Below are 57,671 nucleotides of genomic sequence, written 5' to 3'. Positions count from 1 at the left end.
TGCTGTAAAACCGGGTAAAGTTCGACAAAACGCGCCAGACGTTTCATTGTATCGCCGCGGCCAAGGTTGAGCTTGATGCCATTCGTTAAGGTCAACTGCCAGGAACGGCGCGCCGTCATCGCAGCATCTTTTAACGTAAAGCGATCCTTAGCCAGCACCTGCCCCATCTCACGAAAACCCTGCAATACTTCGTTTTCGCTGCCTTCCGGCCCATACAACATCGGTAAATTCTGCTTGTTGACACGATCGCTCGGGACGCTGAACGAATTTCCGTCTACATCAACCATATGCTGATCATTCCAACGCGCAATCGGCACATATTCAACCAGATGAATCTTCAATTCATCAGGCCATTGCTTTCTGACACTTGCCTGTTTTATCCACGGCAGACGTTCAATCTGACTCTGAATAATGTTGACGTCCTGCGTCATAAAGGTGCCAGGCGACCCAAGCGCCAGAATCGACTGGCGAATATCATCGTTACGCGTGTAGTGTCGCTCCCCGGTCACCACCAGCTTTGAAAGCGGCAACCGCTGCGCATCTTCCATCCAGCCCAGCACCATCCAGCCGCTGATAAACACGGTGCACAGCACCCCGAGCAGGAAGATGATCCCTGCAAGACGCGTTCCATTACTCCGGCGCGAAGAGGAATATTCTTCTTCGTCATCGCGGTTGCGCGTGTTCAATGCAGCCTGAGACATATCAGCCCGCCTGGTCCAGAATACGTACGACTAACTGCGAGAAGCTCATTCCCGCCTGACGCGCCGCCATCGGCACAAGGCTATGGCTGGTCATACCCGGAGACGTGTTTGCTTCCAGCAGATAAAATTGCCCGTCACCGTCAAGCATCACGTCAATGCGTCCCCAGCCACGACATCCCAGCACATTCCAGGCTTTAAGCACCAGAGACTGTAATTCGGCCTCACGCTCTGCTTCAAGACCCGCTGGGCAGAAATATTGCGTCTCATCAGAGAGATACTTCGCCTCATAATCATAGAAGACTCCGGCGGGTTGGATGCGAATTGACGGTAAAATTTCTTCGCCAAGCATCGCGACGGTAAATTCCGGCCCGCTAAGCCATTTTTCAATCAGAACTTCTTCATCATGTTGAAATGCCAGTGCTAAAGCGTCAGCCAAATCTACAGCTTTATCGACTTTGGACATTCCCACGCTCGACCCTTCACGGCTCGGCTTCACAATAACCGGTAAGCCCAGTGCCGCAATGCGTGTATTAACGCTGTCCGACAGACCCATTTCATATTCACGACGCGTCAGTGCAACCCATGGCGCAACGGGCAGGTCCGCCCCCTGCCACAGCAGTTTGCTGCGCAGTTTATCCATGGAGATGGCGGATGCCATCACGCCGCTGCCGGTGTACGGCATACCGATCAGCTCCAGCAGCCCCTGCAACGTGCCGTCTTCACCGCCGCGACCGTGCAACGCGATGAAGGCTTTATCGAAGCCCATCGCTTTCAGCTGCGTAACGTCCACCTCTTTCGGATCAACCGGATGCGCGTCCACGCCACCTTCACGCAGGCCCGCCAGCACGGCAGCGCCCGAATTCAGAGAAACCTCGCGTTCGGCGGAAGTGCCGCCAAACAGGACAGCAATCTTATCAGCCATGACGCTCGTCCTCCTGAGTTTGCGGCTTCAGTTTGATTTCAGCTAAGGTACGGGCGATTTTGCCGATATTTCCCGCGCCCTGAATCAGGATCAGATCGTTACCCGTCAGGACCGGGGCAAGCATTTCAGCCACCTGCGCCGGGTCGGGAACCAGAATAGGATCCACTTTACCGCGTCCACGGATGGTACGACATAAAGAACGACTGTCCGCGCCCGGAATCGGCGTTTCACCCGCAGCATAAACATCCAGCATCAGCAGGGTATCAACCTGCGAAAGGACGTTGGCAAAATCGTCATACAGATCGCGGGTACGCGTGTAACGGTGCGGCTGGAAGATCATGACCAGATTCTTTTCCGGCCAACCCGCGCGTGCCGCTTTGATGGTTGCGTCCACTTCCGTCGGATGGTGACCGTAGTCGTCTACCAGCATCGCAGAACCTGGCTTACCGTTTACCGGCTCCAGCGGGAATTCACCGAGGAAGTCGAAACGACGGCCCGTCCCCTGGAAGCTCTCCAGTGCGCGCAGGATCGCCTCATCGTCAATGCCTTCTTCTGTCGCAACAGCCACCGCCGCTGCCGCATTCAGGGCGTTGTGACGTCCCGGAGCGTTCAGGGTGACATGCAGCAGGTCTTTATCCTGCCGCGCCAGGGTGAAATGCCCCTGCGCACCGATCTGCTTGTAATCTTCTACGCGTACATCCGCGTCTTCGCTGAAGCCGTAGGTCGTAATTTGACGCCCGACGCGCGGCAGCAGCTCGCGAATAACCGGATCGTCCACGCACATCACCGCACGGCCATAGAACGGCAGGTTGTGCAGGAAGTTAATAAAGGTCTGCTTTAAGTTCTCGAAGTCGCCCTGGTAAGTGTCCATATGGTCAGCTTCGATGTTGGTGACGATCGCCACCATCGGCTGTAGATGCAGGAACGACGCGTCGCTCTCATCCGCTTCCGCAATCAGATAACGGCTATGGCCCAGACGCGCATGCACGCCAGCGGCTTTCACCAGACCACCGTTAACGAACGTCGGGTCGAGACCCGCTTCCGCATAAATGCTGGAGACCATCGCTGTTGTGGTGGTTTTACCGTGCGTGCCGGCCACCGCAATGCCGTGACGGAAACGCATCAGTTCTGCCAGCATTTCCGCGCGACGGATCACCGGAATGCGCGCCTCATGCGCCGCAACGATTTCCGGGTTATCCGCGGAGATAGCGCTGGACACCACAACCACGCTCGCATCGCTCACGTTTTCCGGGCGATGATTGAAATAGATAGTCGCCCCCAGCGACGCCAGCTGCTGCGTAACAGGGTTTGGCGCCAGGTCAGACCCGCTGATCTGATAGCCTTCGTTAGCTAACACTTCGGCAATACCGCCCATGCCAGCACCACCGATGCCGACAAAGTGAATGTGCCGGACGCGACGCATCTCGGGCACGATAGAACGCAGTTTTGCCAGTTGTTGTGTATTCATTCTCTAAACGCCATCGACTACTTCAAAAAAATCGTGCAGCGCAACACGCGCTGCGAGAATTATGCCTGGGCTGCCAGGCTCACTTCTTTTGCCACCCGTTCCGTTGCATCCGGGATAGCGGTCGCGCGTGCGCGTTGCGCCATCTCCAGTAATACATCCCGGTTCCAGCCCGCCAGGGTAGTGGCGACCGCATCAGCGGTAAATTGTGGCTGCTCAAAAATCTTCGCGGCACCCGCTTTTTCAAGCGGCAGTGCATTCCAGTACTGCTGTCGGTCTTTGTGCTGGAACGGCACAAACAGCGCCGGTAAACCGGCGGCGGCGATTTCGCTCACCGTCAGCGCGCCCGAGCGACAGACCACGACATCGGCCCATGCATAGGCTGCGGCCATATCATCAATAAATTCAGTTACTTTATGCTGCGGCTGACCTTCCTGCGCGTAGGCCTGCTCAACGGTCTGCTGAGCGCCCTTCCCGCTCTGGTGCCAGATGGTCACTGCATCACCCAGTTTTGCCGCAACCTGCGGCATCGTCTGGTTTAAAATACGCGCGCCCTGGGAACCGCCGACGACCAGCACGCGCACCGGCCCTTCGCGACCCGCCAGACGCGTATCTGGCAGCGCCAGCGCCAGCACGTCCACACGTACCGGATTCCCTACGACATCCGCTTTCGGGAATGCCCCGGGGAAGGCCTGCATAACTTTGGTGGCGATTTTTGCCAGCCATTTGTTGGTCAAACCGGCAATACCGTTCTGTTCATGCAGAACAACGGGAATCCCTAATGACCACGCCGCCAGTCCGCCAGGGCCGGAAACGTACCCCCCCATGCCCAGAACGACGTCAGGCTTAAAACGCTTCATAATGGCGCGCGCCTGACGCCAGGCATTGAAAATGCGCACCGGCGCCAGCAGCAGCGCCTTGATCCCTTTGCCACGAAGGCCAGAAATACGAATAAAGTCGATCTCGATACCGTGCTTAGGTACCAGGTCGGCTTCCATGCGGTCTGCGGTTCCCAGCCAGCGTACCTGCCAGCCCTGTTCCATTAAATGGTGCGCAACCGCCAGCCCCGGGAACACATGTCCGCCGGTACCGCCTGCCATCACCATTAACCGCTTCGGTTGATTCATCGTGAACCTCGTGTAAACGCCTGAGCTTTCTCCAGACGCGTTTCATAATCTATGCGTAACAAAAACATGATGGCCGTCGACATGATCAACAGACTCGAACCACCATAACTGATCAACGGTAACGTCAGACCTTTAGTCGGCAACATACCCGCTGCCGCCCCAACGTTTACCAGTGCCTGGAAGCTAAACCAGATACCAATTGAGCAGGCCAGGAAACCGGAGAAGCGGTGATCGATCTCCAGCGCTTTCCGGCCAATCGACATGGCGCGGAAAGCGACGAAGAATACCATTAATAGCGCCAATACCACACCGATATAACCCAGTTCTTCCCCAATAATGGAGAAGATGAAGTCGGTGTGCGCCTCCGGTAAATACTCCAGTTTTTGCACCGAGTTGCCCAGGCCTTGGCCCCAGACTTCGCCGCGGCCAAACGCCATCAGCGACTGCGTCAGCTGGTAACCGCTGCCGAACGGATCTTCCCATGGGTTCCAGAACGAGGTCACACGGCGGATACGGTAGGGTTCGGCGAGGATCAGCAGCACCACCGCCGAAATCCCCATCCCGATGATGGCAATGAACTGCCACAGTTTTGCGCCCGCCAGGAACAGCATCGCCAGCGTAGTAACAAACAGTACGACTACCGTACCGAGGTCGGGCTGCGCCAGCAGCAGGATCGCGAGGACCAAAATCACGCCCATCGGTTTTAAGAAGCCGCGAAGGTTGTTACGAACTTCGTCAACTTTACGCACCAGGTAGTTAGCCAGGTAGCAGAACAACGACAGTTTGGTGAACTCCGCCGGCTGAATACGCAGTGGGCCAAAGGCAATCCAGCGTGATGCCCCGTTAACGGAGCTCCCGACAACCAGCACGATCAACAGCATGATGATTGAGGCGATGAGCATGGCCGTACTGTGCCGCTGCCAGAACGACATTGGCAGGCGTAAGGTGATCAGCGCCAGGCAGAACGCGAGAATGATGTAAAGCCCGTCACGCTTGGCAAACAGGAAGGGGTCGTTTGCCAGACGCTGTCCGACAGGCATTGACGCCGAGGTGACCATAATAAAGCCGATCGCTGCCAGCCCCAGCGTGAGCCAGAACAGCGTGCGGTCGTACATGATCAGGCTGTCGGAATCTTTATCCCGTGAAGCCATCACCCAGCCTTTCAGCGCCGTAAACAGCCATACCAGGATACCAAATCCTGGCAGGCGCGGCATTTTCAGGCGAGGGAGAGATAAACGCATCAGCCTAACTCCTTCGCCAGGCGGGTAAAGACATCACCCCGCTGTTCGAAATTCTTGAATTGATCGAGGCTGGCACAGGCTGGTGAGAGCAGCACCATATCGCCGGGCTTCACGCGTGGGGCAATAAGACGCATCGCCTGCTCCATGGTCTCGGTTTGCTCGGCGACCTCAGGACGCAACGCCGCTAGCTCGCTACCATCGCGGCCAAAGCAATACAGGCGCACGTTATCACCGTTGAGGTACTGCTTCAGCGAGGAGAAGTCAGCCGATTTACCGTCGCCGCCCAGCAGCAGGTGCAGCGTGCCATCAACGTGCAGACCGTTCAGTGCCGCCTCGGTGCTACCCACGTTGGTCGCTTTGGAATCGTTAATCCAGCGTACGCCGTTGTGCTCCAGCGCAAGCTGGAACCGGTGCGCCAGGCCGGTAAAGGTGGTCAGCGCCTTCAGGCTTGAAGATCGCGGCAGGCCAACGGCATCCGCCAGCGCCAGCGCCGCCAGGGCATTGGTGTAGTTATGCTGGCCGGAGAGCATCATCTCTTTCACGTTCAGCACCTTCTCACCTTTCACCCGCAGCCAGGTTTCGCCCTGCTGACGGTTAAGGTGATAGTCACCCATATTAATACCAAAGCTAATGCAGCGATCGTCTGCGCCGCGCACCGGCATGGTGAGTGCATCATCGGCATTCACCACGCAAACTTTGGCATTTTCATAAACGCGCAGTTTGGCCGCACGGTATTGCTGCAAGCCGAACGGGTATCTGTCCATATGATCTTCGGTGACGTTTAGGATCGTCGCCGCCGCCGCATGCAGGCTTGAAGTGGTTTCCAGCTGGAAGCTGGAAAGCTCAAGGACGAACAGCTCGCACCCTTTATCAAGCAGCATCAGAGCGGGCAGACCAATGTTACCGCCCACGCCGACATTTTTGCCCGCCGCCTTCGCCATTTCCCCCACCAGCGTGGTGACGGTGCTTTTACCGTTTGAACCGGTAATGGCGACGATCGGCGCCTGCGCCTCCCGGCAGAACAGTTCGATATCGCCGACAATCTCAACGCCTGCATCCGCCGCGGCGCTCAGGGAAGGATGCGCCAGCGCCATACCGGGGCTGGCAACAATCAGATCGGCGGCCAGCAGCCACTCATCATTCAGACCACCCAGGTGGCGTTCAACCTGCTCCGGCAGCTTGTCCAGACCCGGCGGAGAGACGCGCGTATCCATCACGCGCGGCGTCACGCCACGCGCAAGGAAAAAGTCCACGCAGGAGAGGCCGGTGAGGCCCAACCCGATGATAACGACTTTTTTGCCCTGGTAATCTGCCATGATTAACGTACCTTCAGCGTTGCCAGGCCAATCAGCACCAGCATCAGCGAAATAATCCAGAAGCGCACAATGACGCGCGGCTCCGGCCAGCCTTTCAGTTCATAGTGGTGGTGAATCGGTGCCATACGGAAGATGCGCTGACCGCGCAGCTTGAAGGAACCGACCTGCAAAATCACCGACAGCGTCTCAACCACAAACACACCGCCCATGATTACCAGCAGGAACTCCTGACGCAGCAGCACGGCGATAATACCCAGTGCGCCGCCCAGCGCCAGTGAACCGACGTCGCCCATAAAGACCTGCGCCGGATAGGTGTTGAACCACAGGAAGCCCAGCCCCGCCCCGACAATCGCCGTACAGACGATCACCAGTTCCCCTGCGTGTCGCAGGTACGGAATGTGCAGGTAATTTGCAAAGTTCATGTTACCGGTCGCCCAGGCTACCAGCGCGAAACCGCCCGCGACAAACACGGTTGGCATGATGGCCAGGCCATCCAGACCATCGGTCAGGTTGACGGCGTTGCCGGTACCGACGATCACAAAGTAAGCCAGCAAAATGTAGAACAGCCCCAGCTGCGGCATCACGTCTTTGAAGAACGGCACCACCAGCTCGGTAGCCGGGGTGTCTTTTCCTGCCAGGTAAAGGGCAAAGGCCACGCCCAGCGCAATCACCGACATCCAGAAATACTTCCAGCGGGCGATCAAACCTTTGGTGTCTTTGCGTACGACTTTGCGGTAGTCATCAACAAAACCGATGATCCCGTAGCCAACCAGAACGGTCAGCACGCACCAGACGTAGGGGTTAGACGGATACGCCCACAGCAGCACGGACACCACAATCGCGGTCAGGATCATGATCCCGCCCATGGTCGGCGTACCCCGCTTGCTGAAGTGCGATTCCGGACCGTCGTTGCGCACAACCTGGCCGAAAGAGAGTTTTTGCAGACGGGCAATCATGCGCGGGCCCATCCACAGCGAGATGAACAGCGCAGTCAGCAGGCTGACGATGGCACGAAACGTCAGATAGGAAAAGACGTTAAAGCCTGAGTAATATTTGACCAAATGTTCGGCCAGCCAAACTAACATGTCCCGTTCTCCTGTAATGCGTGCACAACCTCTTCCATGGCGGCACTACGTGAACCTTTAACTAAAACAGTCACAATCTGTTTTTCTGTAATCAATGCCTTCAGGCGTTCGATCAGTGCAGATTTATCGGCAAAATGTTCGCCAACTTCACTGGCATCGGAAATGGCCTTGCTCAGCGGGCCTGCGCTCAATACGCGGTCAAGCCCGGCGGCTTTCGCCGCTTCACCCACCTGAACATGGCAGGCTTCGCTTTCATCACCCAGCTCGGCCATATCGCCCACAACCATCACGCGATAGCCCGGCATTTCAGACAAGACCTGCACGGCCGCCGTCATTGAGCCAACGTTAGCGTTGTAGGAGTCATCCAACAGGAGTTTGTTTTCAGCCAGCTGGATCGGGAACAGACGCCCCGGCACGGCTTTTAAATTTGCCAGACCTGCTTTAATCGCCGCGTGTGAGGCACCTACCGCCATTGAGAGCGCTGCCGCAGCAAGCGCATTGGCGATGTTATGACGACCCGGCAGGGGCAGCAGCACGTCGATGTCGCCCGTTGGGGTTGTGAGGGTGAACTCGGTACCGTGTGACGTCACATGAATGTTGGTCGCCGAAAAATCACTGTTTGCCGCATTCGGTGAGAAGCGCCAGGTTTTACGTGAACCAATGATGCTCTGCCAGTTCAGCCAGTCGTTGTTATCGGCGTTCATAATGGCGATGCCGTCATCCGGCAGGCCGGTATAAATTTCACCTTTCGCTTTCGCCACACCGGCCAGAGAACCAAAACCTTCAAGATGTGCCGCCGCCAGGTTATTCACCAGCGCCGCTTCCGGACGGGTCAGGCTCACGGTCCAGGCGATTTCGCCCTGATGGTTAGCCCCTAACTCAATCACCGCATATTCATGCTCGTGGGTCAGGCGCAGCAGCGTCATCGGCACACCGATGTCATTATTAAGGTTGCCCGCCGTATAAAGCGTGTTACCGCACTGGCTAAGGATCGCCGCCGTCATCTCTTTAACGGAGGTTTTGCCCGACGAGCCCGTCAGTGCCACGACGCGTGTTGGCACCTGCTGGCGAACCCATGCCGCCAGCTCGCCAAACGCCAGGCGCGTATCTTTCACCACAATCTGCGGCAAATCGATATCGAGCTTACGACTGACCAGCAGCGCGCCCGCGCCGTTATCTTTAGCCTGTTGCGCAAAATCGTGGGCGTCAAAACGTTCACCCTTCAGCGCCACAAACAGGCAGCCCGCCGTCACCTTACGGGTGTCGGTGGTTACAGCCTCGATGGTCAGATCCTGACCATGCAGCATCCCCTGCAATACCGCAGCGGCCTGGCTTAACGTAATGCTAATCATGCCACCACTCCCAGCAGACGCGCTGCCGTCACGCGGTCGGAGTAATCCAGACGACGATTGCCGACAATCTGATAATCTTCATGACCTTTACCGGCCAGCAGAACCACATCGTTCTCCTGCGCCTGCATAATGGCGTTAGTCACGGCCTCCGCACGGCCTTCGACCACGCGCGCACGTCCCGCATCCAGCATGCCCGCCAGAATGTCGTTGATAATGGCCCGCGGCTCTTCGGTACGCGGGTTGTCATCGGTTACCACGGGAATATCCGCGAACTGCTCAGCGATGGCGCCCATCAGCGGACGTTTGCCCTTGTCGCGATCGCCACCGCAGCCAAACACGCACCAGAGCTTGCCAGCGCAGTGCAGACGCGCCGCTTCCAGCGCTTTTTCCAGCGCATCCGGCGTGTGGGCGTAATCCACAACCACCGTCGGCTTGCCCGGCGCGCTAAACACTTCCATGCGGCCACAGACCGGTTGCAAACGCTCAGCCGTTTTCAGCAGATCCGCCATCGGGTAACCCAGCGCCAGCAGCGTCGCCAGCGCCAGCAGCAGGTTACTGACGTTAAAGGCCCCCATCAGGCGGCTTTCAATTTCACCTTCGCCCCAGATGGAAGCGAAGCGGATCGTCGCCCCACTATCGTGGTAGTTCACCTCGACCGCCTTCAGCCAGCGGCCGCGGCAGTTCGGATTAATGCGATCTTCCATCGACACCGCCACCGCATCTGGCAGTTTTTCCAGCCAGCGGCGACCGACTTCGTCGTCGGCGTTAATGATCGCCTGCCCGTGGTGGTGAGTGGAATAAAGCAGCCATTTCGCCGCTTCGTAGTGCTCCATATCACCATGATAATCAAGGTGATCGCGGCTCAGGTTAGTAAAGACAGAGGCAGCAAATTTCAGGGCCGCCACGCGATGTTGTACCAGACCATGGGAAGAGACTTCCATCGCAGCGAAGGTCGCCCCCTGCTCAGCGAGGCCCGCCAGCACACGCTGCACGTCAACCGCCGAGCCTGTAGTGTTTTCCGTCGGGCTTACTTTGCCCAGAAGACCGTTCCCCACCGTGCCCATGACGGCACCGGTTTCGCCCAGCAGCTGCGCCCACTGCGCCATCAGCTGAGTGGTGGTGGTTTTTCCGTTGGTTCCTGTCACGCCAACCAGCTGTAACTGGTCGGAAGGTTCGTTGTAAAAACGTCCTGCCAGCGCGGAGAGACGCTCATTCAGCTGGCTGAGATAGATGACCGGCACGCCGTGCATTTCACGGATCTCACCGTCTGTTGCCTCATCTTTGGCCTCAGCAATAATGGCAGCAACACCTTGCGCAATCGCCTGCGGGATATAACGACGCCCGTCCGCCTGATGACCCACCACTGCCACAAAAAGATCGCCAGAAGCCGCTACGCGGCTGTCCAGTACCATCTCTCGCAGTGCTCGCGCAGGTAGCATAGGCACCCACGGAGCAAGAAGGTCGCGCAAATTACGATCTGCCACCTGTTCCCTCGCCTTGATTAATTACAAATTCACTTTTTTCGCCCGTCGCCAGCGCATCCGGTTCAATGTTCATGGTGCGCAACACGCCGCCCATAATAGCCCCGAACACAGGCGCGGAGACGGCGCCGCCGTAGTATTTACCCGCCTGCGGATCGTTGATGACGACCACCAGTGCAAAACGCGGATTGCTTGCAGGCGCTACGCCTGCGGTATAGGCAATGTATTTGTTGATATAGCGGCCGTCCGGCCCCACTTTTTTCGCTGTACCAGTTTTAATGGCGATACGATAGCCCTTAATTGCGGCCTTCACGCCGCCACCGCCAGGTAACGCGACGCTTTCCATCATATGCACGACGGTACGAACGATAGATTCCGGGAAAACACGTTCCCCCGGAACCGGTGGATCAACTTTGGTGATCGACAGCGGACGATAAATGCCATAGCTGCCAATCGTTGCGTAGACTCGCGCTAACTGTAAGGGAGTTACCATTAGCCCGTAGCCGAAAGAGAAGGTGGCCCTCTCTATGTCAGACCACCGTTGTTTTTGAGGATATAAGCCACTGCGTTCTCCGACCAACCCCAAATTGGTCGCCTTTCCCAGCCCAAAACGTGAGTAAGTATCTACTAACGCTGAGGACGGCATCGCTAACGCCAGTTTTGACACACCGACGTTACTCGACTTCTGCAAGACCCCGGTCAGGGTCAGTTCGCTATAACGTGCCACGTCTTTGATTTCGTGACCGTTAATTCGATAAGGGATCGTATTCAGAACGGTATTTTCGTTGACGATGCCTCGCTGTAGAGCCGTCATCACCACCATGGGTTTTACGGTCGAACCGGGTTCAAACACATCGGTGATGGAGCGGTTACGCATTGCATCTTTTGCTGTACCGGCAAAATTATTCGGGTTGTATGAGGGGCTACTGGCCATCGCCAGCACTTCACCTGTCGCCACATCCACCAGCACGGCGCTGCCCGATTCCGCCTTGTTAAACGCGACGGCGTTGTTCAGTTCACGATAGACCAGCGCCTGCAAGCGTTCATCAATACTCAGGGCCAGGTTGTGCGCGGCCTGGCTGTCTGTCGAGGAAATGTCTTCAATGACGCGACCATAGCGGTCTTTACGCACGATTCGCTCGCCAGGCTGGCCGGTAAGCCACTTGTCGAAGCTTTTTTCAACGCCCTCAATCCCCTGGCTATCCACGTTGGTAAAGCCAATCAGGTGCGCGGTGACTTCGCCGGAAGGATAGTAACGGCGGGATTCTTCCCGCAGATGAATGCCCGGCAGCTTCAGTTTCTTAATGTAGTCAGCCATGTCAGGGTTCACCTGACGAGCAAGATAGATGAAGCGCCCTTTCGGGTTGGCGTTAACGCGTGACGCCAGCTGATCCAGCGGCATTTTCAACGCGTCTGAGAGCGCCTTCCAGCGGTTATCAAGGGTGATCCCGCCTGCGTCGTGCAGCTCTTTCGGATCGGCCCAGATCGCCTTCACCGGCACGCTCACCGCCAGCGGGCGGCCGGAGCGGTCGGTGATCATCCCACGAGAGGTAGAAACTTCCTGCACGCGCAGAGAACGCATATCCCCCTGACGCACCAGCATGTCAGGCGCGATGATTTGTAGCCACGCCACGCGTCCCAGCAGGAAACCCAGCGCCAGTAAAATGCAGCCGCAAAGCAACGCAAAACGCCAACTGACAAAGTTGGCCTGTTCTTCCTGGCGTTTTGGTTTTAGCGTTTTTGCCGCTGCTTTCATGCGTCGCGTTTTCCCTTATTTTTGTACTACGATATTTTCCTGCGAAGGATCAACATGCTGTAATTGCAGTTTTTCCGTTGCGATCCGTTCAACCCGGCTGTGATCGCCGAGCGCGTTTTCTTCAAGGATCAGATTTCGCCATTCAATATCCAGCGCATCGCGTTCCAGTACCATCTGTTCGCGCTGCGCAGTTAATAAACGGGTATGGTGAGCGGTGGTGACCACCATGACTGCCGTCACAATGATGCAAATGAACAAGCAGAGTGGCAGCTTCCCAAACCGCAAAAGATCGTCGCCGATCACGCCAGGCAAGGCATGGCGCTCGTTGCTTCCTAACGATCCCTTAACTTTGCTTAGGGTCTCTGTCACTCTGCTGATCATGCGTTCGTCCTCTCTGCAATACGCAGCACTGAACTACGGGCACGTGGATTCTCTGCCACCTCTTCTTCGCCCGGCATCAACTTGCCTAATGCTCGCAACTGACGGCCGCCCAGCTTTCTGAGTTGTTCTTCCGTCATCGGCAGCCCCGCCGGAACCTGAGGACCGCGGCTCTGTTCACGCATGAAGCGTTTTACGATGCGATCTTCCAGCGAATGGAAACTGATGATGGATAACCGCCCACCCGGGGCCAGCACGTCGAGCGAGCTTTTTAGCGCCAGCTCTATTTCCTCCAGTTCACTGTTTACCCAGATACGAACCGCCTGGAAGGTACGGGTCGCAGGATGTTTGTGCTTGTCCTTCACCGGCGTTGCCGCCGCGATGACTTCTGCCAGTTCTTTGGTACGGGTCATTGGCTCAACGCGGTTGCGCTCCACGATGGCGCGGGCAATACGTTTGCCAAAGCGTTCTTCGCCGAAGGTTTTGATTACCCAGGCAATATCCGCTTCGTCAGCAGTTTGTAACCATTCAGCGGCAGATTGGCCGCGAGTAGGGTCCATACGCATATCCAGCGGTCCATCACGCATAAAGGAAAAACCGCGTTCTGCATCATCAAGCTGTGGTGAAGAGACGCCAAGATCGAGGAGAATCCCGTCGATCTTGCCGGTCAGGCCGCGCTCAGCGACATAATCCGCAAGCGCAGAGAAAGGTCCATGCACGATGGAAAAGCGAGGATCATCGATGGTTTGCGCAACGGCAATCGCCTGCGGATCGCGGTCAATTGCCAGCAGGCGTCCTTCCGCTCCAAGCTGAGAGAGGATCAAACGCGAGTGACCACCGCGACCAAAAGTGCCATCAATATAGATGCCGTCTGGACGAATATTCAGGCCGTTAACGGCCTCATCCAGCAGCACCGTTGTATGTTTATAATTTTCCATCATATTTATAGAGACAAGTCCCGCAGCCGTTCCGATAATGTTTCGGAATCAGACTGCTCAGCGTCGATATCTTCCTTGACCTGTTGATACCAGGTCGTTTCGTCCCACAGTTCAAACTTGTTGAACTGTCCGACCAGCATCACTTCTTTAGTCAGACCGGCATGTTGCCGCAACACAGGCGCAATCAATAATCGCCCGGCGCTATCCATCTGACATTCACTGGCATGTCCCAATAACAGCCGCTGTACGCGGCGTTCCTGCGGGTTCATGCTCGACAGTCGCGACAGCTTTTGCTCAATGATTTCCCATTCAGGCAAAGGGTAAAGCAGCAGGCATGGGGAGTTGATGTCAATGGTGCAAACCAGTTGACCCGAAGCGTTCTCAATCAGCTGGTCGCGGTATCGGGTTGGTACCGATAAACGCCCTTTGCTGTCGAGATTGACTAACGTTGCTCCACGGAACATGCCAGTCTCACCCCTCCTCACCACTTTAACCCACAAATTCCCACCTGAAGGAGTTTACGGAGCGAGGGAAAAGCTTGTCAAGCCAGGACTCTCTCTATACCGGCGCGAAAGCACCGTATTTACAGAGCAAGCGTGACCTGGCTAATTACTACACAACTGGCGAGGCAAAATTAACGTTATGAATATTTGTAAGAAAAAAACAGAATATGCACACGAGCGTAAAGACTCACTCAATATCATCGCAGGGAAATATAAAGTGTCAGTTTGCGACGCGGGCAGCATTTTAAGGCATATCGCCGGGGGATAACAGCGCCAGATTAACCTCAAAGCCAGATGGATTCGTTCGTGTGCGTTGAGGTCTAAAGGGGGGAGTAAAAAATGGCTGAATATTCATCGGCTGGCACATGTTTGTAACAAAACAATACAAAGAAATGCCCGTTAAAAATTATAATTGCACTTTTTAACGTCAAAATGGATTCAGAATAATAGCAGGCTATGAATCTTAGAGATAAATCCTAATTTTTATCCGGGAATTATTTCCCGCAATAAATGCGCTTCAAAAGGGGCAGTTTTACCGCCCCTGTGGAAATATTAATGGCGGCTCAAAATTCCGCGCCGATAGAGATTACGTTTGATACGCGTAAGCCCGGGTTTCGGTTTGCGGGGTTCATCCAGGCTTGCCAGAACAATCTCAAGCACGCGCTCGGCGACGTCGCGGTGACGCTGGGCCACGGCCAGCACCGGACATTGCAGGAAGTCGAGCAGTTCGTTATCGCCGAAGGTCGCAATCGCCAGATCGGATGGCAGTTTGCCATCGCGACGTAACGTCACATCCATCACCCCCTGCAACAGGGCAAACGAGGTGGTAAACAACGCCTGCGGCATCGGGTGCGTTTCCAGCCATTTCTCGAACAGCTGGGCAGCCGCTTCACGCTCATAGCTGTTGGCATACAGATAATGAACGTCACGCGGATCGTCTTTCCATGCCGTACGGAACCCTTGTTCACGCAGGAAGCTTACGGAAAGTTCAGGCAAAGCGCCAAGATACAGCACCGTTTCAGCCGGGAAGGTACGCAGCTCGGCAGCCAGCATTTCTGCATCGTCCTGATCGGCACCTACGACACTGGTGAAATGTTCACGATCCAGCGCACGATCCAGCGCCACAATCGGGAACGGATCGTTTGCCCAGCGCTGATAGAAAGGATGCTCTGGTGGTAAAGAGGTCGACACGATGATGGCGTCAACCTGACGTTGCAGCAGATGCTCAATGCAGCGCATCTCGTTGTCAGGCTGATCCTCGGAGCAGGCAATCAACAGCTGATAGCCCCGCTGACGAGCCTGACGTTCCAGATAGTTGGCGATGCGGGTATAGCTGGTATTTTCCAGGTCCGGGATAACCAGGCCAATCGAGCGGGTGCGCCCGGCACGTAAACCTGCGGCGACAGCATTCGGATGGTAATTATGCTCACGAACGACTGCCATCACTTTCTCAACGGTCTTATCGCTGACACGATACTGCTTTGCTTTACCGTTAATCACATAGCTGGCCGTGGTTCTCGACACGCCGGCGAGCCGGGCGATTTCATCCAGTTTCACAATTGCCCCTCAAAAAAAGAAAAAAGTCCATGGCCCTGTCAAGGTTATGGTTAAATATTTTAACATCTAAACGCAGAATAGCTTTCACGGCAACCGCTTTTGTCCGCGTTGTCGGTGGATTACGCAAAAAAAAGCCCGGCTTTGGCTACCGGGCTGAAAGAGGCGAACCTTTTGCGCAACTAACGCATGATTTTATCGCCGCGCGAGAGGCCAACAACGCCAGAGCGCGCAACTTCAACAATTTTTGCTACATCCCTGACGGAGGCCAGGAACGCATCCAGCTTATCGCTCGTTCCGGCAAGCTGCACAGTATATATAGAAGGCGTGACGTCGATGATCTGCCCACGGAAGATATCCGTGTTGCGCTTGACCTCTTCACGACCGTAACCGCTGGCCTGAATTTTCACCAGCATCACTTCACGTTCGACGTAAGCCCCCTGCCCCAGCTCGCTGACGCGCAACACGTCCACCAGTTTGTGCAACTGTTTTTCGATCTGCTCAAGCACTTTCGCATCGCCGACAGTCTGGATCGTCATGCGGGAGAGCGTCGGGTCATCGGTCGGCGCAACGGTCAGGCTTTCAATGTTATAGCCGCGCTGCGCAAAAAGCCCAATGACGCGTGACAGTGCGCCCGACTCATTTTCCAGTAATACAGATAATATCCGGCGCATATCAGGTTCTCTCCGTTTTGCTTAACCACATTTCATCCATACCGCCGCCACGGATATGCATCGGATAAACATGCTCTGTGCCGTCGACGATGACGTCCATGAAGACGAGGCGATTGTTTTTAACGTGCTCAAGCGCTTCGCCGAGCTTCGCTTCCAGCTCTGACGGATCGGTTACCCGCATGCCAATATGACCATAGGCTTCAGCCAGGCGGACAAAGTCCGGAAGTGACTTCATATAAGACTGAGAGTGACGGCCAGAATAAATCATATCCTGCCACTGCTTTACCATACCGAGGTAACCGTTATTCAGGTTCAGCACCAGCACTGGCAACTCATATTGCAGCGCAGTAGAAAGCTCCTGAATATTCATCTGTATGCTGCCATCACCCGTCACGCAGATCACCGTTTCGTTTGGCAACGCCAGCTTCACCCCCAGCGCGGCGGGCAGACCAAAGCCCATCGTGCCGAGCCCGCCAGAGTTGATCCAGCGACGCGGTTTATCAAACGGGTAATACAGCGCAGCGAACATCTGATGTTGGCCCACGTCAGATGTGACATACGCATCGCCATTGGTCAGACGCCAGATCGTCTCGATCACCGCCTGCGGCTTGATGTTCTCACTTTGTGTGTCGTACTTAAGGCACTGACGGCCACGCCACTGTTCGATTTGCTGCCACCAGTCGCGGATCTCGTCCAGCGGTTGAGACGCGGTCTCCTGCGCCAGCAGATCCAACATTTGATCCAGCACCTGTCGTGCGTCCCCCACGATCGGCACATCCGCCGGCACCGTTTTAGAGATTGAAGTCGGATCGATATCAATGTGCAGCACCGTCGCATGCGGACAGTATTTCGCCAGATTATTGGTGGTGCGATCGTCAAAACGCACGCCGACGGCAAAAATCACATCAGAATGGTGCATCGTCATATTGGCTTCATAGGTGCCGTGCATACCCAGCATGCCCAGCGCCTGACGGTGGGTAGCCGGGAATGCCCCCAGCCCCATCAGCGATGACGCGACAGGAAGATTCAGCTTCTCAATCAGTTCGCGTAGTTGCGTTTCACAGGCTGCATTGACGGCGCCGCCCCCCACATAGACTACGGGCTTTTTCGCAGCCAGCAGCGTTTGCAGCGCACGCTTAATCTGGCCTTTGTGCCCCTGCGTCGTCGGATTATATGAACGCATGCTCACCGACTCAGGCCACAGGTAAGGCAGTTTATTCGCGGGATTGAGAATATCTTTTGGCAGATCGACAACCACTGGCCCAGGACGACCGCTGGCGGCCAGCCAGAAGGCTTTTTTCAGTACGCCCGGGATGTCTTCCGTTTGCTTAACCAGAAAGCTGTGCTTCACCACGGGGCGTGAGATCCCCACCATGTCGCATTCCTGAAACGCATCATAGCCAATCAGTGACGTCGCCACCTGTCCGGAGAGAATGACCAGGGGAATGGAGTCCATATACGCAGTCGCAATGCCGGTAATGGCATTGGTCGCCCCCGGTCCGGAAGTGACGAGCACAACACCCACCTCGCCCGTGGCGCGGGCCAGGCCGTCTGCCATATGCACAGCAGCCTGTTCATGACGAACCAGAACATGATCAATACCGCCTACCGTGTGCAGCGCGTCATAAATATCAAGAACCGCACCTCCAGGATAGCCGAACACTTGCTTCACGCCCTGATCGATAAGCGATCGGACGACCATTTCCGCGCCAGACAACATCTCCATGCTTTGCCTCCAGGCTTTTGTTATAGACGGTCAACAGAATTCATTTCCGCGCCGTCTTCTGACAGGGTAAACCCATCTTATAATGTGCAGAGTGATGGATACCTTAACCGCTCGTTATGAGCCAGGCAATTAGCAAACGGAATGCGGGAATGGGCAATAAAAGCAGAAAAAACAGCTGTCAGACACGAATATGGTGAATTCATCTGCTATGAGGGGAGACGCTAATAATTCATCTCTTAAAAAGAGGATGGATCAGGAAATCATCTATTTTTAAGCCTCCCTGAGTGTCTGAAAAAATGCGCACAGAACAAAATATTGCTTGCATAAAAAACCACAGAATAAACCGCATGGCACCATGCGGTTTATTCATCCTGTCTTATCGACGACAAATATTGACCAGCAGCTCTTCCATCCATTGATGCCCTTTATCCCGCCCCGCCGCTTCATGCCAGGAAAGATAACAGGTACGGCTATTCAGCTTGAGCGGCAGAGGTAAAATTTGCAGGCTCAGCGAATCGGAGAACTCTTCAGCAAGCCAGCGCGGTGCAATAGCGACTAGCTGCGTCTGAGAAACGACATTCAATACGCTGACCATCGCCATTCCCTGATAGGCCACGCTGGCTTGTTTATCGGCAGTGTCATACCACGGCAGACTAAATGAGGCATATCTGTCCAGAGCAACCACGGCATGCTGCTCGCTGTAAACATCGCTTTCACGCAGCGGAGAATTCATACGGGGATGTTTTTTGCTGGCGACTAACACCATTTCATCTTTAAACAATGGAACACAGGCAAACTCTGGACGGCGAAACTCTTCATAGCCCAGAACGAACTCCGTTTCCTGATAACGAAGCTGGTGCTCAGTATTTTGATTTAATGATGATTTAAAAACGAGATGAATATTAGGAGCAATCTGTTCAACTTTATTATATATAACAGACGTCAAATAATTGTCTAACGGACTGCAAACACAGAGATGGAAAACCCGTTCACTGCTTAAGGGTTCAAAACCCGAGCCGGGAAGCTCATTTTGTACCAGCTGTAGCGCCTGACGAATCGAACCGAATAGCTGGAATGCACGCGCCGTGGGCTGGATACCTCTTCCATAGCGGACGAATAACTCGTCGTTAAACATCACCTTAAGTCTGGCTACGGCATTACTCACGGCAGGTTGAGACATTCCCAGAGATTGCGCTGCTCGCGTAATATTCTGCTCCTGCATAACTGCATCAAATACAGTTAACAGATTGAGATCCACTGTGCGCAACTGAGGCTTAACCCCATCATAAGTCTGTGGTTGGTTAATATTATTTTCTGGCATTTCTGACTCCACCGTCACGCTAAATTCCCTTTGCCAAGGTACAGTAATAACTTCGAAAAATATGATTTACCATGCATATACAACAAGCGAAAGGAAATTATTTAAAATTCGGAATATATAAAGAAACCCCATTCAACGAGCGACTTTACGCATCCCATAAATGAAGAGCTAAAAATCGTTCAAAAGATATCTCAAACTTTAATGTGGGCATGAAACCATAAATCAGACAAATGCACAATCAACGCACTCATTAATAATGACTTAAGTGTTATTAAACTATTAATGGCATACATCGCATTTTCATTAACAAAATGATATCAATTTTGATAACTTACTCACCCGCAAATCATTCATGTAATTTATAAATCAATGATATGAAACAGATTCCATTTCACAGCACATTGGTAAAAATAGTATATTCAATTGCTACCAATTATATTCAAATTATTCCAGAGATGAATCGCCAGTCCAATAATAGACAATAAAATCGGTTAGACATGCAAAAACCAGCACAATTAGCTAATGTGTTTATCCTGTACTGAGTGGCCGTTTTGCCTGAGAGGGGTTGACATGAGTTGGCGTATCCAGTACCACTAAAAGCATATCGCATTCACCTGGAGCACGATTCATGATTCGCACCCTTCGTTTCACCGGTCTACTACTACTAAACGCATCCACTGTGCGCGGTAGACTGGCGGGCGAAATTCAGCGTTGAATCGTCTTCAGTAAAACTAAAAACCCGCGCCACTGCGCGGGTTTTTTTATGCTCGTAGCAAGGCGCCCTAAGACTGACAAGGACCTAACCCATGAGCCAGCAAGTCGTTATTTTCGATACTACTTTACGTGACGGTGAACAGGCATTACAGGCGAGCCTGAGTGTTAAAGAAAAACTGCAAATTGCTCTGGCCCTCGAACGCATGGGTGTAGACGTAATGGAAGTCGGCTTTCCCGTCTCCTCGCCAGGTGATTTCGAGTCAGTGCAGACCATCGCCCGCACCATCAAAAACAGCCGCGTGTGCGGTCTGGCTCGCTGCGTAGAGAAAGATATTGATGTGGCCGCGGAATCCCTGAAAGTTGCAGAAGCCTTCCGTATCCATACATTTATTGCCACCTCCCCCATGCACATTGCGACCAAGCTGCGCAGTACGCTGGATGAAGTGATTGAACGTGCGGTGTATATGGTCAAACGCGCGCGTAACTACACTGATGACGTCGAATTCTCCTGTGAAGATGCAGGCCGCACGCCGATTGACGATTTGGCCCGGGTAGTGGAAGCCGCGATTAATGCCGGAGCCAGAACTATCAACATCCCGGATACCGTCGGCTACACCATGCCGTTTGAGTTCTCCAACATCATCACCGGCCTGTACGATCGCGTGCCAAATATTGATAAAGCCATCATCTCCGTGCATACCCATGACGATTTGGGCCTGGCTGTGGGCAATGCCATCGCCGCCGTTCACGCCGGCGCGCGTCAGGTAGAAGGGGCAATGAACGGCATTGGTGAACGTGCCGGCAACTGCTCGCTGGAAGAAGTGATCATGGCGATCAAGGTGCGCAAAGACATTATGAACGTGCACACTCGCATCAATCACAACGAAATCTGGCGCACCAGCCAGACCGTGAGCCAGATTTGCAACATGCCGATCCCGGCGAACAAGGCGATTGTTGGGGCTGGCGCGTTCGCCCACTCCTCCGGTATTCACCAGGATGGCGTGCTGAAGAACCGTGAAAACTACGAAATCATGACTCCGGAATCCATCGGTCTGAACCAGGTTCAGTTGAACCTGACCTCGCGCTCTGGCCGCGCGGCGGTAAAACACCGTATGGAAGAGATGGGTTATAAGGACAGCGATTACAACATGGATCAGCTGTACGACGCATTCCTGAAGCTGGCTGACAAGAAAGGCCAGGTCTTCGATTACGACCTGGAAGCACTGGCATTCATCAATAAACAGCAGGAAGAGCCAGAACACTTCCGTCTGGACTACTTCACCGTTCAGTCAGGCTCAAGCGATATCGCTACCGCCTCCGTCAAGCTGGCCTGCGGCGATGAAATTAAAGCGGAAGCCGCCAACGGTAACGGCCCTGTGGATGCCATTTACCAGGCGATTAACCGCGTCACTGAGTACGACGTAGAGCTGGTGAAATACGACCTGACGGCAAAAGGGCACGGTAAAGACGCCCTGGGCCAGGTTGATATCGTCGTCAACTACAACGGTCGCCGCTTCCACGGTGTGGGTCTGGCGACAGATATCGTCGAATCCTCCGCGAAAGCGATGGTGCATGTCCTGAACAACATCTGGCGCGCCGCCGAAGTCGAAAAAGAGTTGCAACGCAAAGCTCAGAATAAAGAGAACAACAAGGAAACCGTGTGATGTCGAAGAATTACCATATTGCTGTGTTGCCGGGTGACGGTATTGGCCCGGAAGTGATGGCACAGGCGCTGAAAGTACTGGAAGCTGTTCGTTCGCGTTTTGCGATGAAAATTACCACCAGCCACTACGACGTGGGCGGTATTGCGATTGATAATCACGGTACTCCCCTGCCGAAAGGGACTGTAGAAGGCTGCGAAAATGCCGATGCCGTTCTTTTTGGCTCCGTGGGCGGCCCAAAATGGGAACACCTGCCGCCAGCAGAGCAGCCAGAGCGCGGTGCGCTGCTGCCGTTGCGTAAGCACTTCAAACTGTTCAGCAACCTGCGTCCGGCGAAACTGTACCCGGGGCTGGAAGAGTTTTGCCCGCTGCGCGCGGATATCGCGGCCAACGGTTTCGACATCCTGTGCGTGCGTGAGTTGACCGGCGGCATCTACTTCGGTCAGCCAAAAGGTCGCGAAGGCAGCGGTCAGCATGAGAAAGCGTTTGATACCGAGGTCTATCACCGTTTTGAAATCGAACGTATCGCCCATATCGCGTTTGAGTCAGCGCGCAAACGCCGCCGTAAAGTAACCTCTATTGATAAAGCAAACGTGCTCCAGTCGTCTATTTTGTGGCGCGAAATCGTCAGTGAAGTCGCTAAGCAGTACCCGGACGTTGCGCTGTCGCATATGTATATCGACAACGCAACGATGCAGCTGATCAAAGATCCGTCTCAGTTTGACGTGCTGCTGTGCTCCAACCTGTTCGGCGATATTCTCTCGGATGAATGCGCCATGATCACCGGCTCCATGGGTATGCTGCCCTCGGCCAGCCTGAACGAAGAAGGCTTTGGCCTGTACGAACCGGCGGGCGGCTCCGCGCCGGATATCGCAGGCAAAAATATCGCCAACCCGATTGCGCAGATCCTCTCCCTGGCTCTGCTGCTGCGCTATAGCCTGGATGCAGGCGATGCAGCAACCGCAATTGAAAACGCCATTAACCGGGCGTTAGAAGAAGGTGTCCGTACCGGTGATTTAGCACGCGGCACGGCGGCAGTCAGTACCGATGAAATGGGCGACATCATTGCCCGCTATGTCGCTGAAGGGGTGTAATCATGGCTAAGACGTTATATGAGAAGTTGTTTGATGCGCACGTGGTCTACGAAGCACCAAACGAAACCCCACTGTTGTACATCGACCGTCATCTGGTACATGAAGTGACCTCTCCTCAGGCATTTGACGGCCTGCGCGCGCACAAGCGCCCGGTGCGTCAGCCGGGTAAAACCTTTGCCACGATGGATCACAACGTTTCCACCCAGACCAAAGACATCAATGCATCTGGCGAGATGGCGCGTATCCAGATGCAGGAGCTGATTAAGAACTGTAACGAGTTTGGCGTGGAGCTGTACGATCTGAACCACCCCTATCAGGGTATCGTCCACGTAATGGGGCCTGAGCAGGGGATTACCCTGCCAGGCATGACCATCGTCTGCGGCGACTCCCATACCGCAACCCACGGCGCATTTGGCGCGCTGGCGTTCGGGATTGGGACCTCTGAAGTTGAACACGTTCTGGCGACGCAGACCCTGAAGCAGGGCCGCGCCAAAACCATGAAGATTGAAGTGAAGGGCAAAGCGGCACCTGGCATTACCGCGAAAGATATCGTGCTGGCGATTATCGGCAAAACCGGCAGTGCAGGCGGCACCGGTCACGTCGTTGAGTTCTGCGGAGATGCTATCCAGGCGCTGAGCATGGAAGGTCGTATGACCCTGTGCAACATGGCCATTGAGATGGGCGCCAAAGCAGGACTGGTGGCCCCAGACGAAACCACCTTCAACTATGTGAAGGGGCGTCTGCATGCGCCGAAAGGTCAGAATTTTGACGACGCGGTAGCGTACTGGAAAACCCTGAAAACGGACGAGGGGGCAATTTTTGATACCGTTGTGACGTTACAGGCGGAAGAGATCGCCCCGCAGGTCACCTGGGGCACCAACCCGGGCCAGGTGATTTCTGTCACCGACAGCATTCCTGACCCGGCTTCCTTCGCCGATCCGGTCGAGCGCGCCAGTGCAGAAAAGGCGCTGGCCTATATGGGGCTGAAACCCGGCGTACCGCTGACCGACGTGAGCATTGATAAAGTGTTCATCGGCTCCTGTACCAACTCCCGTATTGAAGATTTACGCGCTGCGGCAGAAATTGCTAAAGGCCGCAAAGTGGCGCCGGGCGTGCAGGCGCTGGTTGTGCCGGGCTCCGGTCCGGTGAAAGCCCAGGCGGAAGCGGAGGGCCTGGATAAGATCTTTATCGAAGCAGGCTTCGAATGGCGCCTGCCCGGCTGCTCCATGTGTCTGGCGATGAACAACGACCGCCTGAATCCGGGCGAGCGATGTGCCTCCACCAGCAACCGTAACTTTGAAGGCCGTCAGGGCCGCGGTGGGCGCACCCACCTGGTCAGCCCGGCAATGGCCGCCGCTGCGGCAGTCACCGGTCATTTCGCCGATATTCGCAGCCTGAAATAAGGAGACAATCATGGCAGAGAAATTTACCCAACATACGGGCCGTGTTGTCCCGCTGGATGCCGCTAACGTCGATACTGACGCTATCATTCCTAAGCAGTTTTTGCAGAAAGTGACGCGCACGGGTTTTGGTGCGCATCTGTTCAACGACTGGCGCTTCCTCGACGATAAAGGCGAAGTGCCAAACCCGGAATTCGTCCTGAACTTTCCGGAATACAAAGGCGCCTCCATTTTGCTGGCGCGGGAAAACTTTGGCTGCGGATCGTCGCGTGAACATGCGCCATGGGCATTGACCGACTACGGCTTTAAGGTGGTTATCGCCCCAAGCTTCGCGGATATCTTCTACGGCAACAGCTTTAACAACCAGCTGCTGCCGGTGACGCTGAGTGACGAACAGGTCGATGAATTGTTCGCGCTGGTTAAGGCAAATCCGGGCATGTCGTTTGAAGTGGATCTGGAAGGGGAAGTGGTGAAAGCCGGGGATAAAACCTACAGCTTCAGCATTGATGCCTTCCGTCGCCACTGCATGCTGAACGGTCTGGACAGCATTGGTTTAACTCTCCAGCACGAAGACGCCATCTCCGCGTACGAGAAAAAACAGCCTGCGTTTATGGGCTAAAGACAATGGCCCGCAAAAAGCGGGCCATTGATTTGTTTCGTAAAGCCGCCTTCCAGAATCAGACATCCTTAACCCGGCAAGTCAGCCCAAGCGTAACCACCGAAATCGCGGCAATCACCCAGTAAACTGAGCCATGCCCGTAACTTTGCGCCAGCGCCCCCTGAATCACCCCCGCCAGGATCACTCCGGTCGAAATACTGTTGGTAAAAAGCGTGGTCGCCGACCCGGCGCGGCCCGGCATTAAATCCTGGAACCAGAGCATGCCGATCCCGGCAACGATGCCAATAAACACAGCATTAAACAGCTGAAGCGCCAGCAGCGCTTCGCGCGAATGGAATAAGATCAGCCCAAGATAAAACAACACCCCGGCTGCAACCGCAACCACCATCATTTTCCGTTTACCGAAACGTTTTACGTAGTAACCCGCCAGAATCATCGCCGGGATCTCCAGCCCGGCAGCGGTGCCCATCAGGATCCCCGCGAGCTTGTCGGGCAGTCCCAGATCGCTGCTGATCCACAGCGGCATATCGATAATGTACATGGTGTTGCAGGTCCACATCAGCGTGGAGGCGATAAACAACATGCGGACGTTTTTATCCTGCCAGCCGCTCACCTGCGTGATGGGCTTGTCCGTCACCTGCTCTACGCGCGCCACCGATGGCAGCGCAAAGGCTATCAGCGCCAGGCTGATGACAAAAATCCCCGCCGCGATGGAAAACATGGTGGTGAAGCCGTAGTTCAGCGCCAGCATGAACGCCAGCGGGGGACCAATGACCCACGCCAGCGAGAGCTGCGCACGCATCACCGAGCTGAACATCACCACTTCCCTCGCCGAGTTGTCGGCGTACTCCCGTGCCAGGGCGAAGAGCTGCGGCATGGCGGTGTTCGCCAGAGAGGCCAGCAGCACGCCGCAGGTAATGAGCGTCAGGTAATGGCGGTTGAAGGCAAACAGCAGCGCGTTGCCCACGGCCATTGCGCAACAAAAGAGGATCAGCTTGCGGCGATCGCCCTGGCTGTCGGATCGTTTCGCCAGCCACAGGCTGACGAGGATCCCGGCAATGGCGTTGACGGTGTAGAACAGGCCCACCCAAAACGGCTGCGCCCCCACCTCGCGGCTGAGAAACAGGCTCAGCGTCGGCGCCTGTAGCGCGCCGGCTACGCCCATCATGAAGGCCACCAGCATAAAAGCGGCGTACACGCCATTCAGGCGTCGCCCCATCGTCATCAACCAGAGCATGCGCAAGTCCTTATGAAAGCGAATCGAAATTGGGTGAAATAGTAAACGAAAAAAGCCAGCAAAAAACATTTTGCTGGCGGGTGATTAGCACCAATACTCAGTCACACATGATCGAGGCGAGTTAGCGAGAAGAGGTCGGTTTCGTAACGTCCCACTGCATCAGATCTTCCAGTATTCTCAGCCGCTGCTCTGCGCACTGGCGGGCCAGCCAGGACACTCCCTTTGTCGCTGAAAAATAGTGCTGATAAAACTGACGTGCGGTAGACCTCTTCATAATTTACCTCCTCGCTTCATCGATAAGGATTATTGGCTTAATATAGGGATTAATAAATTGCTGATTTTTTGTCAGGAGTTCCCCTTTTATGCCTTCTGGTCGTCTGCAACAACAATTTATCCGCCTCTGGCAGTGCTGCGAGGGGCAATCGCAGGAGACCACGCTGAACGAGCTGGCTGAACTCCTCAACTGCTCCCGGCGTCATATGCGTACCCTCCTCAACACCATGCAGCAGCAGGGCTGGCTAAACTGGGAGGCTGAAGCCGGACGCGGCAAGCGCTCGCGCCTGACTTTCCTTTATACCGGCCTGGCGCTACAGCAACAGCGGGCGGAGGATCTGCTGGAGCAGGACCGCATCGATCAGCTGGTCCAGCTGGTGGGCGACAAAGCCGCCGTGCGCCAGATGCTGGTCTCGCATCTGGGACGCAGCTTTCGTCAGGGACGCCACATTCTGCGGGTGCTTTACTACCGCCCAATGAAAAATCTGTTGCCCGGTACGGCGTTACGTCGCTCTGAAACCCACATGGCCCGGCAGATATTCAGCGGCCTGACGCGGATAAATGAGGAAAACGGGGAACTGGAGGCGGATATCGCGCACCACTGGCAACAGCTTTCCCCGCGCCACTGGCGCTTTTTCTTACGCCCCGGCATTCATTTCCACCATGGACGCGAGCTGGAGATGCGCGACGTTATCGATTCCTTAGAGCGAGCCCGCACGCTGCCGCTCTATTCGCATATCGCGCGGATCCACTCCCCAACGGCCTGGACGCTGGATATTGAGCTATCGCAGCCGGACAAATGGCTTCCGTGGCTTCTGGGCTACGTCCCCTCAATGATCCTGCCTGCCGAGTGGCGCTCCCTGAACAATTTTTCCAGCCAGCCGATTGGTACGGGCCCCTACTCCGTTACACGAAACAACAGTAATCAGCTGAAGATCCGCGCCTTTGATGATTACTTTGGCTACAGGGCGTTGATCGACGAAGTGAACGTCTGGGTGTTACCGGATCTCAACGAAGAGCTGAGCGCAGGCCTGACCCTGGAAGGGCCAACAGCCGGTGAAAAGGCGTTCGAAAGCCGCCTGGAGGAGGGATGCTACTACCTGCTCTTTGATAGCCGCAGCCATCGCGGGGCAAACCACGACGTACGCAGGTGGATCAGCCATATTCTTGCCCCTGCTAACCTGATTTATCACGCAGAGGAGCAATACCAGACCTGGTGGTTCCCGGCCTATGGCCTGCTTCCGCGCTGGCACCATGCGCAGCCAGTGCGCAGTGAAAAACCTGCCGGACTGGAGACCATCACCCTCAGCTACTATCGCGATCACATTGAGCACAGGTTTATCGCAAGGATCATGAGCACGCTGCTGGCAGCCGAAGGCGTGACGCTGGCGATACAGGAAGTCGATTATGATGAATGGCATCGCGGAGACGTCATCAGCGATATCTGGCTCAACAGCGCAAACTTTACGCTGCCGCTTGATTTCTCGCTCTTTTCTCACCTGTACGAAGTGCCCCTGATTCAGCACTGTATCAACCGGGACTGGCAGCAGGACGCCGCACGGTGGCGGGCAGGAGAAATGGATCTGGCCGCCTGGTGTCAGGAATTACTGGCCGGGCAGACGATCGTACCGTTGATTCACCACTGGCTGCTGATCCAGGGCCAGCGCAGCATGCGCGGCCTGCGGATGAACACCCTGGGCTGGTTTGATTTTAAATCCGCCTGGTTTGCGCCGCCGGAGCCATAACGCTTTCGTAATATTCACCAAATCATTACAATAGCGCCGTTCTCAACGGGGTGCTGCATCACTGATGTGCGCTGAGATAATACCCGTCGAACCTGATCCGGATAACGCCGGCGAAGGGATTTGAGGCTGTCTCTCAAAATCCTTTGCCACTCAACCCTGAGGTGCAAAGTGTTAAAAAACGTTCTTCCTCTGCTGGCGCTGTTTGCGCTGCCTGTTTTTGCTAAGCCTGTTCTGACGGTCTACACCTACGACTCCTTCTCCGCCGACTGGGGCCCTGGCCCGGTGGTAAAAAAAGCCTTTGAAGCGGACTGCAACTGCGAGCTGAAATTCGTGGCGCTGGAAGATGGCGTCTCGCTGCTTAACCGGCTGCGCATGGAAGGCAAAAACAGCAAAGCCGACGTGGTGCTCGGGCTGGATAACAACCTGCTGGAAGCCGCCACCCAAACCAGACTGTTCGCCAAAAGCGGCGTGGCGGCAGATGCCGTTAACGTACCGGGCGGCTGGAAAAACGACACCTTCGTTCCCTTTGATTACGGTTACTTTGCGTTTGTCTACGATAAAAACAAGCTGAAGAATCCGCCCAAAAGCCTGAAAGAGCTGGTCGAAAGTGACCAGAAATGGCGCGTGATTTACGAAGATCCGCGTACCAGCACGCCGGGTCTGGGGCTGCTGCTGTGGATGCAAAAAGTTTACGGGGATAAAACGCCGGAAGCGTGGCAGAAGCTGGCCGCGAAAACCGTTACCGTCACCAAAGGCTGGAGCGAAGCCTATGGCCTGTTCCTGAAAGGCGAAAGCGACCTGGTGCTGAGCTACACTACCTCTCCGGCCTACCACATTATCGCCGAGAAGAAAGACAACTACGCCGCCGCGAACTTTGCTGAAGGGCATTATTTGCAGGTGGAAGTGGCCGCCCGCACCGCCGCGAGCAAACAGCCGGAGCTTGCCGAAAAATTCCTGAAATTTATGATCTCCCCGGCATTTCAGAACGCTATTCCGACCGGCAACTGGATGTACCCGGTCACTGACGTTGCGCTGCCGGCAGGCTTTGAGCAGCTAAACAAGCCGCAAACCTCACTGGAATTTACGCCGCAGCAGGTTGCCGCCCAGCGCGCCGCATGGATTAGTGAATGGCAACGCGCCGTCAGCCGCTGATCCCCGGCTGGTTAGTTCCCGGGCTGCTCGCCGCCGTACTGATGGTCGTCGTCAGCCTGGGTGCATTCCTTGCGCTGTGGTTTAACGCGCCAGAGAGCGATCTGCTCGCCCTCTGGCACGACAGCTATCTCTGGCACGTCATCCGCTTCTCCTTCTGGCAGGCGTTTCTCTCCGCGCTGCTGTCGGCGATCCCGGCCATTTTCCTTGCACGCGCCCTCTATCGCAGACGTTTCCCCGGCAGGCTTGCCCTGCTGCGGCTGTGCGCGATGACGCTGATCCTGCCCGTGCTGGTGGCGGTGTTCGGCATTCTGAGCGTCTACGGTCGGCAGGGCTGGCTGGCATCCCTCTTCAACCTGCTTGGTCTAGAATGGACCTTCTCCCCTTACGGCCTGAAAGGCATTCTGCTGGCGCATATTTTTTTCAATATGCCGATGGCGACGCGCCTCTTTTTACAGGCGCTGGAAAACATTCCCGGTGAGCAGCGTCAGATTGCCGCCCAGCTTGGCATGCGCGGCTGGTCGTTCTTCCGCTTTGTCGAATGGCCGTGGCTGCGACGCCAGATTGCTCCGGTTGCCGCGCTAATCTTTATGCTCTGCTTCGCCAGCTTCGCGACCGTACTTTCTCTCGGCGGCGGGCCGCAGGCCACCACCATTGAGCTGGCGATCTATCAGGCCTTAAGTTACGACTACGATCCGGGCCGCGCCGCGCTGCTGGCGATCGTGCAGATGGTCTGCTGCCTGGCGCTGGTGTTACTCAGCCAGCGGCTAAGTAAAGCGATCCCCACAGGTAGCAATAACCTGACAGGCTGGCGCGATCCGCAGGACAGCCTGCACAGCCGCGTCGCGGATTTTATGCTAATCGCATTGGCACTCCTGCTTCTGCTGCCCCCGCTGCTGGCCGTTATTGTTGATGGCCTGAATCGCAATGTGTTGTCGGTACTGCAACAGCCTGTCCTGTGGCAAGCAACGTGGACCTCATTGCGCATCGCGCTGGCTGCCGGGCTACTGTGCGTGATCCTGACCATGATGCTGCTCTGGAGCAGCCGCGAACTGCACGCGCGTCATGCCCGTAAAGCCGGACACGCGCTGGAACTGACGGGTATGCTGATCCTGGCGATGCCGGGCATTGTGCTGGCGACCGGATTCTTTTTACTGTTTAACAGCACCATCGGCCTGCCGGAAAGCGCCGACGGCATCGTCATTTTTACCAACGCACTGATGGCCATCCCTTACGCGCTCAAGGTGCTGGAAAACCCGATGCGCGACGTCAATAGCCGCTACAGTTTGCTGTGTCAGTCGCTGGGCATGCAGGGCTGGCAGCGTCTGAAGGTGGTCGAACTGCGCGCGCTAAAGCGTCCGCTGGCCCAGGCGCTGGCGTTTGCCTGCGTGCTGTCGATTGGCGATTTTGGCGTTGTGGCCCTCTTCGGCAACGAGGATTTCCGCACGCTGCCGTTCTGGCTTTATCAGCAAATTGGCTCCTATCGTAGCCAGGACGGCGCCGTCACGGCGCTACTCCTGTTGCTGCTGTGCTTTGCGTTATTTACCGTTATCGAAAAACTTCCGGGGCGTGATGTTAAAACTGACTGATGTAACCTGGCTTTATGAGCACCTGCCAATGCGTTTTACCCTCTCCGTTCGTCAGGGAGAGCGAATCGCAGTGCTTGGCCCCAGCGGGGCCGGAAAAAGTACCCTGCTCAATCTGATTGCCGGTTTTTTACAGCCTGCCAGCGGGTCGATCGTCATTGATAATGGCGAGTATACCTACGCTCCGCCGGCTAAGCGCCCGGTGTCGATGCTGTTCCAGGAAAACAATCTGTTCAATCATCTTACGGTGTGGCAGAACATCGCGCTGGGTATGGATCCGGGGTTGAAGCTCAATGTTGCGCAGCGTCAGACGCTGGAGGCGATCGCCGAACAAATGGGCCTGGCTGCGTTTATCAACAGACTACCGGGTGAGCTTTCCGGCGGCCAGCGCCAGCGCGTGGCGCTGGCGCGCTGCCTGGTGCGCAAGCAGCCGCTGCTGCTGCTCGATGAACCCTTTTCGGCGCTCGACCCCGCTCTGCGTCAGGAAATGCTCTCGCTGGTTGAGGAGGTTTGCGAGCGCGAACAACTGACGATGCTGATGGTTTCGCATAGCATCGAAGATGCCGCACGCATCGCGCCGCGATCGGTGGTGATCGCGGAGGGACGTATTTTGTGGGATGGGGAAACAGAAGAACTTCTGAGTGGTAAGGCGGGGGCATCTTCACTTTTAGGTATTCGTGAGGTCTGATGCCCTCACCCTTGCCCTCTCCCACAGGGGAGAGGGATCCCCAGTAATTTGAAAGCAAAAGCGATAACGTTGCCTTCAGAATAACTGAGGGCTTTCAGCGATGCCCTGGTCCGGCTGTAAATCGCTGAGGCGTTTCCTGTAGGCCGGGGCGAGGCGCAGGGATGCGCCGAGAGGGCGTGGCCTGCATGGATGCAGGCTCATGCCCGACCCGATAGCCTGAAGGAATAAGCCGAAGGTACCGCGAAGCGGCGATTTTCCGCCGGGAGCTCGGGTCGCCAAGGGTGGTGGCGACTGAGCCACCCTGGCACGTTCACCGGCCATGTCGTGACAGAGTAGCAAGGAACATATAGTGAACGGAATGACCACCAGAGCCGTTTGTTCCCCCTCACCCCAGCCCTCTCCCTCAAGGGAGAGGGGGCCGTCTGTGCAGGCATTATTTTGTGGGGAACCCTCAGCCCACAGGGAGAGGGAAAACACCTTAACGGCTCACCACCTTTAACAGGATCTCGCCGTACACCGGCATCAGCGGGTGGCGGATCAGCGCGATCAGCGCCACCACGGCCACCCCCAACGTCAGCGGGGCCAGCCAGAGCAGGCGAGTGCGCGGAAGATAGCGCGTCAGACGATCAACACTGGCTTTCGCGCTGCGCCACAGGCGCCAGCAGAGCCAGACCGCCAGCCACAGCAGCACCGCCGTGCCCAGCAGCAGCCATTTAAACTCACCGCTTTGCATACCGTCAGGAATATCAATCGCCGCGCCCGCCAGGATACCCGGCAGGAAGTAGAACGGCGGCCAGAAGACGCAGCCGATGATATTCGGCACCACAAACTTCGCGACGGGCAGATCCAGCATCCCGGCCACCATCGGCACCAGCGGACGCGTTGGGCCAACGAAGCGCCCCACGAGGATGGTGAACATGCTGTGCTGGTGCAGCGCATGCTCGGTTTTATCCAGCAGCGCTTTGTTTTTTTTCATGAACGACCAGCGGTGCAGCGGCTTCTTAAAGCGCCAGCCCAGCCAGAAGGAGATCCAGTCCCCCAGCAAACAGCCGATAATACCGGCCATCCACGCCTGCCAGAAATTGACCTCGCCGCTGCCGATAAGCGCCCCAAGCCCCGCCATCATCACGGTGCCGGGCAGGATCAGCCCGACCAGCGCCAGCGACTCCAGAAACGCCACCAGCGCCACGGCGATGAGCGAATACATAACGGACTGGGTAATAAAATGTTCCAGCAATGCCTGCATAACTATTCCGGTCAGAAAACGAATCAGCGATTCTGCTTAGCGCCCTGCACCGCGTCAAGGCATCAATTGTCTGAATAGTTTACAAGATGCGCCTGAAGTTCACCTGAATGTTTACCGATTATTCACATCCCGCACGGAATTCGCTCGGGCTGGCACCGGTGCACTTCTTAAACACGCGAGAGAAATAGAGCTGATCTTCAAAGCCGACGTTACGCCCGACGGTGGCGATAGGCATTCGGGTGGTGCTGAGCAGCAGTTTCGCCTGGCTGATGCGCTGATCCTCGCGCCAGCTGAGTACGCTCACGCCAAGCTGCTGGCGGAACAGATGCGACAGCCGTGACGGCGACAGGCACACATGCTGGGCGACGCTGGCAATATCAAACTGGCTGTCGGCAAGGTGGTCGCTGATGTACTGGCAGGCGTCGCGGACGCGGTTGTCCAGCGGCGGATTAAGCGACTCGTTGATGGCCTCCATGCGGCGCAGCAGCACCTGTTCAAGCAGGTTGATGGCCAGCAGTTCGGCGTAGCGCCCGCCCGCCTGCCCTGCCTCAATAATCTGTGCGAACAGCTCACGGAACTGCGCCAGATGCGCCTCATCCGGGCGATATAAACCGGTATGGGCGAAAATGGCCGGCCACGAGAGCCACTCCTGCCAGTAGGCGCGCGGACGGAAATAGACCCACTGGTGATACCACTCTTTGGCATCCGGGTGGCGCCCGTAGTGATGGATCTCCCCCGGCGGGAACAGCAGCATATCACCGGGGCGGCAGATAAACTGTTGATCCCCATTTTTGACGACGCCTTCTCCGCGTACGGTCAGGTTCAGGATATATCCCTTCATGCCAAGAGGGCGATCGACGTAAAAATCGAGATATCCCTCGGCCTCAATTGGCGTCAGTCCCGCCACCAGATGGGCGTTAAATGAGTAGCCCGGCAGTAAGGGATCGTTTTGCGGTTCGGCCATAGATTCAGTTCTCCCAAGGGTCCTGAAGGAAACCAATTGTCCATATCGATAAAAGCAGTATAAAAATGGCCCGCGAAAAGATCCAAAAAGCATCACGCCTCTTTTACGTCCGCCATGTTTCAGCCTTTCCCCCTGATTTCTCCGCCAGCACGGGCGGATAAGCAGTAACAAAAGTGTCTATAAGTGCGGCAGAAATGTCCACATAGAATATTTGCACGGCGTCACACTTTGCGTGGCTACAGCAATTTAGTCCATAAGATTAGCGGATCCTGCCTGACGATTTTTGTCCCTAGTCTCTAATGTTCTTCCATACCTGTTTTTTGGATGGAGCAACACCATGGCAATTGCAATTGGCCTCGATTTTGGCAGCGACTCAGTTCGCGCGCTGGCAGTGGACTGTACGACTGGCCAGGAGATAGCAACCAGCGTTGAGTGGTATCCGCGCTGGCAAGAGGGGCGCTACTGCGATGCGCCAAACAACCAGTTCCGTCACCACCCGCGGGACTACATCGAGTCGATGGAAGCGGCGATCAAAACCGTTCTGGCGGAGTTGACCGACGCCCAGCGGGCCGATGTCGTGGGGATTGGCGTCGACAGCACCGGCTCAACGCCTGCCCCTGTCGATGCCGAAGGCCGCGTACTGGCGCTGCGACCGGAGTTTGCCGACAATCCGAACGCCATGTTTGTGCTGTGGAAAGACCATACCGCCGTGGAAGAGGCGGAAGCCATCACCCGCTTATGCCATCAGCCGGGCAAAACTGACTACTCCCGCTACATCGGCGGGATTTACTCCAGCGAGTGGTTCTGGGCCAAGATCCTGCACGTTACCCGCGCGGACGCGTCGGTCGCACAGGCAGCGGCGTCATGGATTGAGCTGTGCGACTGGGTTCCCGCCCTGCTCTCCGGCACCACGCGTCCGCAGGATATTCGCCGCGGCCGTTGCAGCGCCGGGCATAAATCGCTGTGGCATGAAAGCTGGGGTGGTCTGCCTCCGGCAGCGTTCTTCGATGAACTCGACCCGATCATCAACAAAAACCTGACATACCCGCTGTTCACCGACACCTTCACCGCCGATATCCCGGTCGGCACGCTCTGCGAAGAGTGGGCGAAACGCCTCGGTCTGCCGCAAAACGTGACCATTTCCGGCGGCGCGTTCGACTGCCATATGGGGGCCGTGGGCGCGGGTGCGCAGCCCAACACGCTGGTGAAAGTTATCGGCACCTCCACCTGTGACATTCTGACGGCAGATAAAGCCAGCGTCGGCGACCGCGCGGTGAAAGGCATCTGCGGTCAGGTTGACGGCAGCGTGGTGCCTGATTTTATCGGCCTTGAAGCGGGCCAGTCCGCCTTCGGTGATATTTATGCCTGGTTTGGCCGCGTGCTCGGCTGGCCGCTGGATCAGCTGGCTGCCGCGCATCCTGAACTGAAAACGCAGATTACGGCGAGCAAAAAACAGCTCCTGCCGCAGCTCACCGACGCCTGGGCAAAAAATCCGTCTCTCGACCACCTGCCGGTGGTGCTGGACTGGTTCAACGGCCGTCGTACGCCGTTTGCCAACCAGCGTCTGAAAGGAGTGATTACCGATCTCAACCTCGCGACCGACGCGCCCGCGCTGTTTGGCGGCCTGATCGCCGCCACCGCGTTCGGCGCGCGCGCCATCATGGAGTGCTTCATCGACCAGGGCATTGACGTGAACAACGTGATGGCGCTGGGCGGCATCGCCCGTAAAAATCCGGTGATTATGCAGGCCTGCTGCGACGTGCTGAACCGGCCGCTGCAAATTGTGGCCTCCGATCAGTGCTGTGCGCTGGGTGCCGCGATTTTCGCTGCCGTGGCCGCAGGCGTCCATGCGGATATCCCGACCGCGCAACAGCATATGGCGAGCGCCGTCGAAAATACGCTCCATCCGCAGACTCAGCAGGCACAACGCTTTGAACAGCTTTATCAGCGCTACCAGCAATGGGCAAAAAGCGCCGAACTTCACTATCTCCCTGTCGCCGCCCCGGCCAAAAGCACCGCGGACACTACGGCAACCCTGACACATTAAGGACACGATAATGACCATTTTTAATAATTATGAAGTGTGGTTTGTGATTGGCAGCCAGCATTTGTACGGACCGGAAGCGTTGCAGCAGGTGACGAAACACGCGGAGCACGTTGTGAATGCGCTGAACGCGGAAGCCAAACTGCCGTGCAAACTGGTGCTGAAGCCGCTGGGGACTACCCCGGACGAAATCACCAACATTTGCCGCGATGCCAATTACGATGACAAATGCGCTGGCCTGGTGGTGTGGCTGCACACCTTCTCGCCAGCCAAAATGTGGATCAACGGCCTGGCTATCCTCAACAAACCGCTGTTGCAATTCCACACGCAGTTCAACGCCTCCCTGCCGTGGGACAGCATCGACATGGACTTCATGAACCTGAACCAGACCGCGCACGGCGGCCGCGAGTTCGGCTTCATCGGCGCGCGCATGCGTCAACAGCATGCCGTGGTGACCGGCCACTGGCAGGATGGCCAGGCACAAAAACGCATTGGCTCCTGGATGCGTCAGGCGGTATCTAAGCAGGATACCCGTCACCTGAAGGTGGTGCGTTTCGGCGACAACATGCGCGAAGTGGCGGTCACCGACGGTGATAAAGTGGCCGCGCAGATTAAATTTGGCTTTTCCGTCAACACCTGGGCGGTGGGCGACCTGGTGCAGGTGGTGAATGACATCAGCGATGGCGACGTTAACGCGCTGGTGGACGAGTACGAAAGCAGCTACCGTCTGACGCCTGCGGCACAAATCAACGGCGACAAGCGCCAGAATGTGCTGGACGCGGCGCGCATTGAGCTGGGCATGAAGAGTTTTCTGGAACAGGGCGGCTTCCATGCCTTCACCACCACCTTTGAAGATCTCCACGGCCTGAAACAGCTCCCGGGTCTGGCGGTACAACGTCTGATGCAGCAGGGCTACGGCTTTGCGGGCGAAGGCGACTGGAAAACTGCCGCTCTGCTTCGCATCATGAAGGTGATGTCGACCGGTCTGCAGGGCGGCACCTCTTTTATGGAGGACTACACCTACCACTTCGAGAACGGCAACGATCTGGTGCTCGGCTCGCACATGCTGGAAGTGTGTCCATCCATCGCGGTTGAAGAGAAACCGATCCTCGACGTGCAGTACCTCGGCATTGGCGGCAAAGCGGATCCGGCCCGTCTGATCTTCAACACCCGTACCGGCCCGGCCATTAACGCCAGCCTGATCGACCTCGGCGACCGTTTCCGCCTGCTGGTGAACTGCGTCGATGCGGTGGAAACTCCGCATTCTCTGCCGAAACTGCCGGTCGCCAACGCCTTGTGGAAAGCGCAGCCTGACCTGCCAACCGCGTCGGAAGCCTGGATCCTGGCCGGCGGCGCGCACCACACCGTATTCAGCCACGCGCTTGACCTGAACGATATGCGTCAGTTTGCCGAGCTGCACGACATCGAACTGACCGTGATTGATAACGATACCCGTCTGCCAGCCTTTAAAGACGCGCTGCGCTGGAACGAAGTCTATTACGGTTCAAAACGCTAAGCCCTGAATGCCCGGTGGCACTTCGTTTACCGGGCCTACGGTTCTGTAGGCCGGATAAGCGAAGCGCCATCCGGCAGGAGACGACAATGTTAGAAGATCTCAAACGTCAGGTACTCGAAGCCAACCTGGCGCTGCCAAAACATAACCTGGTGACCCTGACCTGGGGCAACGTCAGCGCCGTTGACCGGGAAAAAGGGGTGTTCGTGATCAAGCCTTCCGGCGTGGATTACACGGTAATGACCGCAGAAGACATGGTGGTGGTCAGCATCGAAACGGGTGAAGTGGTTGAAGGCAAAAAAAAGCCCTCCTCCGATACGCCGACTCACCGCCTGCTGTATCAGGCCTTCCCGACCATCGGTGGGATTGTGCATACCCATTCGCGTCACGCGACCATCTGGGCGCAGGCGGGCCAGCCTATTCCGGCGACCGGCACCACCCACGCGGACTACTTTTACGGCACCATTCCCTGCACGCGTCTGATGACCGATGCGGAGATCAACGGTGAGTACGAATGGGAAACCGGGAACGTGATCGTCGAAACCTTCGAAAAACAGGGAATCGACGCGGCGCAAATGCCCGGCGTGCTGGTGCACTCCCACGGCCCGTTTGCCTGGGGTAAAAACGCGGAGGACGCGGTGCACAACGCAATCGTGCTGGAGGAAGTCGCCTATATGGGGATCTTCTGCCGCCAGCTGGCACCGCAGCTGCCGGATATGCAGCAAACCCTGCTGGATAAGCATTACCTGCGTAAGCACGGTGCGAAAGCCTACTACGGGCAGTAAACCTTTGCCCGGTGTCGCTGCGCTTACCGTGACTGCGGAACCTGTAGGCCGGATAAGCGCAGCGCCATCCGACTGAACAGGCACTGTATAAAACCCCAGCAAACACCCCTCAACCAGGCTATAATCAGGCCTGGTTTTGTTTTATGGGATAACGCCGTGACGCAGGCGCAAGAAGGCTTTTTACTGACCAGACACTGGCGGGATACCCCTCAGGGTACTGAGGTTGAATTCTGGCTGGCAACGGACAACGGCCCGCTAAACGTTACGCTCCCGCCGCAGGAGTCCGTGGCCTTTATTCCTGAAGCTCACGTCGAAAAAGTGAAACAGCTGCTGCGCGGAGAAAACGGCTGGCGCATAACCCCGCTTGAACTGAAAGATTTCCACCGCCAGCCGGTTTACGGCCTCTATTGCCGCGCCCATCGCCAGTTAATGCGCTATGAAAAACTGCTCCGTGAAGCGGGCGTGACGCTTTACGAGGCCGACATTCGCCCGCCTGAACGCTTTCTGATGGAGCGGTTTATCACCGCCCCCGTCTGGGTAGATGGCACCGCGCAAAATGGCAGGATCGTTAATGCGCGCCTCAAGCCTAGCCCGAATTATCGCCCCCCGCTCAAATGGGTCTCGCTGGATATCGAAACCACCCGCCACGGCGAACTGTACTGCATTGGTCTGGAAGGCTGTGGGCAGCGAGTTGTCTATATGCTCGGGCCGCCAAACGGCGATGCGTCCGCGCTGGACTTTAATCTGGAGTACGTCAACAGCCGCCCGCAACTGCTGGAGAAGCTTAACCAGTGGTTTGCCGAGCACGATCCGGATGTTCTGATCGGCTGGAACGTAGTGCAGTTTGACCTGCGCGTGCTGCAAAAACATGCCGAGCGTTACCGTATCCCGCTGATGCTGGGGCGCGGAAACAGCGAGCTGGAGTGGCGCGAGCATGGTTTTAAGAACGGTGTTTTCTTCGCGCAGGCCAATGGTCGCCTGATTATCGACGGCATCGAGGCGCTGAAATCCGCCTTCTGGAACTTCTCTTCCTTCTCGCTGGAAGCGGTCGCCCAGGAACTGCTCGGCGAAGGTAAATCCATCGACAATCCCTGGGACCGAATGGACGAGATCGACCGGCGCTTTAATGAAGATAAACCCGCGCTCGCCACCTATAACCTGAAAGATTGCGAGCTGGTGACGCAGATCTTCCACAAAACCGAGATCATGCCCTTCCTGCTGGAGCGGGCGACGGTGAACGGCCTTGCGGTCGACAGGCACGGCGGCTCGGTAGCGGCCTTCAGCCACCTCTATTTCCCGCGGATGCACCGGGCGGGCTATGTCGCCCCTAACCTCGGCGACGTGCCGCCGCAGGCCAGCCCCGGCGGTTACGTGATGGATTCACGGCCCGGGCTGTATGACTCGGTGCTGGTGCTGGATTATAAAAGCCTGTATCCATCCATTATCCGCACGTTTCTGATTGATCCGGTGGGGCTGGTGGAGGGGATGGCGCAGCCAGACGATGCGCACAGCACCGAAGGTTTTCTTGGAGCACGCTTCTCGCGGGAAAAACACTGCCTGCCCGAAATTGTGGGAAACATCTGGCACGGCCGCGATGAGGCCAAGCGCCACGGCAACAAGCCGCTCTCACAGGCGCTGAAAATCATTATGAACGCCTTTTACGGCGTGCTGGGTACCAGTGCCTGCCGCTTCTTTGATCCCCGTCTGGCGTCGTCCATCACCATGCGCGGGCACGAGATTATGCGCCAGACCAAAGCGCTGATTGAATCCCGGGGCTATGATGTGATTTATGGCGATACAGACTCCACCTTTGTCTGGCTGAAAGCCGCCCATTCGGAAGACGACGCCGCACAAATCGGCAAAGATCTGGTCGCCTTTGTGAACGACTGGTGGCGCGAAAGTTTGCAAAAAGAGCGGTTAACCAGCGCGTTAGAGCTGGAGTTTGAAACCCATTTTGCCCGCTTTTTAATGCCGACCATTCGCGGAACCGACCAGGGCAGCAAGAAGCGCTACGCCGGGCTGATTCAGGAAGGTGACACGCAGCGGATGGTGTTTAAAGGGCTGGAGACAGTGCGCACCGACTGGACGCCGCTGGCACAGCAGTTCCAGCAGACGCTCTACCTGCGGGTGTTCCGCAATGAGCCTTATCAGGATTATGTGCGCGACACCATCGCCAGCCTGATGGCGGGTGAACTGGATGACCAACTGGTGTATCGCAAGCGCCTGCGCCGCCCCCTGGCCGAATATCAACGTAACGTTCCTCCCCACGTACGCGCCGCGCGGCTGGCGGATGAAGAGAACGTTCGCCGGGGCCGTGCGCCGCAGTATCAGAACCGGGGAACGATCAAATACGTCTGGACCACTAACGGCCCGGAACCCGTTGATTACCAGCAGTCTCCGCTTGATTACGATCACTACCTGACCCGCCAGCTTCAGCCGGTTGCGGAGGGAATTTTACCGTTCATCAATGACGACTTTGCTACACTAGTGACAGGACAACTTGGGCTATTTTGACGCGTGACGAAACCGTTGCCATCCAGTACCATAGCGCCCTTTCCATTCCCGGACCCATTTTTCGATGACCGTCTTTTTTGACGGGGTCGAACTATTGCCTGCAATTAAAGATTAGAGCCGAACAACTATGCCTTTTACACTTGGTCAACGCTGGATCAGCGATACAGAAAGCGAACTTGGATTAGGAACCGTCGTTGCCGTCGATGCGCGCATGGTTACCCTCCTTTTCCCTGCTACCGGTGAAAACCGCCTGTACGCTCGCAATGACTCCCCTGTTACCCGCGTAATGTTCAATCCGGGCGACACCGTGACCAGCCACGAAGGCTGGCAGCTGAAGGTTGAAGACGTAAAAGAAGAGAATGGACTGCTCGCCTACATCGGTACGCGTCTTGATACCGACGAGACGAATGTTATCCTGCGTGAAGTGCTGCTCGACAGCAAACTGGTTTTCAGCAAGCCGCAGGACCGTCTGTTTGCCGGGCAAATCGACCGAATGGATCGCTTCTCCCTGCGCTACCGCGCGCGTAAGTTCCAGAGTGAACAGTACCGCATGCCGTGGAGCGGCCTGCGCGGTCAGCGTACCAGCCTTATTCCCCATCAGCTGAATATCGCCCATGACGTGGGCCGTCGCCATGCGCCTCGCGTGCTGCTGGCTGACGAAGTGGGCCTGGGTAAAACCATCGAAGCAGGCATGATCCTGCACCAGCAGCTGCTCTCTGGCGCTGCCGAGCGCGTGCTGATTGTGGTGCCGGAAACGCTGCAACACCAGTGGCTGGTCGAGATGCTGCGCCGCTTTAACCTGCGCTTCTCCCTGTTCGACGACGAGCGCTATGCCGAAGCCCAGCACGACGCGGACAACCCGTTTGAAACCGAACAGTTGGTCATTTGTTCCCTGGACTTCGTGCGCCGCAGCAAGCAACGCCTGGAGCATCTGTGCGACGCTGAATGGGATCTGATGGTCGTCGACGAAGCACACCACCTCGTCTGGAGCGAGGACGCGCCAAGCCGCGAATACATGGCGATTGAGCAGCTTGCCGAGCGCGTACCGGGTGTTCTGCTTCTGACCGCCACCCCGGAGCAGCTGGGTCTTGAGAGCCACTTCGCCCGTCTGCGCCTGCTCGATCCGAACCGTTTCCACGATTTTGAGCAGTTTGTGGAAGAGCAGAAAAACTATCGTCCGGTGGCGGACGCCGTCGCGCTGCTGCTGGCCGGTAATCGTCTCTCTAATGATGAACTTAACACCCTCAGCGATCTTATCGGCGAGCAGGATATTGAGCCGCTGCTTCAGGCCGCGAACAGCGACAGCGATAATGCGGGATCTGCGCGTAAAGAGCTGATCGACATGCTGATGGACCGCCACGGCACCAGCCGCGTGCTGTTCCGTAACACCCGTAACGGTGTAAAAGGCTTCCCGAAACGCGAACTGCACACCATCAAATTGCCGCTGCCGACCCAGTACCAGACGGCGATCAAAGTCTCCGGCATTATGGGCACCCGTAAATCTGCGGAAGATCGCGCGCGCGACATGCTCTATCCGGAGCAGATTTATCAGGAATTTGAAGGCGACACTGGCACCTGGTGGAACTTCGATCCGCGCGTGGAGTGGTTGATGGGTTATCTGACCGCGCACCGTTCCCGGAAGGTGCTGGTGATCTGCGCCAAGGCAGCCACCGCCCTGCAACTTGAACAAGTGCTGCGCGAGCGCGAAGGTATTCGCGCCGCCGTGTTCCATGAAGGCATGTCTATTATCGAGCGCGACCGCGCTGCGGCGTGGTTTAGTGAAGAGGACAGCGGCGCGCAGGTTCTGCTGTGCTCCGAAATCGGTTCTGAAGGCCGTAACTTCCAGTTCGCCAGCAATCTGGTGATGTTCGATCTGCCGTTTAATCCGGATCTGCTTGAGCAGCGTATCGGCCGTCTGGATCGTATCGGTCAGGCGCACGATATTCAGATCCACGTTCCGTATCTGGAGAAAACCGCCCAGTCTGTTCTGGTTCGCTGGTACCACGAAGGCCTGGATGCGTTTGAACATACCTGCCCGACCGGCCGCACCATTTACGATCAGGTGCATGCAGACCTGATCGGTTACCTTGCGGCGCCGGAAAACACCGAGGGCTTTGATGAGCTGATCAAATCCTGTCGAGAGAAGCACGACGCGCTGAAAGCCCAGCTGGAGCAGGGGCGCGATCGCCTGCTGGAGATCCACTCCAACGGCGGTGAAAAAGCGCAGCAGCTGGCCGAAAGTATTGAAGAACAGGACGATGACACCAGCCTGATTAGCTTCTCCATGAACCTGTTCGACATCGTCGGCATTAACCAGGACGATCGCGGCGAGAACATGATCGTGCTGACCCCGTCCGATCATATGCTGGTGCCGGATTTCCCGGGCCTGCCGGAAGACGGCTGCACCATCACCTTTGAGCGTGATGTGGCACTGTCCCGCGAAGACGCACAGTTCATCACCTGGGAGCACCCGCTCATCCGTAATGGCCTGGATCTGATCCTCTCAGGCGATACCGGCAGCAGCACCATCTCCCTGTTGAAAAACAAAGCCTTACCTGTGGGCACGCTGCTGGTGGAGCTGATCTACGTTGTGGAAGCGCAGGCGCCGAAACAGCTTCAGCTTAACCGCTTCCTGCCGCCAACCCCGGTGCGTCTGCTGCTGGATAAAAACGGTACGAATCTGGCCGGTCAGGTGGAGTTTGAAAGCTTCAACCGTCAGCTGAGCGCGGTGAACCGCCATACCGGCAGCAAGCTGGTGAATGCGGTGCAGCAGGACGTGCATGCCATTCTGCAACTGGGTGAAGCCCAGGCCGAAAAAGCGGCCAGAGAACTGATCGATGCGGCGCGTAGCGAAGCCGATGAGAAGCTTTCTGCCGAGCTGTCGCGTCTGGAAGCGTTGAAAGCGGTGAACCCGAACATTCGTGACGATGAGCTGGCCGCCATTGAGAGCAACCGCCAGCAGGTGCTGGAAAGCCTGAATCAGGCGGGGTGGCGTCTCGACGCCCTGCGTCTTATCGTTGTGACGCATCAGTAAGCGGAGCGCAAGACGGTAATGGAGCCCTACAATCCCCCGATGGATCCGTGGCTGGTCATTCTGTATCAGGATGAGCACATTATGGTGGTTAACAAGCCGAGCGGCTTGTTATCCGTGCCGGGACGTCTGGAAGAGCATAAAGACAGCGTGATGACGCGTATCCAGCGTGATTATCCTCAGGCCGAGTCTGTCCATCGTCTGGATATGGCGACCAGCGGCGTGATTGTGGTGGCTCTGAATAAAGCGGCAGAACGCGAGCTGAAGCGTCAGTTCCGCGAGCGCGAGCCGAAGAAGCAGTATGTCGCGCGCGTCTGGGGTCATCCGGCGCAGGCGGAAGGGCTGGTGGATTTACCGCTGATTTGCGACTGGCCGAACCGGCCAAAGCAGAAGGTGTGTTATGAAACCGGCAAGGCCGCGCAAACCGAGTATGAAGTGCTGGAGTACGCGCCGGATAACACCGCGCGCGTCCTGCTAAAGCCGATTACCGGGCGCTCCCATCAGCTGCGTGTGCATATGCTTGCGATGGGTCACCCGATTCTGGGGGACAGATTCTATGCGCCGCCAGAAGCGCTGGCCTTAGCGCCGCGCCTGCAACTGCATGCGCAGACGCTCACCATTACCCACCCTGCTTTCGGCAACGCCATGACGTTCAAAGCCCCGGTGGACTTCTGAAAAAATGGCCCGACACTGTCGGGCCATTTTTTATTTAAAACCTTTCTGCTCTTTAATCAGCTCGTAGGCTTTCTGAATTTCCTGCGCTTTTTGCTTCGCCATCTCCATCATCTCTGGCGGCAGGCCTTTCGCCACCAGCTTATCCGGATGATGCTCGCTCATCAGCTTACGATAGGCGCGTTTGATGGTCGTCACATCGTCAGACGGCTTCACGCCGAGGACGTTGCAGGCATCTTCAAGCGTAGGGCCACGCTGCGCCTGCTGCCAGCCGCCGGAGGAGTGCTGTTGCTGATAACCACCGCCAAACTGCGCGCCGCCCTGCATCATACGCAGGAACTGGTCGAACTGCATGCGGGAAATGCCCAGCTCTTCGGCAATCACATATAAAACGTCCCGTTCATTCGGATGCAGAGAACCATCCGCGAAGGCGGCCTGGATTTGAATTTCCAGAAACATCCGAATTAAATCAAAACGCCCGAAACAGATGCTACGGAACTGCCGCATTTTTTCACGCAGCGGGTAGTTATCTGATTTACCAATCCGGAACGCATTCTGCGCCGCGATGCGGGATTCGCCGTGCAGATTCATGCGATCCATAAAGACGCTGGCCACCTGAATATCGGCCTCCGTTACGCGCCCTTTTGATTTGGTTAAGTGCCCCATCACCTCGAAGGTGGTGGAGAAAAAGAGTGACTGGCGCTCGCGCTGGTTGGCAAACCAGGCCATTTTGCGGCTGCGTGCTTTATCAAACATATGGCCGATAATGAGGCCAAGAACGACACCCCAGAATCCGGCACCCATAATAATTGCGAACGCAACGCCGATTATTTTACCCCAATACTGCATATACTCCCCGAATGGTCATGTTCCTGGCCGACGCAACGCCATCATTACAGTGGTCGCGCCACGGTCAATTGAGGGACATCGCCTATAATTTGCATTATCATACTCGTCATTCGATAGCGAGCCTAACACTCTGGCGCGCAAACGGGCAGGATTAACGCTGGTACTGCGCTGATGAGTAAGATAGTCTCTGAGCGTTTGTAAGCCGTAGCCACTGATGACGGAACAATAAAATACAACGTATGAAAAAACGTATCCCCACCCTTCTGGCCACAATGATTGGCACCGCCCTGTATAGCCAACAGGGGCTCGCAGCCGATCTCGCCTCGCAGTGTATGCTTGGCGTCCCAAGTTACAATCGCCCACTGGTGAAAGGCGATACGAATGACTTACCCGTCACCATTAATGCCGACAGCGCAAAAGGTAATTATCCTGACAATGCAACCTTTACGGGCAATGTCGATATTAACCAGGGCAACAGTCGCCTGCTTGCTGACGAAGTGCAATTGCACCAGAAGCAACCGGAAGGTGCTCAGGCGCCTGTCCGTACGGTGGATGCGCTGGGTAATGTGCACTATGACGACAATCAGGTCATCCTGAAAGGTCCGAAAGCCTGGTCGAATCTGAATACCAAAGACACCAACGTCTGGGAAGGTGATTACCAGATGGTCGGTCGTCAGGGGCGCGGTACCGCGGACCTGATGAAGCAGCGCGGCGAAAACCGCTACACCATTCTCGAAAACGGCACGTTTACCTCCTGTTTGCCAGGGTCAAATACCTGGAGCGTTGTGGGCAGTGAAGTGATCCACGACCGTGAAGAACAGGTTGCAGAGATCTGGAACGCTCGTTTTAAACTCGGCCCGGTGCCCATTTTCTATAGTCCTTACCTGCAACTGCCCGTGGGTGACAAACGTCGTTCAGGTTTCCTGATCCCGAACGCCAAGTACAGCACATCGAACTACTTTGAGTTCTACCTGCCGTACTACTGGAACATTGCGCCTAACATGGACGCCACGATCACGCCGCACTATATCCATAAGCGCGGCAACATCATGTGGGAGAACGAATTCCGCTATCTGACCAAGGCGGGCGCGGGTCTGATGGAATTTGATTATCTGCCATCAGATAAGGTCTTCCAGGACGAGCATCCGAGCGAAGGTGATAAGCACCGCTGGATGTACTACTGGAAGCACGCCGGGGTATTGGATCAGGTGTGGCGCTTCAACATCGACTACACCAAAGTCAGCGATCCGTATTACTTCAACGACTTTGATTCTAAATACGGCTCCAGTACCGACGGTTACGCCACGCAGAAATTCAGCGTGGGCTACGCCATTGAGAACTTTGACGCGACGGTGTCGACCAAACAGTTCCAGGTGTTTGATACGCAATCGCGTAGTACCTATGGTGCCGAGCCGCAGCTGGACGTGAACTGGTATCAGAACGATGTGGGTCCTTTCGACACGCGCGTTTACGCTCAGGCGGTCCATTTCGTCAACACCAACTCGGATATGCCGGAATCAACGCGTCTGCATATCGAGCCGACGATCAACCTGCCGTGGTCAAACGACTGGGCGAGTCTGAATACCGAAGCCAAAGTGATGGCCACCCACTACCAACAGAAGAATCTGGACTGGTATAACAAACGTTATGGCACCGATCTTGAAGAATCGGTAAACCGTACGCTTCCGCAATTCAAAATGGACGGGAAGCTGATTTTCGAACGTGATATGGCTCTTCTCGCGGATGGATACACCCAGACGCTTGAGCCACGTATGCAGTATCTTTATGTGCCTTATCGCGATCAGAGCAAAATTCAAAACTATGACTCGTCCTTCCTGCAATCAGACTACAGCGGCCTGTTCCGTGACCGTACCTACGGCGGCCTTGACCGTATTGCGTCTGCTAACCAGTTAACGACCGGCGTCACAACGCGCGTATATGATGATGCTGCCGTTGAACGTTTTAACGTTTCTGTTGGTCAAATCTACTATTTCACCGAGTCTCGCACCGGTGATGACGACATTAACTGGGAGAAAGACAACAAAACGGGCTCACTGGTATGGGCAGGCGACACCTACTGGCGCATGACGGATCGTTGGGGTCTGCGCGGTGGTGTTCAATACGATACACGACTGGACAATATCGCGACGGGCAGCGCTGCCATCGAATATCGTCGTGATGAAGACCGCATGTTGCAGTTAACGTACCGTTACGCCAGCCCGGAGTATATCCAGGCGACACTGCCAAACTATGCGAATACAGACCAATACAAAGACGGTATTTCACAGGTGGGTACCGCCGCGAGCTGGCCGATTGCCGATCGTTGGTCAGTCGTCGGGGCCTACTACTATGACACGAATGCCCAAAAACCTGCTGACCAGATGCTGGGTCTGCAATATAACTCCTGCTGTTACGCAATACGTGTCGGTTACGAACGCAAACTTAACGGTTGGGATACGCAAAACAGTCAGGGCAAATACGATAACGTGATTGGCTTTAATATCGAGTTGCGCGGCCTGAGTTCTAACTACGGTCTGGGCACGCAGCAGATGCTGCGCTCGAACATTCTGCCGTATCGTAGTTCATTGTAATATGCTTGATTTACAACGTAATCCGCTTTGCGGTTAATTGAAATGGAAAAAGTATGAAGAACTGGAAAACGCTGCTACTCGGTGTCGCTATGGTTGCGAATACCAGCTTCGCGGCCCCACAGGTTGTCGATAAAGTCGCGGCTGTGGTTAACAACGGCGTCGTGCTTGAAAGTGACGTTGACGGTTTGATGAAATCTGTAAAGCTCAACTCGGGCCAGGCAGGTCAACAACTTCCGGATGACGCTACGCTGCGCCACCAGATCCTGGAACGTCTGATCATGGATCAGATTATCCTGCAAATGGGCCAGAAAATGGGTGTGAAGATCTCTGACGAGCAGCTCGATCAGGCGATCGCCAACATTGCAAAGCAGAACAACATTACCCCGGACCAGATGCGTAGCCGCCTCGCCTATGACGGCATCAGCTACGCCACCTACCGCAATCAGATCCGTAAAGAGATGCTGATTTCAGAAGTGCGTAATAATGAAGTCCGTCGCCGCGTCACCATCCTGCCGCAGGAAGTGGATGCCCTGGCAAAACAGGTGGGGAATCAGAATGATGCCAGCACAGAGCTTAACCTGAGCCACATCCTGATCCCACTGCCGGAAAACCCAACCTCCGATCAGGCGGCAGAGGCGGAAAGCCAGGCGCGCGCTATCGTTGAGCAGGCGCGTAATGGCGATGACTTCGGCAAGCTGGCGATCACCTATTCCGCTGACCAGCAGGCGCTGAAAGGCGGCCAGATGGGCTGGGGGCGTATTCAGGAGCTGCCATCCCTGTTTGCCCAGGCGCTGAGCACCGCGAAGAAAGGCGATATCGTCGGTCCAATCCGTTCCGGTGTGGGCTTCCACATTCTGAAAGTGAACGACCTGCGCGGCCAGAGCCAGAACATTTCGGTTACTGAAGTGCATGCGCGTCATATCCTGCTTAAGCCGTCTCCGATCATGACTGACGATCAGGCCCGTGCGAAGCTGGAACAGATCGCCGCAGACATCAAGAGCGGTAAAACCACCTTCGATAAAGCAGCAAAAGAGTTCTCTCAGGATCCTGGCTCTGCAAACCAGGGCGGTGACCTGGGTTGGGCGGCCGCTGATATTTACGATCCGGCTTTCCGCGATGCGTTAATGAAGCTGAATAAAGGCCAGATGAGCGCGCCGGTACACTCTTCCTTCGGCTGGCATCTGATCCAGCTGATGGACACGCGCAACGTGGATAAAACCGACGCGGCGCAGAAAGACCGCGCGTATCGCATGCTGTTTAACCGTAAGTTCTCTGAAGAAGCCGCAACCTGGATGCAGGAACAACGCGCCAGCGCTTACGTGAAAGTGTTGAGCAACTGATGAAACCGCATCGTGTTGTGATCACCCCCGGCGAACCCGCCGGGATTGGGCCTGACCTGGTGGTTCAGCTCGCCCAGTGCAGCTGGCCGGTAGAGTTGGTTGTCTGTGCAGATGCAACACTGTTACAAGACCGGGCAGCTTTGCTCGGTCTGCCTTTAACGCTCCTCCCTTACGTTGAAGGCCAACAGCCCGCACCGCAGCAGTCTGGTACTCTCACCCTGCTTTCTGTTCCGCTTCGTGCGCCTGTTGTCCCCGGCGAGTTACACACCGAAAACGGCCACTACGTTGTCGAGACGCTGGCGCGCGCCTGTGACGGTTGCCTTCAGGGCGAATTTGCCGCCCTGATCACCGGTCCGGTGCATAAAGGCGTGATCAATGACGCGGGCATTCCGTTTACCGGGCATACCGAATTTTTCGAAGAGCGTTCGCACAGCCCGAAAGTGGTGATGATGCTGGCAACCGAAGCAATGCGCGTTGCGCTGGTGACAACGCACCTGCCGATCAAAGCCATTCCGGATGCCATTACGCCTGAACTCCTGCGTGAGATCATTGGCATTTTGCATCACGATCTGCAAACCAAATTCGGCATTCCGCAGCCGCATGTGCTGGTTTGCGGCCTGAATCCGCACGCGGGTGAGGGCGGACATATGGGCACCGAAGAGATCGACACCATCATTCCGGTGCTTGAGGAGATGCGGGCGAAGGGGATGAACCTCAGCGGGCCTCTGCCTGCCGACACCCTTTTCCAGCCCAAATACCTGGATAATGCCGACGCCGTACTCGCGATGTACCACGATCAGGGTCTGCCCGTGCTAAAATACCAGGGCTTTGGCCGCGGGGTGAATATCACCCTCGGTTTACCCTTTATTCGAACGTCCGTTGACCACGGTACTGCGCTGGATCTGGCAGGCCAGGGAAAAGCGGATGTCGGCAGTTTTATTACGGCGCTTAATCTCGCCATCAAAATGATTGTTAATACTCAATGACTAATCGAGTCCATCAGGGCCACTTAGCCCGTAAACGCTTCGGGCAAAACTTCCTCAACGATCAGTTTGTGATCGACAGTATCGTTTCTGCCATTAATCCGCAGAAAGGTCAGGCCATGGTCGAAATCGGCCCGGGACTTGCCGCGCTGACCGAGCCGGTAGGCGAACGCCTCGACGAACTGACCGTTATCGAACTCGACCGCGATCTGGCCGCGCGTCTGCAAACGCACCCGTTCCTCGGGCCGAAGCTGACGATTTATCAGCAGGATGCGATGACCATGAACTTTGGCGAACTGTCAGAAAAAATGGGACAGCCGCTGCGCGTGTTCGGTAACCTGCCGTACAACATCTCCACCCCGCTGATGTTCCATCTGTTTAGCTATACTGATGCCATTGCCGACATGCACTTCATGTTGCAAAAAGAGGTCGTTAACCGTCTGGTTGCAGGGCCGAACAGTAAAGCGTATGGTCGTTTAAGCGTGATGGCGCAATATTACTGCAACGTGATCCCGGTATTAGAAGTACCGCCTTCCGCATTCACGCCACCGCCAAAGGTAGATTCTGCGGTTGTGCGCCTGGTGCCACATAAAACGATGCCGTACCCGGTCAAAGACCTGCGCGTGCTGAGCCGTATCACGACAGAAGCCTTTAACCAGCGCCGTAAAACGATTCGTAACAGCCTTGGCAATCTGTTTACCGTTGACGTATTAGCTGAGTTGGGCATCGACCCGGCAATGCGTGCGGAAAATATTTCCGTAGAGCAGTACTGCAAGCTGGCTAATTACATCAGCGACAATGCGCCGCCGAAGGAGAGCTAAGCCATGATTGATTCGCCCCGCGTCTGTGTTCAGGTTCAAAGCGTCTACATTGAGTCCCAATCCACACCGGATGAAGAACGTTTTGTCTTTGCTTATACCGTAACCATTCGCAATCTGGGGCGGATGCCTGTGCAACTGCTCGGGCGCTACTGGCTTATCACCAACGGCAATGGCCGTGAAATTGAAGTCCAGGGCGAAGGTGTGGTCGGTGAACAACCCCATATCGCCCCTGGCGAAGAGTATCAGTACACCAGCGGCGCGGTAATTGAAACGCCGCTGGGTACCATGCAGGGCCATTACGAAATGGTCGATGCCGACGGTAATGCTTTCCGCATTGCTATTCCCGTATTCCGTCTCGCCGTACCTACACTTATTCATTAATCTAATGTCTACATATCTGATTGGCGACGTTCACGGTTGCTACGATGAACTGATCGCATTATTAAAACAGGTCGACTTCACCCCCGGGCAGGATACGCTCTGGCTGACGGGCGACTTAGTGGCGCGCGGTCCCGGTTCCCTGGACGTCCTCCGCTATGTCAAATCGCTGGGCGACAGCGTGCGCATGGTGCTGGGCAACCACGATCTGCATCTGCTGGCCGTATACGCCGGGATCAGCCGTAATAAGCCGAAAGATCGCATTACCCCCCTGCTGGAAGCGCCGGATGCCGATGAGTTGCTCAACTGGCTGCGTCGCCAGCCACTGCTACAGATTGACGAAGAGAAAAAACTGGTGATGGCGCATGCCGGCATCACGCCTCAGTGGGATCTTGAGACGGCAAAAACCTGCGCGCGCGACACCGAAGCGGTGCTGGCGAGCGACTCCTACCCGTTCTTCCTCGATGCGATGTACGGCGACATGCCAAATAACTGGAGTGATGATCTCAGCGGCCTGGCGCGACTGCGTTTTATCACCAATGCCTTTACGCGCATGCGCTACTGCTTCCCGAACGGACAGCTGGATATGTATTGCAAAGATACGCCGGAAAATGCGCCTGCGCCGCTTAAGCCGTGGTTTGCCATTCCGGGCCCCGTGACAAACGAATATAGCGTGGTATTTGGGCACTGGGCATCGCTGGAAGGAAAAGGCACCCCGGAAAATATCTACGCGCTGGATACCGGATGCTGCTGGGGCGGGGATTTAACCTGCTTACGCTGGGAAGATAAGACCTACTTTGTGCAGCCATCCAACCGACAGCTGGACTTAGGCGAAGGTGAGGCGGTCGCCTCCTGAAGATGTTTATCCTCTCCCTTCGAGGAGAGGATAAAACCGTTAACGACGTTCCAGAATTTCGAAGCAGTAGCTGTGCGAGTTTTGCGCATCCGCATCGTGAAACTCACTGAATACAGACTCCCACTCGTCCGGATCGTAATCCGGGAAATGGGTATCCCCTTCCACTTCCGCATCAATGTGCGTCAGATACAGTTTCTGCGCTTTTGGCAGGAACTGCTCATACACACGCCCGCCGCCGATCACCATGATCTCTTCGGCATCGCCGCAGGCGGCAATGGCTTCATCAACGGACTTAACCCACTGCACGCGATCGTCAGTGCCCGGCTGGCTACTGATCACAATATTCTTACGACCCGGCAATGGACGACCAATCGACTCCCAGGTCAGGCGGCCCATCACTACCGGCTTGTTTAACGTAGTACGTTTAAACCATGCGAGATCGGCAGGCAGGTTCCACGGCATGGCGTTTTCCATGCCGATAACGCGGTCTACCGCCAGCGCTGCAATCAGACTGATCATTGAAAATTTCCCGGATGCAAAAAATTGCCGCCACTATACGGAAAGCTTAATCTTTCGTCGACTGGCGGCAGGGTAAAGAATTAGAAATTTTTTAATATTGCTGGCAACTCCACTTCACGCAGAGGGTTTACTCTCCGGTTCATCCTCAGGATCACCGGTATGCTTGCCCTCTTCCGTTCCTTGCCATCCGTGGCGCTGAACCAGCGACAGGTGATTACGATCCTCGTTGATGATCTCCGTCAGCATGGTGCTGGTGCGTTTAAACACCGCAGCGCGTTCGGTTGCCGTACTGCTCGCCATCGCCACCATCTCTTCCACCATCTCATGGTTAAAACGGCGGAATAAATCGGCACGCTCACGCGCTTCATACGCGCCAAGTCCCAGGCTTTCAAGCGCCATGCGGCCAGATTTGAGCGCCCCTTCGAAGGTTTCACGTTCAGGGGCTGCCACACCCGCCTGACGGAGCTGGATGTAATGATCCACATCGCGCGCACGAGAGATAATGGTCAGATGCGGAAAATGCTCTTTGACCAGCTCAACCATCTGCATACTGGTCTCTGGATCGTCGATGGCGTTAATCAGCACCTCGGCCTTCGCCGCGCCGGCGGATTCCAGCAGATCAACCCGGGTCGCATCACCGTAAAATACTTTCATATCGAATTTACGCAGCGTATCCACATGGTCAGGATCGTGATCGAGGATAACCATTTTGACTCCGCTGGAGAGCAGTAAACGGCCGGTAATCTGCCCGAAGCGGCCAAATCCGGCGATGATCACCCGCGGCTGCTCCTCGTCGATCTCATCGGCTTCTCGTTCCTGTTCGCTTCCCGTTTTTTCCAGACGCGTCAGCAACACCAGCAGGATCGGCGTTGCGGCCATCGACAGCGCAACCGCCAGCGTCAGCGCTTTTGCCCATTCCGGATCGAGTACATTTGCCATCTGCGCTGCGCCAAAGACCACGAAAGCAAACTCACTCCCCTGCCCCAGCAGCACGGCAAACCAGCGGCGCTGCGGTTTTGGCACGTTTAACGGGCGGGCGATCAGCCACAGCATCGCCATTTTAATGACCAGGAAACCTACCAGCAGAATGATGATGCGCAGCGGATGGGTCACCAGCGTCCCGAAGTCGATAGACATCCCGACGCCGATGAAAAACAGCCCCAGCAGCAATCCTTTAAACGGCTCGATATCGCTTTCCAGCGCGTGACGGTATTCGGAGCTAGCCAGTAAGACCCCCGCGAGGAAGGCGCCCATTGCCATCGACAGCCCGGCCTCTTCAAGCAGCAATCCAAAACCAAACACCAGGAATAACGCAACGGCGCTGAATACTTCGCGCAGGCCAGAGCGAGCAACAAAGCGCAGCAGCGGACGCGTTACGTAGCGACCAAGCAGAACAACCAGCGCCAGCGCACCAACAACCTTCAGCGCTGATAAGGCAAATGCCCCCAGCGTCGTTGATGCGCCGCTGGTTGCCAGCAGCGGGATCATCGCCACCAGCGGGATGGCAGCAATATCCTGGAACAACAGTACGGAGAAGGTGCTGCGCCCCATTTGCGACACCGTCAGGTTACGCTCGTTCATAGCCTGCATGGCAATAGCCGTCGAGGAGAGCGCCAGCGTCATGCCGATCAACTCCGCGACTTTCCACTCCATCCCGAGCAGAATGCAGAACCCGCCCAACAGCAGACCGCAGGCCAGCATTTGCAGAGCACCTCCGCCAAACACCGAGGCGCGCAGTTTCCACAGCCGCTGCGGATCCAACTCCAGGCCAATCACGAACAGCATAAGCACCACGCCGATCTCCGCAAAATGCAGGATCGACTCGGCATCCGTCACCAGCCGAAAACCCCAGGGGCCAATTACACACCCGGCAATCAGATAGCCGAGCACCGAGCCCAGCCCCAGACGAACCGCCACGGGCACAATTAATGCCGCCGCGCCGAGGTAAATCAGCGCCTGTATCAGCGTATGGCTATCCATTGTGCGTCTCCTGCCACTCAAGTAAGCGTTGTTTGTAGTGACGAGCCTGCGCCTGCAAGGTTTCATCGTCGCAGACAAAGGTACAGTGCATCGCAAAAGGCGGAAGCCAGTTCAGACCGCAGTAAAGGGCAGTAGCCTGGAGCGGCTGCGCCAGCACGTCAAATCCGGGGAAGGCGCCAATCTCAAAATGGCTTTCCCCCCCGCCGGTGGTAACAGCCCACATCAGGCTTTTGCCATGAAGCGCGTTGCCGTTGTGTCCGTATGCCCAACCGTGGGAGAAAACTTTGTCGATCCACAATTTCAGCAGCGGAGGGGTGCTGTACCACTGCATCGGATGCTGCCAGACGATCAGATCGGCACGAGAGAGCGCCTCCTGTTCGGCGGCGACATCGATATTAAAATCAGGATAGAGTTGATAGAGGGAACGTATCTCTACGTTTTCGAGCGTCCTTGCCTGCTCAAGCATCCGCTTATTCGCATGCGAATGCTGCGGATAGGGGTGCGCATAAATTATCAGAACCATGAATATGCCTGTCTTCTGCTTTTCTTGTAGCAATGAGTGTAGACAGTTCCCCCCCCAACTGAAAGAGGCTAACGACCGCTTCAAAGCAAATCGCAAGGATTGGCAACCTTTGTCGCCATACAAACGCGACTGACGCGAAAGAAGGAGCACCACGCTAGCGACGAATTAACCCTGCAAAATGATTATGCAGACTCATATTTTTAACGAATATTTTTAGATTATCTTAAGTCATATTTTAATAAATCAACCTGTACATAACTCATTGAAAAAATAATAATTTTATGCTTTTTTGTTTTGAGCTCAACCTTAAAGATAGTCAATATACGTTTTACACACGTTATCTGATGTTCCTTCTCACTCAAATGGATGTGTACATGAGCAAAAAATTCTTCAAATTAAATAATACAACCAAAACTCTAGGGAAGATATTTCCTGCTTTGTTGATATGCACCCCCGCGGTTGCATTTTCTGCAATCATTGATCAATCAACCTCAGTCCCTCAAGATTTTTCAGCCGATGCTGAATATGTTATTAATAAAGACGTGACGATATCCTCCGCGGGTAGTGAAGCGGCGGTGTCTGTCACTGGGTTTACTACCACTACTACCACTAATTATGGCAATATTTCTGGCACGGGAAATGGCCTGGATATTAATACTGGTGAACAGCGCATTTTAATTAATAACGACATCGGTGCAACCATTTCCTCCACCACCGCGAATGCTGTTAATATTCAGTCAATGCTCGGTGATTTTAATAACAGTGGAAATATTATCGGTGCGGAAAATGGCATGTTTGTCGGCGAAAACTCTTCCGCAGTAAACATTATCAATACCAGCACCGGAATGATAAAAGGAAAAACGGGTCTAAGTACTCGGTATGGTATTGGCATTAATAACAGTGGCGCAATTATCGGTACAAATGGTGATGCTATTACGGCAACTAATGGCAACACCAAGCTTACTAACAGTGCCCTTGTGCAGGGAACCGAGAACGGTATCAATGTAAAAGATACTGCAAAATTGGATATCAAGAATAGCGGAACGATTAGTGGTAATACAGCCGCTATAATGTTTGCCAGCAATAAAAATAACACGCTGGTGCTTGATACGGGTTCCGTCCTTGTTGGTGACGTTATTTCCACCAATTCCACGGGAAACACCCTCACTCTGATCGGCACCGGTACAGAAGACAGCAATTTTGTGGGTCTGAATGAAGGGGACGGTTTTGCCAGCGTCACAATGAACGGCGAAAACTGGGCGCTGTCGGGCGATATTGACATTATTGGCTCTGGCGACTCCTTGATGATAGACAAGGGCGCGTTAACCCTGGCGGGCGAAGTATCCAACACCGGTAATACGCGGGTGGCCAAACACGCCTCGCTGCAACTGGGCGATGGCGAAAAAACTGCGATGCTCAGCGGTGGGATCACCAACAACGGTACCGTCATTTTCAATCAGGGTAGCGATTTCACTTTCGCCACCGACATGACCGGTAGCGGTAACGTCGAAAAAGTAGACTCCAACACCCTGACCCTGACGGGCAAAAATAGCTACACAGGGGATACGGTTCTGCACGGCGGCACCACGCTGGTCTCCACCGGCGCAACGCTCGGCGTCAAGGGCAGTAACGCCACTGTTACCGTTGAAAATGGCGCGACCTTTGCCACCGCAGGCGAAGTGAACAACAACATCGCGGTTCTTAGCGGCGGTACGCTGGCGGCATGGAATGCCGTCCAGGGTAACTCCACGCTCAGCGCTTCCGGCGTCGATACCATCAACGGCAACGTGACTAATGGTGGTACGCTGTTACTCAGTGCGGCTGATAATAGCGTTGGCAATAATTTTACGATTAATGGCGACTACACCGGCTCTGACGGTAGCCAGATTGTGATGAACAGCACCCTGGGTGAAGATAATTCACCAACTGACCACCTCACTATTACGGGCAGCAGCTTCGGTCAGTCCGGCGTCAGCATTACCAACATTGGCGGCGCAGGCGCGCAAACCATTAACGGTATGGAAATTGTCAGCATCGGCGGCAGTTCCGAAGCCCAACTGACGCTGGCAAAACCGGTCGTCGCAGGCGCCTGGGAATATAACCTCTACCAGCACAGTGACGGCAACTGGTATCTGGAATCAAAGGCGACGCCTTCTGATGATCCTTCTGACGACACCGATGACGGTGGCAATACCGATGATGGCGGCAACACCGATAACGGCGGCAACACCGATAACGGCGGCAACACCGATAACGGCGGTAACACCGATAACGGCGGTAACACCGATAACGGCGGTAACACTGACAACGGCGGCAACACCGACAACGGCGGTAACACCGACAACGGCGGTAACAC

47 protein-coding genes and 1 riboswitch (1 of these 48 running past the window's edge) are annotated in these 57,671 nt (G+C 55.7%); of the genes, 22 read left to right on the top strand and 25 right to left on the bottom strand.

The genetic code is table 11. From position 1 onward, the window contains the following. The 17 genes from ftsQ to leuO form a co-directional block, all read right to left on the bottom strand. A protein-coding gene (gene ftsQ, locus L384_RS11760) for a cell division protein FtsQ (protein WP_003856342.1) crosses the window boundary here: on the bottom strand, positions 1–701 show its 5' portion. The gene continues 142 nt to the left of window position 1, outside the view; 701 of the gene's 843 nt are visible here — the first part of the coding sequence; the start codon lies at positions 699–701; its stop codon lies beyond the left edge, outside the window. Between the two features lies 1 nt (position 702). Further along, positions 703–1,623, bottom strand: a complete 921-nt coding sequence (locus L384_RS11765) for a D-alanine--D-alanine ligase (RefSeq protein ID WP_015572671.1) — start codon at positions 1,621–1,623, stop codon at positions 703–705. Continuing rightward, positions 1,616–3,091: a UDP-N-acetylmuramate--L-alanine ligase gene (murC, locus tag L384_RS11770; RefSeq protein ID WP_003856345.1), complete on the bottom strand. Its 1,476-nt coding sequence runs from the start codon at positions 3,089–3,091 to the stop codon at positions 1,616–1,618. The genes L384_RS11765 and murC overlap by 8 nt, the downstream gene beginning before the upstream one ends. A gap of 59 nt (positions 3,092–3,150) precedes the next feature. Then, positions 3,151–4,215 (bottom strand): undecaprenyldiphospho-muramoylpentapeptide beta-N-acetylglucosaminyltransferase, encoded by a 1,065-nt coding sequence (gene murG / locus L384_RS11775; RefSeq protein WP_003856347.1) that lies wholly within the window; start codon positions 4,213–4,215, stop codon positions 3,151–3,153. Continuing rightward, complete coding sequence (ftsW, locus tag L384_RS11780) at positions 4,212–5,456, bottom strand: cell division protein FtsW (RefSeq protein WP_003856348.1); 1,245 nt, start codon at positions 5,454–5,456, stop codon at positions 4,212–4,214. The genes murG and ftsW overlap by 4 nt, the downstream gene beginning before the upstream one ends. Next, entirely contained in the window at positions 5,456–6,772 is a 1,317-nt protein-coding gene (gene murD / locus L384_RS11785; protein ID WP_023315390.1) for a UDP-N-acetylmuramoyl-L-alanine--D-glutamate ligase, read from the bottom strand. The genes ftsW and murD overlap by 1 nt, the downstream gene beginning before the upstream one ends. Before the next feature lie 2 nt (positions 6,773–6,774). Beyond that, a complete protein-coding gene (gene mraY, locus L384_RS11790) occupies positions 6,775–7,857 on the bottom strand; it encodes a phospho-N-acetylmuramoyl-pentapeptide-transferase (protein ID WP_003856353.1) in 1,083 nt (360 codons plus the stop codon). Next, positions 7,851–9,209, bottom strand: coding sequence for a UDP-N-acetylmuramoyl-tripeptide--D-alanyl-D-alanine ligase (murF, locus tag L384_RS11795; protein ID WP_022650393.1), 1,359 nt, complete (start codon positions 9,207–9,209; stop codon positions 7,851–7,853). Before murF ends, mraY begins: the two co-directional genes overlap by 7 nt. Then, entirely contained in the window at positions 9,206–10,693 is a 1,488-nt protein-coding gene (murE, locus tag L384_RS11800; protein WP_003856358.1) for a UDP-N-acetylmuramoyl-L-alanyl-D-glutamate--2,6-diaminopimelate ligase, read from the bottom strand. The genes murF and murE overlap by 4 nt, the downstream gene beginning before the upstream one ends. Further along, entirely contained in the window at positions 10,680–12,446 is a 1,767-nt protein-coding gene (gene ftsI / locus L384_RS11805) for a peptidoglycan glycosyltransferase FtsI (protein WP_003856361.1), read from the bottom strand. Before ftsI ends, murE begins: the two co-directional genes overlap by 14 nt. A gap of 15 nt (positions 12,447–12,461) precedes the next feature. Further along, positions 12,462–12,827 (bottom strand): cell division protein FtsL, encoded by a 366-nt coding sequence (gene ftsL, locus L384_RS11810; protein WP_003856363.1) that lies wholly within the window; start codon positions 12,825–12,827, stop codon positions 12,462–12,464. Next, a complete protein-coding gene (gene rsmH / locus L384_RS11815; RefSeq protein ID WP_003856366.1) occupies positions 12,824–13,765 on the bottom strand; it encodes a 16S rRNA (cytosine(1402)-N(4))-methyltransferase RsmH in 942 nt (313 codons plus the stop codon). Before rsmH ends, ftsL begins: the two co-directional genes overlap by 4 nt. A 2-nt stretch (positions 13,766–13,767) precedes the next feature. Then, a complete protein-coding gene (mraZ, locus tag L384_RS11820; protein WP_003856368.1) occupies positions 13,768–14,226 on the bottom strand; it encodes a division/cell wall cluster transcriptional repressor MraZ in 459 nt (152 codons plus the stop codon). A gap of 591 nt (positions 14,227–14,817) precedes the next feature. Beyond that, positions 14,818–15,822: a catabolite repressor/activator gene (cra, locus tag L384_RS11825; RefSeq protein WP_003856369.1), complete on the bottom strand. Its 1,005-nt coding sequence runs from the start codon at positions 15,820–15,822 to the stop codon at positions 14,818–14,820. 179 nt (positions 15,823–16,001) lie between these two features. Then, positions 16,002–16,493, bottom strand: a complete 492-nt coding sequence (ilvN, locus tag L384_RS11830) for an acetolactate synthase small subunit (RefSeq protein ID WP_003856371.1) — start codon at positions 16,491–16,493, stop codon at positions 16,002–16,004. 1 nt (position 16,494) lies between these two features. Continuing rightward, on the bottom strand, positions 16,495–18,219 hold the full coding sequence (ilvI, locus tag L384_RS11835; RefSeq protein ID WP_003856373.1) for an acetolactate synthase 3 large subunit: 1,725 nt from the start codon (positions 18,217–18,219) through the stop codon (positions 16,495–16,497). A gap of 376 nt (positions 18,220–18,595) precedes the next feature. Further along, positions 18,596–19,540, bottom strand: a complete 945-nt coding sequence (gene leuO, locus L384_RS11840) for a transcriptional regulator LeuO (protein WP_023324151.1) — start codon at positions 19,538–19,540, stop codon at positions 18,596–18,598. Positions 19,541–20,168: 628 nt separating this feature from the next. On the opposite strand from leuO, the gene leuL reads away from it, so the two are divergent. The 5 genes from leuL to leuD all read left to right on the top strand — a co-directional run bounded on the left by leuL (position 20,169) and on the right by leuD (position 25,028). Then, on the top strand, positions 20,169–20,255 hold the full coding sequence (leuL, locus tag L384_RS22900; protein ID WP_057979999.1) for a leu operon leader peptide: 87 nt from the start codon (positions 20,169–20,171) through the stop codon (positions 20,253–20,255). 91 nt (positions 20,256–20,346) lie between these two features. After that, the gene (gene leuA / locus L384_RS11845) at positions 20,347–21,918 is read left to right on the top strand and encodes a 2-isopropylmalate synthase (protein ID WP_023315385.1); all 1,572 of its coding nucleotides are present in this window, start codon (positions 20,347–20,349) and stop codon (positions 21,916–21,918) included. Next, complete coding sequence (gene leuB / locus L384_RS11850) at positions 21,918–23,009, top strand: 3-isopropylmalate dehydrogenase (protein WP_003856380.1); 1,092 nt, start codon at positions 21,918–21,920, stop codon at positions 23,007–23,009. Before leuA ends, leuB begins: the two co-directional genes overlap by 1 nt. A gap of 2 nt (positions 23,010–23,011) precedes the next feature. Next, positions 23,012–24,412, top strand: coding sequence for a 3-isopropylmalate dehydratase large subunit (leuC, locus tag L384_RS11855; RefSeq protein WP_023324150.1), 1,401 nt, complete (start codon positions 23,012–23,014; stop codon positions 24,410–24,412). A 10-nt stretch (positions 24,413–24,422) separates the two neighbouring features. After that, positions 24,423–25,028 (top strand): 3-isopropylmalate dehydratase small subunit, encoded by a 606-nt coding sequence (gene leuD / locus L384_RS11860; protein ID WP_023324149.1) that lies wholly within the window; start codon positions 24,423–24,425, stop codon positions 25,026–25,028. 58 nt (positions 25,029–25,086) lie between these two features. Here the strand turns inward: leuD and L384_RS11865 are convergent, their stop codons facing one another. Both L384_RS11865 and sgrT read right to left on the bottom strand, forming a co-directional pair. Beyond that, positions 25,087–26,265: a sugar efflux transporter gene (locus L384_RS11865; RefSeq protein ID WP_023324148.1), complete on the bottom strand. Its 1,179-nt coding sequence runs from the start codon at positions 26,263–26,265 to the stop codon at positions 25,087–25,089. Positions 26,266–26,386: 121 nt separating this feature from the next. Further along, the gene (sgrT, locus tag L384_RS11870; RefSeq protein ID WP_003856388.1) at positions 26,387–26,539 is read right to left on the bottom strand and encodes a glucose uptake inhibitor SgrT; all 153 of its coding nucleotides are present in this window, start codon (positions 26,537–26,539) and stop codon (positions 26,387–26,389) included. 88 nt (positions 26,540–26,627) lie between these two features. On the opposite strand from sgrT, the gene sgrR reads away from it, so the two are divergent. From sgrR to thiQ, 4 genes are all read left to right on the top strand, one after another. Continuing rightward, the gene (gene sgrR, locus L384_RS11875; protein ID WP_023324147.1) at positions 26,628–28,283 is read left to right on the top strand and encodes an HTH-type transcriptional regulator SgrR; all 1,656 of its coding nucleotides are present in this window, start codon (positions 26,628–26,630) and stop codon (positions 28,281–28,283) included. 36 nt (positions 28,284–28,319) lie between these two features. Further along, positions 28,320–28,420: riboswitch (TPP riboswitch) on the top strand. Positions 28,421–28,451: 31 nt separating this feature from the next. Continuing rightward, positions 28,452–29,435 carry a thiamine ABC transporter substrate binding subunit gene (gene thiB, locus L384_RS11880; RefSeq protein WP_003856391.1) on the top strand — a complete coding sequence of 328 codons (984 nt, stop codon included), beginning with the start codon at positions 28,452–28,454 and terminating at the stop codon, positions 29,433–29,435. After that, the gene (gene thiP, locus L384_RS11885) at positions 29,411–31,021 is read left to right on the top strand and encodes a thiamine/thiamine pyrophosphate ABC transporter permease ThiP (RefSeq protein ID WP_003856395.1); all 1,611 of its coding nucleotides are present in this window, start codon (positions 29,411–29,413) and stop codon (positions 31,019–31,021) included. Before thiB ends, thiP begins: the two co-directional genes overlap by 25 nt. Continuing rightward, positions 31,005–31,706: a thiamine ABC transporter ATP-binding protein ThiQ gene (thiQ, locus tag L384_RS11890; protein ID WP_032608486.1), complete on the top strand. Its 702-nt coding sequence runs from the start codon at positions 31,005–31,007 to the stop codon at positions 31,704–31,706. Before thiP ends, thiQ begins: the two co-directional genes overlap by 17 nt. Positions 31,707–32,184: 478 nt before the next feature. On the opposite strand, the gene L384_RS11895 is transcribed toward thiQ, so the two are convergent. Further along, on the bottom strand, positions 32,185–32,952 hold the full coding sequence (locus tag L384_RS11895) for a DedA family protein (protein WP_023324146.1): 768 nt from the start codon (positions 32,950–32,952) through the stop codon (positions 32,185–32,187). A 118-nt stretch (positions 32,953–33,070) separates the two neighbouring features. Then, positions 33,071–33,916: an arabinose operon transcriptional regulator AraC gene (araC, locus tag L384_RS11900; protein WP_003856402.1), complete on the bottom strand. Its 846-nt coding sequence runs from the start codon at positions 33,914–33,916 to the stop codon at positions 33,071–33,073. A 337-nt stretch (positions 33,917–34,253) separates the two neighbouring features. Between araC and araB the strand changes: the two genes are divergently transcribed. The 6 genes from araB to rluA all read left to right on the top strand — a co-directional run bounded on the left by araB (position 34,254) and on the right by rluA (position 44,478). Continuing rightward, positions 34,254–35,963, top strand: coding sequence for a ribulokinase (gene araB / locus L384_RS11905; RefSeq protein ID WP_022650387.1), 1,710 nt, complete (start codon positions 34,254–34,256; stop codon positions 35,961–35,963). 10 nt (positions 35,964–35,973) lie between these two features. Then, a complete protein-coding gene (araA, locus tag L384_RS11910) occupies positions 35,974–37,476 on the top strand; it encodes an L-arabinose isomerase (RefSeq protein WP_023324145.1) in 1,503 nt (500 codons plus the stop codon). Between the two features lie 86 nt (positions 37,477–37,562). Next, the gene (gene araD, locus L384_RS11915; RefSeq protein WP_023324144.1) at positions 37,563–38,258 is read left to right on the top strand and encodes an L-ribulose-5-phosphate 4-epimerase; all 696 of its coding nucleotides are present in this window, start codon (positions 37,563–37,565) and stop codon (positions 38,256–38,258) included. A gap of 156 nt (positions 38,259–38,414) precedes the next feature. Further along, entirely contained in the window at positions 38,415–40,772 is a 2,358-nt protein-coding gene (polB, locus tag L384_RS11920; protein WP_023324143.1) for a DNA polymerase II, read from the top strand. A 127-nt stretch (positions 40,773–40,899) separates the two neighbouring features. Then, a complete protein-coding gene (gene rapA / locus L384_RS11925) occupies positions 40,900–43,806 on the top strand; it encodes an RNA polymerase-associated protein RapA (RefSeq protein ID WP_003856411.1) in 2,907 nt (968 codons plus the stop codon). Positions 43,807–43,824: 18 nt separating this feature from the next. Next, positions 43,825–44,478 (top strand): bifunctional tRNA pseudouridine(32) synthase/23S rRNA pseudouridine(746) synthase RluA, encoded by a 654-nt coding sequence (rluA, locus tag L384_RS11930; RefSeq protein WP_023324142.1) that lies wholly within the window; start codon positions 43,825–43,827, stop codon positions 44,476–44,478. Positions 44,479–44,508: 30 nt separating this feature from the next. Here rluA and djlA read toward each other — a convergent pair whose 3' ends face one another. Then, a complete protein-coding gene (gene djlA / locus L384_RS11935) occupies positions 44,509–45,324 on the bottom strand; it encodes a co-chaperone DjlA (protein WP_023315375.1) in 816 nt (271 codons plus the stop codon). Between the two features lie 239 nt (positions 45,325–45,563). Between djlA and lptD the strand changes: the two genes are divergently transcribed. From lptD to apaH, 6 genes are read left to right on the top strand one after another with little or no spacing between them, the layout of a single operon-like run. After that, on the top strand, positions 45,564–47,915 hold the full coding sequence (gene lptD, locus L384_RS11940) for an LPS assembly protein LptD (protein WP_006810140.1): 2,352 nt from the start codon (positions 45,564–45,566) through the stop codon (positions 47,913–47,915). A 53-nt stretch (positions 47,916–47,968) separates the two neighbouring features. Beyond that, positions 47,969–49,255 (top strand): peptidylprolyl isomerase SurA, encoded by a 1,287-nt coding sequence (surA, locus tag L384_RS11945; RefSeq protein WP_023324141.1) that lies wholly within the window; start codon positions 47,969–47,971, stop codon positions 49,253–49,255. Next, a complete protein-coding gene (gene pdxA / locus L384_RS11950) occupies positions 49,255–50,241 on the top strand; it encodes a 4-hydroxythreonine-4-phosphate dehydrogenase PdxA (protein WP_023324140.1) in 987 nt (328 codons plus the stop codon). Before surA ends, pdxA begins: the two co-directional genes overlap by 1 nt. Next, positions 50,238–51,059: a 16S rRNA (adenine(1518)-N(6)/adenine(1519)-N(6))-dimethyltransferase RsmA gene (gene rsmA, locus L384_RS11955; protein ID WP_003856423.1), complete on the top strand. Its 822-nt coding sequence runs from the start codon at positions 50,238–50,240 to the stop codon at positions 51,057–51,059. The genes pdxA and rsmA overlap by 4 nt, the downstream gene beginning before the upstream one ends. A gap of 3 nt (positions 51,060–51,062) precedes the next feature. Further along, complete coding sequence (apaG, locus tag L384_RS11960; RefSeq protein ID WP_003856425.1) at positions 51,063–51,440, top strand: Co2+/Mg2+ efflux protein ApaG; 378 nt, start codon at positions 51,063–51,065, stop codon at positions 51,438–51,440. A gap of 4 nt (positions 51,441–51,444) precedes the next feature. Next, positions 51,445–52,293, top strand: a complete 849-nt coding sequence (gene apaH / locus L384_RS11965) for a bis(5'-nucleosyl)-tetraphosphatase (symmetrical) ApaH (protein ID WP_023324139.1) — start codon at positions 51,445–51,447, stop codon at positions 52,291–52,293. A gap of 39 nt (positions 52,294–52,332) precedes the next feature. On the opposite strand, the gene folA is transcribed toward apaH, so the two are convergent. The 3 genes from folA to kefF form a co-directional block, all read right to left on the bottom strand. Further along, positions 52,333–52,812 carry a type 3 dihydrofolate reductase gene (gene folA / locus L384_RS11970; protein WP_003856431.1) on the bottom strand — a complete coding sequence of 160 codons (480 nt, stop codon included), beginning with the start codon at positions 52,810–52,812 and terminating at the stop codon, positions 52,333–52,335. Between the two features lie 114 nt (positions 52,813–52,926). Continuing rightward, entirely contained in the window at positions 52,927–54,792 is a 1,866-nt protein-coding gene (gene kefC, locus L384_RS11975) for a glutathione-regulated potassium-efflux system protein KefC (RefSeq protein WP_003856433.1), read from the bottom strand. Continuing rightward, entirely contained in the window at positions 54,785–55,315 is a 531-nt protein-coding gene (gene kefF, locus L384_RS11980; protein WP_003856435.1) for a glutathione-regulated potassium-efflux system oxidoreductase KefF, read from the bottom strand. The genes kefC and kefF overlap by 8 nt, the downstream gene beginning before the upstream one ends. A 374-nt stretch (positions 55,316–55,689) precedes the next feature. Between kefF and L384_RS22765 the strand changes: the two genes are divergently transcribed. Then, on the top strand, positions 55,690–57,671 hold a 1,982-nt coding region (locus L384_RS22765), incomplete at its 3' end, for an autotransporter outer membrane beta-barrel domain-containing protein (RefSeq protein WP_255343905.1).

It is taken from the genome of Enterobacter sp. MGH 38 (genome assembly GCF_000492855.1).
Lineage (GTDB): Bacteria > Pseudomonadota > Gammaproteobacteria > Enterobacterales > Enterobacteriaceae > Enterobacter > Enterobacter hormaechei_C.
Note: the sequence above shows the minus strand (reverse complement) of the source record. Positions and strands in the feature narration are given on the sequence as shown.

What these genes read in the sequence shown, in the direction of transcription:
- thiQ (WP_032608486.1), top strand. Translation starts at nt 31,005, where the DNA reads ATGTTAAAACTGACTGATGTAACCTGGCTTTATGAGCACCTGCCAATG.
- ftsI (WP_003856361.1), bottom strand. Translation starts at nt 12,446, where the DNA reads ATGAAAGCAGCGGCAAAAACGCTAAAACCAAAACGCCAGGAAGAACAG.
- mraY (WP_003856353.1), bottom strand. Translation starts at nt 7,857, where the DNA reads ATGTTAGTTTGGCTGGCCGAACATTTGGTCAAATATTACTCAGGCTTT.
- kefF (WP_003856435.1), bottom strand. Translation starts at nt 55,315, where the DNA reads ATGGTTCTGATAATTTATGCGCACCCCTATCCGCAGCATTCGCATGCG.
- mraZ (WP_003856368.1), bottom strand. Translation starts at nt 14,226, where the DNA reads ATGTTCCGTGGAGCAACGTTAGTCAATCTCGACAGCAAAGGGCGTTTA.
- murF (WP_022650393.1), bottom strand. Translation starts at nt 9,209, where the DNA reads ATGATTAGCATTACGTTAAGCCAGGCCGCTGCGGTATTGCAGGGGATG.
- pdxA (WP_023324140.1), top strand. Translation starts at nt 49,255, where the DNA reads ATGAAACCGCATCGTGTTGTGATCACCCCCGGCGAACCCGCCGGGATT.
- lptD (WP_006810140.1), top strand. Translation starts at nt 45,564, where the DNA reads ATGAAAAAACGTATCCCCACCCTTCTGGCCACAATGATTGGCACCGCC.
- ilvN (WP_003856371.1), bottom strand. Translation starts at nt 16,493, where the DNA reads ATGCGCCGGATATTATCTGTATTACTGGAAAATGAGTCGGGCGCACTG.
- rsmA (WP_003856423.1), top strand. Translation starts at nt 50,238, where the DNA reads ATGACTAATCGAGTCCATCAGGGCCACTTAGCCCGTAAACGCTTCGGG.
- leuC (WP_023324150.1), top strand. Translation starts at nt 23,012, where the DNA reads ATGGCTAAGACGTTATATGAGAAGTTGTTTGATGCGCACGTGGTCTAC.
- leuL (WP_057979999.1), top strand. Translation starts at nt 20,169, where the DNA reads ATGATTCGCACCCTTCGTTTCACCGGTCTACTACTACTAAACGCATCC.
- ilvI (WP_003856373.1), bottom strand. Translation starts at nt 18,219, where the DNA reads ATGGAGATGTTGTCTGGCGCGGAAATGGTCGTCCGATCGCTTATCGAT.
- apaH (WP_023324139.1), top strand. Translation starts at nt 51,445, where the DNA reads ATGTCTACATATCTGATTGGCGACGTTCACGGTTGCTACGATGAACTG.
- araD (WP_023324144.1), top strand. Translation starts at nt 37,563, where the DNA reads ATGTTAGAAGATCTCAAACGTCAGGTACTCGAAGCCAACCTGGCGCTG.
- thiP (WP_003856395.1), top strand. Translation starts at nt 29,411, where the DNA reads ATGGCAACGCGCCGTCAGCCGCTGATCCCCGGCTGGTTAGTTCCCGGG.
- leuB (WP_003856380.1), top strand. Translation starts at nt 21,918, where the DNA reads ATGTCGAAGAATTACCATATTGCTGTGTTGCCGGGTGACGGTATTGGC.
- murG (WP_003856347.1), bottom strand. Translation starts at nt 4,215, where the DNA reads ATGAATCAACCGAAGCGGTTAATGGTGATGGCAGGCGGTACCGGCGGA.
- L384_RS11765 (WP_015572671.1), bottom strand. Translation starts at nt 1,623, where the DNA reads ATGGCTGATAAGATTGCTGTCCTGTTTGGCGGCACTTCCGCCGAACGC.
- L384_RS11895 (WP_023324146.1), bottom strand. Translation starts at nt 32,952, where the DNA reads ATGCAGGCATTGCTGGAACATTTTATTACCCAGTCCGTTATGTATTCG.
- leuD (WP_023324149.1), top strand. Translation starts at nt 24,423, where the DNA reads ATGGCAGAGAAATTTACCCAACATACGGGCCGTGTTGTCCCGCTGGAT.
- rluA (WP_023324142.1), top strand. Translation starts at nt 43,825, where the DNA reads ATGGAGCCCTACAATCCCCCGATGGATCCGTGGCTGGTCATTCTGTAT.
- araB (WP_022650387.1), top strand. Translation starts at nt 34,254, where the DNA reads ATGGCAATTGCAATTGGCCTCGATTTTGGCAGCGACTCAGTTCGCGCG.
- rsmH (WP_003856366.1), bottom strand. Translation starts at nt 13,765, where the DNA reads ATGATGGAAAATTATAAACATACAACGGTGCTGCTGGATGAGGCCGTT.
- leuO (WP_023324151.1), bottom strand. Translation starts at nt 19,540, where the DNA reads ATGCCAGAAAATAATATTAACCAACCACAGACTTATGATGGGGTTAAG.
- murC (WP_003856345.1), bottom strand. Translation starts at nt 3,091, where the DNA reads ATGAATACACAACAACTGGCAAAACTGCGTTCTATCGTGCCCGAGATG.
- djlA (WP_023315375.1), bottom strand. Translation starts at nt 45,324, where the DNA reads ATGCAGTATTGGGGTAAAATAATCGGCGTTGCGTTCGCAATTATTATG.
- leuA (WP_023315385.1), top strand. Translation starts at nt 20,347, where the DNA reads ATGAGCCAGCAAGTCGTTATTTTCGATACTACTTTACGTGACGGTGAA.
- araC (WP_003856402.1), bottom strand. Translation starts at nt 33,916, where the DNA reads ATGGCCGAACCGCAAAACGATCCCTTACTGCCGGGCTACTCATTTAAC.
- kefC (WP_003856433.1), bottom strand. Translation starts at nt 54,792, where the DNA reads ATGGATAGCCATACGCTGATACAGGCGCTGATTTACCTCGGCGCGGCG.
- ftsL (WP_003856363.1), bottom strand. Translation starts at nt 12,827, where the DNA reads ATGATCAGCAGAGTGACAGAGACCCTAAGCAAAGTTAAGGGATCGTTA.
- murD (WP_023315390.1), bottom strand. Translation starts at nt 6,772, where the DNA reads ATGGCAGATTACCAGGGCAAAAAAGTCGTTATCATCGGGTTGGGCCTC.
- apaG (WP_003856425.1), top strand. Translation starts at nt 51,063, where the DNA reads ATGATTGATTCGCCCCGCGTCTGTGTTCAGGTTCAAAGCGTCTACATT.
- sgrR (WP_023324147.1), top strand. Translation starts at nt 26,628, where the DNA reads ATGCCTTCTGGTCGTCTGCAACAACAATTTATCCGCCTCTGGCAGTGC.
- araA (WP_023324145.1), top strand. Translation starts at nt 35,974, where the DNA reads ATGACCATTTTTAATAATTATGAAGTGTGGTTTGTGATTGGCAGCCAG.
- sgrT (WP_003856388.1), bottom strand. Translation starts at nt 26,539, where the DNA reads ATGAAGAGGTCTACCGCACGTCAGTTTTATCAGCACTATTTTTCAGCG.
- ftsW (WP_003856348.1), bottom strand. Translation starts at nt 5,456, where the DNA reads ATGCGTTTATCTCTCCCTCGCCTGAAAATGCCGCGCCTGCCAGGATTT.
- folA (WP_003856431.1), bottom strand. Translation starts at nt 52,812, where the DNA reads ATGATCAGTCTGATTGCAGCGCTGGCGGTAGACCGCGTTATCGGCATG.
- surA (WP_023324141.1), top strand. Translation starts at nt 47,969, where the DNA reads ATGAAGAACTGGAAAACGCTGCTACTCGGTGTCGCTATGGTTGCGAAT.
- rapA (WP_003856411.1), top strand. Translation starts at nt 40,900, where the DNA reads ATGCCTTTTACACTTGGTCAACGCTGGATCAGCGATACAGAAAGCGAA.
- L384_RS11865 (WP_023324148.1), bottom strand. Translation starts at nt 26,265, where the DNA reads ATGCTCTGGTTGATGACGATGGGGCGACGCCTGAATGGCGTGTACGCC.